Source organism: Chryseobacterium sp. DZ-32 (assembly GCF_059587025.1).
Genome location: NZ_JCAIOM010000007.1, coordinates 173,014 through 230,684 on the forward strand (window position 1 = coordinate 173,014; position 57,671 = coordinate 230,684).

The 57,671-nt window shown below is 37.5% G+C and carries 44 protein-coding genes, 1 pseudogene and 1 riboswitch (2 of these 46 only partly in view); of the genes and pseudogenes, 6 read left to right on the top strand and 39 right to left on the bottom strand.

The window, feature by feature from the left end; all coding sequences use genetic code 11:
* The 7 genes from AC59HC_RS09970 to AC59HC_RS10000 form a co-directional block, all read right to left on the bottom strand.
* Positions 1 to 1,539, bottom strand: the 5' portion of a protein-coding gene (locus AC59HC_RS09970) for a prolyl oligopeptidase family serine peptidase (protein ID WP_202840059.1). It extends 564 nt beyond the left edge of the window; only the first 1,539 of its 2,103 coding nucleotides appear in the window; the start codon lies at positions 1,537 to 1,539; its stop codon lies beyond the left edge, outside the window.
* Between the two features lie 86 nt (positions 1,540 to 1,625).
* Positions 1,626 to 2,303: a hypothetical protein gene (locus tag AC59HC_RS09975; protein WP_202840061.1), complete on the bottom strand. Its 678-nt coding sequence runs from the start codon at positions 2,301 to 2,303 to the stop codon at positions 1,626 to 1,628.
* Between the two features lie 72 nt (positions 2,304 to 2,375).
* Entirely contained in the window at positions 2,376 to 3,461 is a 1,086-nt protein-coding gene (gene prfA / locus AC59HC_RS09980; protein ID WP_062676053.1) for a peptide chain release factor 1, read from the bottom strand.
* 152 nt (positions 3,462 to 3,613) lie between these two features.
* The gene (locus tag AC59HC_RS09985; RefSeq protein WP_496558515.1) at positions 3,614 to 4,918 is read right to left on the bottom strand and encodes an APC family permease; all 1,305 of its coding nucleotides are present in this window, start codon (positions 4,916 to 4,918) and stop codon (positions 3,614 to 3,616) included.
* 7 nt (positions 4,919 to 4,925) lie between these two features.
* Complete coding sequence (locus tag AC59HC_RS09990) at positions 4,926 to 7,379, bottom strand: TonB-dependent receptor plug domain-containing protein (RefSeq protein ID WP_496558516.1); 2,454 nt, start codon at positions 7,377 to 7,379, stop codon at positions 4,926 to 4,928.
* A gap of 93 nt (positions 7,380 to 7,472) precedes the next feature.
* Positions 7,473 to 7,577: riboswitch (SAM riboswitch) on the bottom strand.
* 259 nt (positions 7,578 to 7,836) lie between these two features.
* Positions 7,837 to 10,674 (bottom strand): alpha-amylase family glycosyl hydrolase, encoded by a 2,838-nt coding sequence (locus AC59HC_RS09995; RefSeq protein ID WP_496558517.1) that lies wholly within the window; start codon positions 10,672 to 10,674, stop codon positions 7,837 to 7,839.
* A gap of 193 nt (positions 10,675 to 10,867) precedes the next feature.
* The gene (locus tag AC59HC_RS10000) at positions 10,868 to 12,946 is read right to left on the bottom strand and encodes a T9SS type A sorting domain-containing protein (RefSeq protein ID WP_496558518.1); all 2,079 of its coding nucleotides are present in this window, start codon (positions 12,944 to 12,946) and stop codon (positions 10,868 to 10,870) included.
* Between the two features lie 154 nt (positions 12,947 to 13,100).
* On the opposite strand from AC59HC_RS10000, the gene AC59HC_RS10005 reads away from it, so the two are divergent.
* On the top strand, positions 13,101 to 13,973 hold the full coding sequence (locus AC59HC_RS10005; RefSeq protein ID WP_496558519.1) for a helix-turn-helix transcriptional regulator: 873 nt from the start codon (positions 13,101 to 13,103) through the stop codon (positions 13,971 to 13,973).
* Between the two features lie 92 nt (positions 13,974 to 14,065).
* Here the strand turns inward: AC59HC_RS10005 and AC59HC_RS10010 are convergent, their stop codons facing one another.
* Together AC59HC_RS10010 and AC59HC_RS10015 are read right to left on the bottom strand one after the other, a co-directional pair.
* On the bottom strand, positions 14,066 to 14,350 hold the full coding sequence (locus tag AC59HC_RS10010; RefSeq protein ID WP_171006268.1) for a hypothetical protein: 285 nt from the start codon (positions 14,348 to 14,350) through the stop codon (positions 14,066 to 14,068).
* Positions 14,351 to 14,443: 93 nt separating this feature from the next.
* Positions 14,444 to 16,051, bottom strand: coding sequence for a fumarate hydratase (locus AC59HC_RS10015; protein WP_202840072.1), 1,608 nt, complete (start codon positions 16,049 to 16,051; stop codon positions 14,444 to 14,446).
* A gap of 224 nt (positions 16,052 to 16,275) precedes the next feature.
* Between AC59HC_RS10015 and fumC the strand changes: the two genes are divergently transcribed.
* Positions 16,276 to 17,670, top strand: a complete 1,395-nt coding sequence (gene fumC / locus AC59HC_RS10020) for a class II fumarate hydratase (RefSeq protein WP_137904816.1) — start codon at positions 16,276 to 16,278, stop codon at positions 17,668 to 17,670.
* A 75-nt stretch (positions 17,671 to 17,745) separates the two neighbouring features.
* Here the strand turns inward: fumC and AC59HC_RS10025 are convergent, their stop codons facing one another.
* The 20 genes and pseudogenes from AC59HC_RS10025 to AC59HC_RS10120 all read right to left on the bottom strand — a co-directional run bounded on the left by AC59HC_RS10025 (position 17,746) and on the right by AC59HC_RS10120 (position 42,564).
* The gene (locus tag AC59HC_RS10025) at positions 17,746 to 18,786 is read right to left on the bottom strand and encodes an outer membrane beta-barrel protein (RefSeq protein WP_496558520.1); all 1,041 of its coding nucleotides are present in this window, start codon (positions 18,784 to 18,786) and stop codon (positions 17,746 to 17,748) included.
* A gap of 30 nt (positions 18,787 to 18,816) precedes the next feature.
* On the bottom strand, positions 18,817 to 19,428 hold the full coding sequence (locus AC59HC_RS10030; RefSeq protein ID WP_202840076.1) for a hypothetical protein: 612 nt from the start codon (positions 19,426 to 19,428) through the stop codon (positions 18,817 to 18,819).
* Complete coding sequence (locus AC59HC_RS10035) at positions 19,415 to 19,975, bottom strand: RNA polymerase sigma factor (protein ID WP_137904819.1); 561 nt, start codon at positions 19,973 to 19,975, stop codon at positions 19,415 to 19,417. The genes AC59HC_RS10030 and AC59HC_RS10035 overlap by 14 nt, the downstream gene beginning before the upstream one ends.
* A 122-nt stretch (positions 19,976 to 20,097) precedes the next feature.
* A complete protein-coding gene (locus tag AC59HC_RS10040; RefSeq protein WP_110009954.1) occupies positions 20,098 to 21,036 on the bottom strand; it encodes a Dyp-type peroxidase in 939 nt (312 codons plus the stop codon).
* A gap of 18 nt (positions 21,037 to 21,054) precedes the next feature.
* Positions 21,055 to 21,771 (bottom strand): ABC transporter ATP-binding protein, encoded by a 717-nt coding sequence (locus AC59HC_RS10045; RefSeq protein WP_496558521.1) that lies wholly within the window; start codon positions 21,769 to 21,771, stop codon positions 21,055 to 21,057.
* A 3-nt stretch (positions 21,772 to 21,774) separates the two neighbouring features.
* Positions 21,775 to 23,241 carry a DUF5687 family protein gene (locus tag AC59HC_RS10050; RefSeq protein ID WP_496558522.1) on the bottom strand — a complete coding sequence of 489 codons (1,467 nt, stop codon included), beginning with the start codon at positions 23,239 to 23,241 and terminating at the stop codon, positions 21,775 to 21,777.
* A 307-nt stretch (positions 23,242 to 23,548) separates the two neighbouring features.
* Positions 23,549 to 24,154 carry a hypothetical protein gene (locus AC59HC_RS10055; protein WP_496558523.1) on the bottom strand — a complete coding sequence of 202 codons (606 nt, stop codon included), beginning with the start codon at positions 24,152 to 24,154 and terminating at the stop codon, positions 23,549 to 23,551.
* Between the two features lie 10 nt (positions 24,155 to 24,164).
* Positions 24,165 to 25,142, bottom strand: a pseudogene (locus tag AC59HC_RS10060) (RHS repeat-associated core domain-containing protein); the annotation flags it as partial.
* Positions 25,143 to 25,399: 257 nt separating this feature from the next.
* Positions 25,400 to 25,798: a hypothetical protein gene (locus AC59HC_RS10065; RefSeq protein WP_110011518.1), complete on the bottom strand. Its 399-nt coding sequence runs from the start codon at positions 25,796 to 25,798 to the stop codon at positions 25,400 to 25,402.
* Between the two features lies 1 nt (position 25,799).
* On the bottom strand, positions 25,800 to 26,804 hold the full coding sequence (locus tag AC59HC_RS10070; RefSeq protein WP_496558524.1) for an RHS repeat-associated core domain-containing protein: 1,005 nt from the start codon (positions 26,802 to 26,804) through the stop codon (positions 25,800 to 25,802).
* 52 nt (positions 26,805 to 26,856) lie between these two features.
* Positions 26,857 to 27,411, bottom strand: a complete 555-nt coding sequence (locus AC59HC_RS10075) for a hypothetical protein (RefSeq protein ID WP_227942694.1) — start codon at positions 27,409 to 27,411, stop codon at positions 26,857 to 26,859.
* Positions 27,412 to 27,443: 32 nt separating this feature from the next.
* Complete coding sequence (locus AC59HC_RS10080; protein ID WP_496558525.1) at positions 27,444 to 31,094, bottom strand: DUF6443 domain-containing protein; 3,651 nt, start codon at positions 31,092 to 31,094, stop codon at positions 27,444 to 27,446.
* A gap of 70 nt (positions 31,095 to 31,164) precedes the next feature.
* Positions 31,165 to 33,909 carry a hypothetical protein gene (locus tag AC59HC_RS10085; protein WP_496558526.1) on the bottom strand — a complete coding sequence of 915 codons (2,745 nt, stop codon included), beginning with the start codon at positions 33,907 to 33,909 and terminating at the stop codon, positions 31,165 to 31,167.
* Between the two features lie 11 nt (positions 33,910 to 33,920).
* Positions 33,921 to 35,549, bottom strand: a complete 1,629-nt coding sequence (locus AC59HC_RS10090) for a T9SS type A sorting domain-containing protein (RefSeq protein ID WP_496558527.1) — start codon at positions 35,547 to 35,549, stop codon at positions 33,921 to 33,923.
* 824 nt (positions 35,550 to 36,373) lie between these two features.
* Positions 36,374 to 38,023, bottom strand: coding sequence for a DNA repair protein RecN (locus AC59HC_RS10095; protein WP_496558528.1), 1,650 nt, complete (start codon positions 38,021 to 38,023; stop codon positions 36,374 to 36,376).
* Positions 38,024 to 38,198: 175 nt separating this feature from the next.
* Positions 38,199 to 39,104 carry a type IX secretion system protein PorD gene (gene porD / locus AC59HC_RS10100; protein WP_202840088.1) on the bottom strand — a complete coding sequence of 302 codons (906 nt, stop codon included), beginning with the start codon at positions 39,102 to 39,104 and terminating at the stop codon, positions 38,199 to 38,201.
* A gap of 36 nt (positions 39,105 to 39,140) precedes the next feature.
* Positions 39,141 to 40,346, bottom strand: a complete 1,206-nt coding sequence (gene coaBC / locus AC59HC_RS10105; protein WP_202840089.1) for a bifunctional phosphopantothenoylcysteine decarboxylase/phosphopantothenate--cysteine ligase CoaBC — start codon at positions 40,344 to 40,346, stop codon at positions 39,141 to 39,143.
* A 123-nt stretch (positions 40,347 to 40,469) separates the two neighbouring features.
* Entirely contained in the window at positions 40,470 to 40,793 is a 324-nt protein-coding gene (locus AC59HC_RS10110) for a DNA-directed RNA polymerase subunit omega (protein WP_029298198.1), read from the bottom strand.
* 42 nt (positions 40,794 to 40,835) lie between these two features.
* Positions 40,836 to 41,831 carry an outer membrane protein assembly factor BamD gene (locus AC59HC_RS10115; RefSeq protein ID WP_110011530.1) on the bottom strand — a complete coding sequence of 332 codons (996 nt, stop codon included), beginning with the start codon at positions 41,829 to 41,831 and terminating at the stop codon, positions 40,836 to 40,838.
* Between the two features lie 103 nt (positions 41,832 to 41,934).
* Complete coding sequence (locus AC59HC_RS10120) at positions 41,935 to 42,564, bottom strand: TetR/AcrR family transcriptional regulator (protein WP_034692722.1); 630 nt, start codon at positions 42,562 to 42,564, stop codon at positions 41,935 to 41,937.
* Positions 42,565 to 42,660: 96 nt separating this feature from the next.
* On the opposite strand from AC59HC_RS10120, the gene AC59HC_RS10125 reads away from it, so the two are divergent.
* From AC59HC_RS10125 to AC59HC_RS10140, 4 genes are all read left to right on the top strand, one after another.
* Positions 42,661 to 43,287, top strand: a complete 627-nt coding sequence (locus AC59HC_RS10125; RefSeq protein ID WP_202840090.1) for a TatD family hydrolase — start codon at positions 42,661 to 42,663, stop codon at positions 43,285 to 43,287.
* Entirely contained in the window at positions 43,280 to 44,011 is a 732-nt protein-coding gene (locus tag AC59HC_RS10130; protein WP_110011532.1) for a tRNA threonylcarbamoyladenosine dehydratase, read from the top strand. Before AC59HC_RS10125 ends, AC59HC_RS10130 begins: the two co-directional genes overlap by 8 nt.
* Positions 44,011 to 44,382: a ribonuclease P protein component gene (gene rnpA / locus AC59HC_RS10135; RefSeq protein WP_202840091.1), complete on the top strand. Its 372-nt coding sequence runs from the start codon at positions 44,011 to 44,013 to the stop codon at positions 44,380 to 44,382. Before AC59HC_RS10130 ends, rnpA begins: the two co-directional genes overlap by 1 nt.
* Before the next feature lie 248 nt (positions 44,383 to 44,630).
* Positions 44,631 to 45,239: a DUF4126 domain-containing protein gene (locus tag AC59HC_RS10140; protein WP_496558529.1), complete on the top strand. Its 609-nt coding sequence runs from the start codon at positions 44,631 to 44,633 to the stop codon at positions 45,237 to 45,239.
* 39 nt (positions 45,240 to 45,278) lie between these two features.
* Here the strand turns inward: AC59HC_RS10140 and AC59HC_RS10145 are convergent, their stop codons facing one another.
* The 10 genes from AC59HC_RS10145 to AC59HC_RS10190 all read right to left on the bottom strand — a co-directional run.
* Positions 45,279 to 47,417: a DUF8458 domain-containing protein gene (locus AC59HC_RS10145; protein ID WP_496558530.1), complete on the bottom strand. Its 2,139-nt coding sequence runs from the start codon at positions 47,415 to 47,417 to the stop codon at positions 45,279 to 45,281.
* A gap of 1 nt (position 47,418) precedes the next feature.
* Complete coding sequence (locus AC59HC_RS10150) at positions 47,419 to 47,970, bottom strand: LptE family protein (protein WP_110011536.1); 552 nt, start codon at positions 47,968 to 47,970, stop codon at positions 47,419 to 47,421.
* Positions 47,960 to 48,664 (bottom strand): hypothetical protein, encoded by a 705-nt coding sequence (locus AC59HC_RS10155; RefSeq protein ID WP_202840097.1) that lies wholly within the window; start codon positions 48,662 to 48,664, stop codon positions 47,960 to 47,962. The genes AC59HC_RS10150 and AC59HC_RS10155 overlap by 11 nt, the downstream gene beginning before the upstream one ends.
* Before the next feature lie 13 nt (positions 48,665 to 48,677).
* The gene (locus AC59HC_RS10160) at positions 48,678 to 49,967 is read right to left on the bottom strand and encodes a sigma-54 interaction domain-containing protein (RefSeq protein ID WP_202840099.1); all 1,290 of its coding nucleotides are present in this window, start codon (positions 49,965 to 49,967) and stop codon (positions 48,678 to 48,680) included.
* A gap of 36 nt (positions 49,968 to 50,003) precedes the next feature.
* The gene (locus AC59HC_RS10165) at positions 50,004 to 50,801 is read right to left on the bottom strand and encodes a tetratricopeptide repeat protein (RefSeq protein WP_411414549.1); all 798 of its coding nucleotides are present in this window, start codon (positions 50,799 to 50,801) and stop codon (positions 50,004 to 50,006) included.
* A gap of 227 nt (positions 50,802 to 51,028) precedes the next feature.
* Positions 51,029 to 52,465 (bottom strand): tRNA (N6-isopentenyl adenosine(37)-C2)-methylthiotransferase MiaB, encoded by a 1,437-nt coding sequence (gene miaB / locus AC59HC_RS10170; RefSeq protein ID WP_202840103.1) that lies wholly within the window; start codon positions 52,463 to 52,465, stop codon positions 51,029 to 51,031.
* Positions 52,466 to 52,642: 177 nt separating this feature from the next.
* Positions 52,643 to 53,125 carry an energy transducer TonB gene (locus AC59HC_RS10175; RefSeq protein ID WP_238349615.1) on the bottom strand — a complete coding sequence of 161 codons (483 nt, stop codon included), beginning with the start codon at positions 53,123 to 53,125 and terminating at the stop codon, positions 52,643 to 52,645.
* Positions 53,126 to 53,255: 130 nt separating this feature from the next.
* Positions 53,256 to 54,989, bottom strand: a complete 1,734-nt coding sequence (locus AC59HC_RS10180; RefSeq protein WP_496558531.1) for a thiamine pyrophosphate-dependent enzyme — start codon at positions 54,987 to 54,989, stop codon at positions 53,256 to 53,258.
* Positions 54,990 to 55,233: 244 nt separating this feature from the next.
* Positions 55,234 to 56,436 carry a diaminopimelate decarboxylase gene (gene lysA / locus AC59HC_RS10185; RefSeq protein ID WP_170872057.1) on the bottom strand — a complete coding sequence of 401 codons (1,203 nt, stop codon included), beginning with the start codon at positions 56,434 to 56,436 and terminating at the stop codon, positions 55,234 to 55,236.
* Between the two features lie 261 nt (positions 56,437 to 56,697).
* A protein-coding gene (locus tag AC59HC_RS10190; RefSeq protein ID WP_496558532.1) for a 3'-5' exonuclease crosses the window boundary here: on the bottom strand, positions 56,698 to 57,671 show its 3' portion. It continues 250 nt past the right edge of the window; the window shows 974 of its 1,224 coding nt (coding positions 251-1,224); its start codon lies beyond the right edge, outside the window — the gene reads right to left on this strand; its stop codon occupies positions 56,698 to 56,700.

A 57,671-nucleotide genomic window follows, 5' to 3' on the forward strand; every position in this document is an offset into this window, starting at 1 on the left:
CCACTTTTTACCATACTCACCTCCTCCACGGATATTTGGAACAGCGTAAATACCGCCATTCTCCATCCAGATGGCATTAACTACAGAGAATGATGGCTGCAGGCTGATGTTGAAACCTCCGTAAGAATACAGAATAGTAGGGTTTTTACCGTTAAGTTTAGTTCCTTTCTTGTAATTGATCATCATAGGTACTTTTGTACCGTCTTTTGAAGTATAGAATACCTGTTCTGAAACATAGTCATCCGGATTAAACTTCACTTTAGGTTTTTGATAGATTTCAGATTTTCCTGAGTCTACATTGAATTTATAAGTAGTTCCCGGTGTAATATAATTGCTGAAAGAGAAGTAAACATCTTTCTCTTTTTCTTTTCCTCCGAACCCTGAGATATTTCCTTTGCCGGGAAGTGCAATTTCTCTGATCAGTTTTCCGGTTTTATCAAACTGTTTTACCTGATCAATAGCATCAATCATATAGGTTGCGAAGAAATATCCACCACCTGAAGAAATTCCCAAAACATTTTCTGTTTGTGGAATGACATCTTTCCATGTTGCCGGAGCCGGGTTACTGATGGTTGTTTTTACAAGACGCATATTCGGTGCATCTTTATCTGTGAAAATGAAAAGATCATCACCCTGTGTGTCTACAATGCTGGCATTGATATCAAATCCGTTCATAATCTGCACAAAATCTCCGCCTTTTTGAAGGTCTTTTATGTACAATTCATTACCATTTGTAGCATTAGCTGCAGAAATGATAAGATATCTCTGGTCTTCAGAAACTCCTGCACTTAAATATCTTCTTGGCGTTTTCTCTCCTCCGAAAATCAGTTTATCTTCAGACTGCTTTGTTCCCAGCTTGTGAAAGTATACTTTATGTTTATCAGTCATCCCTGAAAGAACTGTTCCTTCTTTCGGTTTGTCGTAGCTTGAATAATAGAAGCCTTCGTCTCCCTGCCATGAAATTCCACTGAATTTCACATCCAGTAAAGTTTCATCAATTTGTTTTTTGGTTACTGCATCAATGATGATGATCTTGTTCCAATCGCTTCCTCCTTCAGAAATAGAGTAGGCAGCAAGGTTACCTTTTTTATTGAACGACAGGTTGGAAAGAGAAGTTGTTCCCTTTTCTGAAAATTTATTAGGATCTAAAAAGACTTCTGTAGCATTGGTCTTGTTGTTTGTTCTATACAAAACAGACTGAGCCTGCAGACCGTCATTTTTATAATAATAGGTATAATCTCCTTCTTTGAAAGGTGCAGAAATTTTTTCATAGTTCCAGATTTCCTTCAACTGATTTTTAATTTTATCCCTGAACGGAATCTTAGAAAGGTAATTCTGGCTGTAAGCAACTTCTTCATCCACCCATTTTTTTGTAGGTTCAGAATCATTTTCCAGATCTCTGAAGGGATCAGAAACGGCAGTTCCAAAATAGGTATCTGTCTGGTTTCCTTTTAACGCTTTAGGGTAATTCATTTTCTGAGAATAAAAAGATGCTGAAAATAATACTCCAGCTGTTAACAATATAGGCTTAAAATTCATACTGATCGGTTTGTCTCAAAAATACGTAAAGTATGTGAAATAAAAAAAGCCCCGTTGTATTGGGACTTTCTATACTTTATAATCGGTTATTCATTGGCTCCGAAGCTTTCAAAATAAAAATCGGTAAGGTTGGAAACAATCTCATCCGGGCTTCCGTTCCAGTAATATATTTTATCTCCTACTTTCATTTCGTAAAGATTAAAACTCTGATCAGCTGTTACTGTTTTATCAGCATTTTTGAAATCCTGAGCTGCCTGAACCAGATATTTTTTCAGTTCTTCTGCTTTTATTTTACTCAGATCGCCTTTTGGTCCGGAAGTTAATTTCGAGGGAACCAGAAAGCTTACGGAATAACTTATTTCTGCAATTTTTTCGTCCTTAACATATTCATTCGGTACCACTTTTACATTTTTAACAGTCAGTTTTCCTGTTTTAAAATTCCCAAACATCGCAATAAAATACTCTTCCGCCTCTTTTTTGCATGCTGCAGCCGTGGCTTTAGGGAAAGCAGCCAGAAAATTCTCAACGCTGCCATTTATCATTTCTTTTGAAGTTTCCTTAAAATCTACCTGATACGCATTCTGGCCTTCTACAGTAGGTCTTAGATAATCGTTAAGTTTGTTCAAAGCAGTTTCATCATTATTCACAAAAGTTCCGAAAAAGAGTTCAAAGGCTTCTTTGGGTTTCTTCACTTCTGTCTGAGCCATCAGCTGTTGTCCCATCACGGAAAGCAATAGCAGGAAAATAATTTTGTAATTTTTCATAGTTTAAATTGTATTTAGTATGTAAAAAAGCCTCTGAAAAATCAGAGGCTGTATTTTAATTATTTCGATTTTTTAGTAATTTTCTTCTTCCCCTTTCATCTTTTCTGCATTTTCTGCCATGATTACGGCATCAATCATTTCAGAAATATCGCCATTCATGTAAGCATCAAGATTGTACATAGACTTGTTGATTCTGTGATCTGTAACTCTACCCTGTGGATAATTGTACGTTTTAATTTTTGCAGAACGGTCACCGGTAGAAACCATGGATTTACGTTGTGCAGCGATATCTCCCTGTACTTTCTGTAATTCGATATCGTATAGTTTTGTTCTCAGCATTTCCATCGCCAGCTCACGGTTAGCAAGCTGAGAACGAGCCTGCTGACAAACCACAACAAGTCCTGAAGGTTTGTGGGTAAGCTGAACTTTCGTTTCAACCTTGTTTACGTTCTGACCTCCGGCACCACCTGAACGGGAAGTCTGCATTTCAATATCTGCAGGATTCAGTTCAAAATCTACTTCTTCAGCTTCCGGAAGAACTGCAACCGTAATGGCAGAAGTGTGTACTCTTCCCTGAGATTCTGTCTCAGGTACACGCTGTACACGGTGAACTCCGGATTCAAACTTCATGATTCCGTAAACACCTTCTCCTTCCACCTTCATGATCAATTCCTTGTATCCTTTCGCTGCTTCATTAGAATCTGTCACTTCATGTCTCCATCCTTTTGTTTTGAAATACATGGTATACATTCTGTAGATATCTTCCACGAAAATAGCGGCTTCATCACCTCCGGTTCCGGCACGTAGTTCCACGATAACGTTTTTGTCATCTGCAGGATCTTTAGGAATCAGCAATACTTTCAGCTCTTCTTCCAATCCGGGAAGTTTAGCCTGGGCTTCCAGTTTTTCTTCTTTAGCCAGATCTACCAGATCTCTGTCTGAACCATCTGCAATGATTTCTTCAGATTCTGCGATACTATCCAAAGCGCCTTTGTACTGATCATAAACTCTTACAATTTTTCCCAAATCACTATATTCTTTGTTCAAAGAAGAATATCTTTTTTGGTCTGAAATGACATCAGGCTGTATAATAAGGTCTGCAACCTCATTATATCTTTGTTTTATAGCTTCTAATTTTGGAATTAATGATTTAGACATTGTAGAAATTTTGTGGGTGCAAAGATAAGGATTATTAATTCAAAATTAAAATTCCAAATCATCATAAATTTTTGAGCATTAGGGATAAAGGATACAAAACCACAAAAAGGTAGATTTGCCAATCTGTTTATTCCCTTTCTGAATCATCAAAACTAAGTTTGAGATCCTTTAGAAAGTCTTCTGTCTATAAGATATAAAATAATTCCTACAGCGATAATTCCCAATCCTATCAAGCTTTCCTTAGGATTATGAATGAATGTAAAATAGAGGATATAGATACTGAACAAAAGAAAAACTGCCGGAAAAATATGGAAAGTATTCGACTTAAAAATCTTTCTGTCTTTTTTCTTCAGAAAGAAAACCGTCGAAATCGCAAGACTGGCAAAAAGCTGTAGTATAAAAGCTGTATAAACAAAAATTTCTTTAAAGCTTCCCGTTAAAATAATAATAGCAGCAATCACAGCATGGGCAAAAATAGCTCTTACCGGAATTCCTTTTGTATTTCCAGATGATAAAGGTTTCCAGATGTGTGTATGTTTTGCAAAAGCCTGTGTCAGTCTTGAGCCAACCCACAAATATCCGCTTATGGTTGCAATCAGCTGCAGGGCTATAAAAATATTAACAATTTTTCCAAAAGCTGTTCCAAGCATATTGACTGCTGCTTCGCCCATCACATCTTCTTTTCCTGCCAGCTGATTCACTGGAGCGTGTTTCAGCATAATATAATTCACCAGAATATAGCTCACCGTCACAAAAACAGTTCCTATAATCAATGATTTAGGAAGGTTTTTCTTCACATCCTTTATTTCTCCCGCAATATAGGAAGCTGAATTCCAGCCAGTGTATGAATAGGTCACAAATACCAGAGAGGTTGCAAAGGCAGGAAGCATGATCTCATTCTGCCAGCTGTCACTGAAATTAAGGCTGTTGCCGATCTGGGGTGAATTTGAAATTCCTACTCCAAGAATAACCAGTACAATAATAAAAGCGATCTTAATGAATGTAAAAAAGTTGTGAAACCTGCTGGATGTTTTCAGGCTGAATGATAATGCAATTGCCACCAGGAATATCGCGGCTATGGCAAATCCGTTTCCAAAGCTATAATCAAATACAGAAAGGTATTTTGACATAGCCAAAGCAGCCAGCGCTACGGGAGAGGAAAATCCTATGATGAGCGAAATCCAGCTTATGAGATATCCGAAAATCGGATGATAGGTTTCTTTAAGATAAATAAAATCGCCTCCGTTTCCTTTAAAATGGGAACCTAATTCTGCGTAGCAAAATGCCCCAAACAAAGCGAGAACCCCTCCGATGCTCCATAGCAGGAAAATACTGTAGGTGTTGGTAATATCGGAAAGCTGAAATCCCAGGGTGGTAAAAATCCCGGTTCCGATCATATTGGAAACGACGATGGCTGCGGCTGTTTTCCAGCCAATCTTATGTGAGGCAGTACTCATTTAATGATTAAAAATTAAAATTAAGCCTTCCGAAGAAATAATTCCCCAGCGTTCCCATCTGCACAGGCGCATATTTGAATACTCCATAATATGAATTTTTATAAATCTGGCGGTCCGGAAAGACATCAAATATATTGTTGGCCCCTACTGTAAAATTGATACTTTTGGTGATATCATACCCAACGCTGATGTCTGTCACTACTTTTGGTGAGAATTCCTGCACGTCTCCAAACGGATAACCATCTCTTATTACCTTACCAAAATAGGTATTTCTTACGAGAAAACTGAATTTTCCGATTCCATAATTTAATCCTAATGAAGCTTTTGTTTTTGGAGACAGTGTTTCAATGATATTGATCTGATCGGGACCAAAAAACTGATCCTGAGGCGTTCCTAAGTTTTCAGGAAAATGAAAATCTGTGATTTTTGTTTCCGTATAGTTTCCGGCAAGATTCATATTTAATTTTCCATTCCCAAGAATCCAGTCATAGGAAACCACTACATCTACTCCTTTCGTTTCTGTATCAATAGCATTGGCGAAGAATCTTCCGCTTTCTACTTCATTTCCATGCCCAACTACAGCAGGATTTGATAATCTTGGATCTGTAATATTACCTGTAATAACTATTCTGTCTTTTACTTTAATAAAATAGCCATCTATTGTAATGAACAGTCCTTTTAATGGTTTTAACGTCAATCCGGCACTTGCATTGACAGAAGTTTCCTGCTTGAGCTTATCAAATCCAAGAATTCTGGCAGCTTCACTATCGTTGCTGAATATTCCTTTGGTAACAATCTTTGAACCGGAAGTAGAAATATCTGCATAGGAATTATTAAAATACTGCTGCTGAAGTGAAGGAGCCCTGAATCCTGTCCCAACAGCGGCTCTTACCGCATAGTTTTTTACAAACTCATATCGTACCGCGAGTTTTCCATTCAAGGTGTTTCCGAAATCTGAATAATTTTCAAACCTGGCAGCAGCATCAATATTCAGTTTTTTATCCAAATCATAGGAAACATCTGCATATACTGCGGTGGAATGCCTGCCTTTCTTCAAGGCGTTGTTGGGAGAAAATCCGATAAAGGACTGAGAACCACCTGCACCAAGCACTGTTGATCCTTCAGTGGCAACATTTCCATTGATGTCATATTGGGTATAGGAAGCCTCATCCCCGGCTTTGATCTGGTATTGTTCAGACCTGAATTCTCCCCCGAAAGCAATATTGAAACGGTTTATATTTTTTGAAACATCAAGATTTACAGTATTCTGAAGGAAACTATGGGCGCCTGCATAAAAACTTGTTGGTGATTTTGCTCCCAGAGAAGCGTTATTGGTATTGCTTACATTATAATTGAAGGTATTGCTCCCGAATGTATTGCTTAGGTCAAACAGCCAGTCATTGACATTATATTTTGCACCTACGGCATAAGAAACATCATATACCTGAGACCCAAGAACCGCCTGAAAACCATTCGGATAAATGGATGAAACCACATTAGACTTTTCGCTTGGCAGTCTTCTGAAACCAAACCCTTCTCCTTCTTTAATACTGAATCCTCCGAAAGAATAGAGTTTAAAATGATCATTAAAGGGATATTCTGAATTGAAAAACAACTGTCCCTGTCTGATCTGGGCATCTCCGATCTGAAAATTGAAATCATCACGGGTCAACCCTCTTTTTTCAATTTCGGCATCATCCGCAGCTCTGGCTGCTTTTACCGCTTCAGCGTCACCTGCAAATTCATACGCAAAATTATCTCCGAAAATATCCAGATCGTGATTTTGAGTTCTTGTGGTTTTTCCTCTGTGGCTTAATTGCAGGGAAAGATTGATATAACCGTCTTTCTTTCCTAATGAAGCTCCGTAGTTGACTCCTGCCTGATACGTATCTCCATCATTTCTTCCACTTAATCCGTAAGTAAGGCTTGCTGAAGCTCCGGCATTTTTCTTAAGAATTATGTTGATCACTCCGGCAATAGCATCAGAACCATATTGTGCAGCAGCTCCGTCTCTTAACACTTCTATTCTATCAATAGCAATTACGGGAATGGTACTCAAATCTGTTCCTACAGAACCATTTCCTACGGTATTCTGATAATTGACCAATGAAGTAGTATGTCTTCTTTTTCCGTTAAGCAATACGAGAACCTGATCGGGGCCCATTCCTCTTAATGTTACCGGATCAATATGCTCTGTGCCATCAGAAGCAGACTGCCTCACTGCATTAAACGACGGAATCACATAATTCAGGAGATCCTGAGCGGTCATTTGCGGAGTGCTTCTCTGGATTTTATCGATATTGATAACATCTACAGGAACCGGCGTCTCCAGTTTTGTTCTTTTAACATTACGGTTTCCGACGATGATGATATCTTCGATCTGTTTTCCTTTTTCCTCACTTTCCTGAGCAGCTACCAGAATTGCCCCAAGCAATAGTACAGCTGTGCTTAATTTTTTCATTTTTGTTCTTGCCAATTAATACTACCAATCTGACGGATCTTTCCGCAGATACACAAGACTTCAAGAAATGGAATTCATATAGAGTATTGACTTCAATTATCTCTCCCAAAGGGTTGGAATTAGCACCTTTACACGCTGGAATTGTGCAGGTTGCTAAGGTTTCACCGGGCCAAATCCCTCCACCTTTCTTGATAAATCTACGGCAAAAGTAGACTATTTTTCTGAACTTACAAAAAAAGCAAATCTGCTGATCTGCAAATTTGCCTTTTATTTTGTATGGAACCTGTTTAAACTTTTTATTTTTGAACCATTAAGATTTAATAAGAGTTTAAGAGGATTAAGAGAAACTTAAAAATCAGAATGATTAACCTTAACTATACTTTATTTCTTAAACCTTCTTAATGGTTTTTAAGATATTAAATATTTTTTATAAGTCTAGACAACTAAATCTTTTGTTTTATTTAATAATCATCTTTTGAATGGCTATTCCTGTATCTGATTTCAACTGCACAAGATACGTGCCTGCCGGATAATCAACCTTCAAATTATAAGTTCCGCTCTCTTTATCGAGTTTGAAAGTATCCAGTTTTTTACCGGTCATATCAAAAATTGAAATTTCCCCATTTTTTGCTTTATTGAAAACCAGTTTAGCGATTCCATTTCGGACAGGATTATCTGCAATCTGAAGAGATAATTTGTTGGCGGCATTGACATCTGCTGTTGACAAAGCACCCGCGTAATTACCAAAGATTCTAAATTCTCCCGGTTGTAAAGTGATTGGAGCTGTTGTGGAAGCTACATTTGAAATACTGTTGTCCATCAGATTCTGCCATTGACCTGTGTAAGGGAAATAAGGCACTACATTCTGTGCGGAAGTCGTGTAATTGGCCAATACGACAACATTCTTTATTCCTGTTGTAATAGAGGCATCATATACATAAATTCTTGTGATCAGACCATTGGGGTCGTTCGTAAGATTGTTGGATTCTATACTATAGGTTTTCGATTTAAAGACCTGATGACTGTTTCTGATGTTGATGATTTTAGCCCATGTATCGTAGACCGCCTTTCTATTCAGATCAGTATCATATCCGAGCGTAAATGCAACAGGTTTCTCATCGGTTCTGCATCCGCTGTCTATCGTACCGTTTGCACATCTGTTGATGCTGAATTCATATCCTAATTCTCCAAACTGCCAGATCATTTTCGGACCAGGGATAGTAAAGAACGTGGCCCCGAACGTTTTCATTCTTTCAAGAGCGGTATTCAGGTTTTTTACATCATAACTTCCGTTCGCTGCACCGTATGCAAGGTTTTTAAACATCAGTCTTTCTTCATCGTGGCTTTCTCCGTAGCCTACGCCACTCATATTGGTAAATCCGTGAAGACTGTGGTTCATTCGGTCGTAATTGCTGTTTTCCTTATATCCCATCGTATTCTGATTGTAAGGATCTGTCTGTTTATTCCAAAGCATAACGCCTTTTCCTTCTGCTATTCTGTAATTCGCCCATTGCTGCTCTTCTGCATCAGTTCCAAGGTGTTCGAAGATCATGTAGGAATTGGGATCAATCGCCCATTGTCTGTCTGCATAATGTTTCATGATGTCTACTCTGTCCTGCTGGTAGGCATTGGTACAGGCTTCATCATTTTCGGAACAGCTTTGCGTAAATCCTTTGGTTAAATCCCAGCGGAAACCATCTATGTGATATTCAGTCAGCCATTGCTCAAGACATCTTTCAACATAATATTGCGTTGAAAGGCTGGTATGGTTAAAATCGTTAAATACATTGTATGAATGTTTCGGAACCTGATTAAAGTAAGGATTGTTGGCTGCAACATTTCCATAGCCATCACCACCCGGATCAATATTCCAGAGTCTTACCAGAGGTGAACGTCCTGTAGCATGGTTAAATGCTACATCCAGAATGACTGCAATTCCGTTCTGATGACATACATCTACAAATTCTTTGAATTTTTCGGGAGTACCGTAGGCTTTGTCCAATGCATAATGAAAAGAAGTATTATATCCCCAGGAAAGATTTCCGTCAAATTCCATGATGGGAAGCAGTTCTATAGCATTGATTTTCAAATTCTTTAAATAGGAAATTTTATTGATCAGTGACTGCCAGTTCTTTTCCTGTGTGAAATCTCTCAATAATAATTCATACACTATAAGATCCTGTTTCGCAGGTCTCTGAAAATTGGTAACCTGCCAGTTATAAGCGGTCTGGCCTGTTTTAAATGTTGACACTTCAAAACCCTGTCCGGCAGGAAATGCTGGTAAGTTCGGGTAGGTAGAAGCCGAAATCCACGGGTCATCGTAAGAAGATAAAATTTGTGGGGAATAAGGGTCTGCTACTTTTCTCAAATCATTGGTTCTGTATTGGAAGGTATAAAGTTGCTGAGGCGTGATTCCATTGAGCTCAATCCAGTACAGATCGGGATTTGTGGTGTCTTTTTTCATTAAATAGGTATCATTCACCGCCCAGTTATTGAAACTTCCTATGACGTGTACAAAATTTTTTCCCGGAGCATATAAAGCCAATCCCACCTTGGTTGGATCTGTCGGATGATAATTGATTCCCTGTCTGATCCAGTTGGGTATTGCCTGGGAAACAACATTTCTCGGAACCTGTACAATGAATGCAGCCGTTTTGGAATTGGTTCCCTGTGTCGCCACAAGTTCCATATTTGCATCCTGAGTAACCGTATAACCGTAAGAATAAGACTGTGAAGGCGTTGTGGTTGAATTGACAACAGTTCCGTTGGCTTTTAGCTGAAATGTAGCATTGGTACTTGTTGTTGCCGTAATGGTAATGGAATTTCCCACTGGAACTGAAGTAAGGCTGTTCGCCAATGGATTTGTAAGCGTTAAGTTTAAAGTCCCTACGTTTACAAAAATATCGGGTGAAGTCTGGTGCGATCCCGTCTTATCTTTTAATAAAAACCCAAATCTTCCGATTCCTGTTCTTCCATAAAAAGAAGTTGGTGTAAAAGTGAGTGAATAACTATCTGTAGCTGCATTATAATTCAGCTTATTCAGATCATTGGAATTGTTCCAGCTGCCATTGGTAGGGCAATCCTGACTGTTCTGATAATTGGTGTCAAACGACCATGTCCAGATATAAATGGCGTTGTTGGAAACGCCCCACGCAGACTCATCAATCTGATCCCCGGGAACAGTAAGTGTGATCGCATCTGTTTCGTTGAACGGATCAGGAGAAATTGTATAATTGATCTGTCCGAATACAGCCATGGTAATCAACAGAAAAACAACAGAATAAAACTTTTTCATTTATTATTTTTTATCGAATATAGTATAAATTTTTCTTCATGACCACTGTTCCTGTTCAGTATTCATCAAATATTTCTATTTTTTCGGAGAAATAATAATAAAAAAAGGCTCATGAAAATTTCATGAGCCTTCCAATAAAAGTAATTGTAATAAACTAAATTCTTTTGGCGAAATCTTTGGTATTGAGATCCGCTTACTCCTTTATAATCTTTTTAGAAACAGATTGTCCGTTCTTCAACTTTAACTCTACGATGTATAATCCTGAAAGAAGTTCAGTCAAATTGATCTGATGATCCGAGAACTGTACATTCATTCTTTGCCCTACAGCATTGGTAACGTTTACTTTTTCAATTCCTGAATCAGCTTTAACCATAAGAATTCCTTTGGTTGGGTTAGGATACATTTCAATAACAGATTGATTCTGTTTGATTTCTGAAGTACCTAAAGAAGATGCAGGCTTGATACATCTTACTGATGATCCCTGCCCTCTCATAGCTCCGGCAGATGGATTGGCAATCGTAGATCCGATATAGAGATATTTTCCTCCTAAACTTGATGTATCAGAGCTCCAGAAATACCCTCTTTGCCCTACAAAAGTAAAGTTCCCGTCACTGGAGCTTCTGTATCCTCCTGCCGATAATTTGAGATTGCTGCTGTAAGCCGTTGCCGGATTACCAATACTTTCTGCTCCTATTAAAGTAGTCCAGTCTGCCTGAGAAGGCATTTTCCAGTCTGGTCCTATTGCTTTACAAGGATCTATACCTACAGAAGCATTGACATCTGCAAGTGATGCCCCATTCCATGTATCTCCACTTGCAAAATTTGCCCACCATGCCGGAGATCCTGCAACATAAGCTCCAGCAATGGTACTTGTTCCTTCCGGAGTATTAGGAGATGGTGCTGGTACAATCTGGGAATTTCTAAGCTGGTGTCCATCATCCCATCTTCCCCATTGGAAAAGGTCTCCATAAGAATTCGCATCCGCTACTGATGTAGCCACCTGTAAGCTTCCAAGGTTCTGCTGAAGCCAGATTTTTCCGTCTGCTCCTCTTACCGTAGTATAAGCAACTTGCTGTCCGCGATACATAAAACTTACACAACCAATATCACCAACACTGGCTCCAGGATCTGTATTGCTGCATGTTTGCGGATTAAGGTTCAGGGAAATTCTTTTCACCTTTGTTGTATTGTCGGAATAAGCCAAAACAAGATAATTTTGTGCCTTATCTATTGCTAAATCATTGTATTTTGCCTCTCCAGCTGAAATAAAATCTCCTCCAAAAGGAACCCAGTTTTGCGAATCGTCTAATTGATAAACGGTATTTCTCAGGAAATTATCATTTTCAAAACGGCTGGCTACCACATATGGCTTTCCTGAGTCTGTTACGGCTAAAGCAACATGCTGTACTCTTCCCTCTGAGAAGTTGGCATTTCCAACCTGTACCCAGGAGCTTCCGTCAAACTTTCTGACATTCAACTTCCTTCCTCCTCCGGAGTTGGAAACATAAGCAACATAGATTCTGTTCGCTCCATCTAAAGCAATATCAGCATTATACTGCTCTCCTGATGAAGAATCATCTGCTGCTGTTCCCCCTACCAGTGTCCAGTTTTGTGCTGAGCTGGCATCTGTACTGTTCTGATATACTTTTATCCCTCCGGAAACATTGCAGGTGTACACCATATTATTGGTTCCTATTACCATTTCTGCAAATTCAGCACCTCCTGAAAAACCTGCATTTCCGACCTGTTCCCATGCACCTCCGGAATATTTTTTTACTGTTCCGGAACCGTAAGATCCATAAGTGAATATAATATTATCAGAAGATACCGCAGAAGCCTGATAATTTACCGAGCTGTCTGTAGCATTAGGAAGCTGAGACCATAAAGAGCCTGTAAATAAACGTACTTCCATCCCGGAGCCTGGATAACCAAGCTGATTGGTATAATAAATACTGTTTCCGTTTGGACTTATAGACAATGAGTTATAAGTAGCTGTCCCTGTAGTTACGCCTGGAACACCGCCTAAGTAAGACCATGAGCTTCCACTAAATTTCTGAACAGAACCTTTAGCTACAGAAACATCATAATAGGACAGATAATAATTTCCTGAATTGTCAATAACAAGATTATTGAAACCACTTCCTCCTGGAGATACATCCTGAATGCCTCCTACACTTTCCCATTGCTGGGCATACATATAGCTTCCAGCAACGGTTAGCAATGCTAATCCTGTTCTGATTTTCCGTATTGCAAAATGTAAATCTTTAAACATATGAAATATTATTTTTAATTATTCTAAATTTAATTTAATTTTGCGCAAAAGTACCTCACATTATCAACCCCGAGTTATCATTTTCGAACTTTTGGTTATCCTGCGGAGGACTTTTATCTTAAGAAGTTGTACCATGGCTGTAAAAATGTGTTGTATGAGGAGTCAATTAAAAAGTGGACATTTGTTCATATCCGAGGACATCAAAATCATCATGCAGGAAGACCTGTGTCCTGATCAATCCGTCAAGTCTCATATTCTGGAGGGGAAATCAAGTTTTAATTTGATTTTCATGTTGAGTGATGGTATTAATTTAGAAGGTCATGATTATGGAACAAAATTTTTATTCAGGAAAAATCAATATATCCTGCATTATTCACCACAGGAAAGCAGAGCAGAACTCTGGACAGAAAACCAGGAAATTCTGAAATATCTCCAGATACAGATCAATTATCAATATATTTTTAATCTCATCAATCCCGAGCTTAATCGTGAAAATGCTGAAATTCTGGAAAATATGATTCATAATAATTTCATTTTCCTTCATAAAGAAACACCGCCGGACATGACGGTTGAGATGCATATGATTGTTAAAGAAATTCTTGGTTATAGCAAACGGGGAATTATGCAGAAGTTATTTATAGAAGCAAAGATTATCAAACTTCTTATCCTGATCTTTGAGCAATTTAATGAGAAAAACATTTTCGAAGACACTCCAAAAACACCTGAAATGATCAGGAAATTCATTGATGAAAATTACCATAGAAATATAAAAGCAGAAGAAATTGGAAAATATTTTGGACTGAACCAGAATACTATCAGAAAGGAATTCAAAACGCAGTATCATACAACGATTGCTCATTATATATCAGAGCTCAGGATGTTGAAAGCAAAGAAAATGATTACCAATAAAGAAATTATGATCAAAGAAATTGCTATTGAGTGCGGTTATGAATATCTCCAGAACTTTACGCGGGCGTTTAAAAAGAAATTTGGGGTATCTCCGGAAAGTCTGAGAAATAATAAATAGAAAAACCGCTTAATTGCTTAAGCGGTCTATATATGTTGTTTTGCTTTGATATTACTTTTTCAGAATTCAGGTGAAAAAGCAATGACAATCAATTAATGATGATGTCCGTGATCGTGAAGGAAAGGTCCGTTTCCTTTCGGCTCGTTATAGATAACTTCTACACCTTCCTGCTCAGTAATAAGCTTTCTTCTGATATCTTCAGGGTCGAAAGGCTTTACTTTTCCGAAATACTCTTTCAAACCTTCAGTTAGCCACATTGGGATTACTAATCCGAAGAACATAAAAATACACCAGAATCCTACTAGGAACATAGTAATGAAGAATATAGTCCAAAGGAACTGGTAGAACGGCCAAAATGCTGATAATATCGTTATCATTCTCTTAAAGATTTTAGGCAAAAATAGAACTTTTTTCCTTTTTACACAAAAGATCAGCGTTCTATTTTGTTATTTATTTTAATTTTAAACTAATTAGTGAGCAAGATTTGCAAAGAAATCATTGCCCTTATCATCGGAAATGATGAAGGCAGGGAAGTCTTTTACTTCAATTTTTCTTACGGCTTCCATTCCTAATTCCGGGAAGTCTACCACATCTACAGATACAATATTGTCTTTCGCAAGAATAGCAGCCGGCCCTCCGATAGATCCAAGATAGAAACCTCCGTATTTATGACATGCATTGGTAACATCCTTACTTCTGTTTCCTTTTGCCAGCATGATCATACTTCCGCCATGGCTTTGGAATTCGTCTACATAAACGTCCATTCTTCCGGCAGTAGTAGGCCCGAAACTTCCTGAAGCCATTCCTTCCGGAGTTTTTGCAGGTCCTGCATAATAGATCGGGTGATTTTTGAAATAGTCCGGCATTGGTTTACCGCTGTCGATAATTTCTTTGATTTTTGCGTGAGCAATATCTCTTGCAACAATCAGGGTTCCGTTCAGTTTTAATCTTGTTTTGATCGGATATTTAGAAAGTTCAGCAAGAATTTCCGGCATTGGTTTGTTCAGATTAATCTCAACAGCTTCTTCCAGATGTGGAGGCGTATCAGGTAAGAATCTTTTCGGATCCTGTTCCAGCTGCTCCAGGAAGATTCCTTCTTTGGTAATTTTTCCTTTGATATTTCTGTCTGCAGAACAGGAAACGCCCATTCCAACAGGACAAGATGCCGCGTGTCTCGGAAGTCTGATCACTCTTACATCGTGAGTAAGGTATTTTCCTCCAAACTGAGCTCCGATAGCACTTTCCTGGCAGATTTTCTGAACTTTAGCTTCCCATTCAAGATCTCTGAATGCCTGTCCGGCCTCATTTCCTTCTGTCGGAAGATGATCATAATATTTTGCTGATGCTTTTTTAACGGCTGCAAGATTGGCTTCAGCTGAAGTTCCTCCGATTACCAATGCTAAGTGGTAAGGCGGACATGCAGCGGTACCAAGGTCTGAAATTTTTTCTTTGATGAATTCTTCAAGAGATTTTTCGTTCAGTAAAGATTTCGTTTTTTGATATAAGAATGTTTTATTGGCGGAACCTCCTCCTTTCGTTAAGAATAAAAATTCATAATAATCTCCTTTTTTAGCATAGATATCAATCTGTGCAGGAAGGTTGGATCCGGAATTCTTCTCATCAAACATCGTTAAAGGAACGACCTGAGAATATCTTAAGTTTCTTTTCTGATAGGTATTGTAAATTCCTTTGCTCAGGTATTCGCCATCATCTACTCCTGTATATACATTTTCTCCTTTCTTTCCCATTACAATCGCAGTACCTGTATCCTGACATGAAGGGAGAGCTCCTTCTGCAGCTACTGCAGCATTCTGTAAAAGGTTGTAAGCAACGAATCTGTCATTATCTGTAGCTTCAGGATCATCAATAATTCTTCTAAGGCTTTCCAGGTGTGAAGAACGAAGCATGAAAGAAACATCTGCCATGGCTTCTTCTGCCAATAACTCCAGTCCCTTCGGATCTACTGTTAAAATTTCTCTGTCACCCAGCTTTTCAACCTTTACATAATCTGATGTAAGTTTTTTGTACACCGTATCATCTTTCTGAATAGGATACGGATCCTGATATCTAAAATCCATTCAATTTTTGTTTCTACAAAAATACGCCTCCTTAAAAAAAATATGAGTAAAATCAGTCATTTAAATTGATATTTATAATGATTATAAATTGGAGGTTTCTGAGTTTATAAGTACCTTTATAGAAGCTAAATAAACAAAGCCAAAATATTATTTATTTCATTAAACATGATACTACCAACAATTTTTTTGGCGTAAAAATAAAAGATCATACAAATTTCAACACTATGAATTACAGAATAGAAAAAGACACCATGGGAGAAGTGCAGGTACCTGCAGATAAACTTTGGGGTGCACAGACGGAACGTTCCAGAAATAATTTCAAAATAGGACCTGAGGGTTCAATGCCGCATGAAATCATTGAAGCTTTTGCTTATCTGAAGAAGGCTGCCGCTTATGCCAATACTGATCTGGGAGTACTTCCTGTGGAAAAAAGAGATATGATCGCGAAAGTATGTGATGAAATTTTGGAGGGAAAATTGAATGATCAGTTTCCATTAGTGATCTGGCAGACGGGTTCCGGAACCCAGTCGAACATGAATGTCAATGAAGTAATTTCAAACAGAGCACACGTCAATAATGGCGGAACATTGGGAGAAAAATCTGAAATCCACCCGAATGATGATGTGAATAAGTCTCAGTCATCCAACGATACCTATCCCACTGCCATGCACATTGCTGCATATACCAAAGTGGTGGAAGTAACCATTCCGGCTGTTGAGAAACTAAAAAATACGTTGTCTGAGAAATCAAAAGCCTTTAAAGATGTGGTAAAGATCGGGAGAACCCATCTCATGGATGCCACTCCACTTACTCTTGGACAGGAATTTTCAGGTTATGTTGCCCAGCTGGAATTCGGATTGAGAGCTTTAAAAAATACCCTACCTCATCTTTCTGAACTGGCATTGGGAGGAACTGCTGTAGGAACAGGTTTGAATACGCCTAAAGGCTATGATGTAAAAGTAGCAGAATATATTGCTCAATTTACAAAACACCCTTTTGTTACTGCTGAAAATAAATTTGAAGCCCTTGCTGCACATGATGCGATTGTAGAATCTCACGGAGCGTTAAAGCAGCTGGCTGTTTCATTATACAAAATTGCTCAGGATGTTAGACTGATGGCATCAGGGCCACGCTCGGGAATTGGGGAAATTCATATTCCTGAAAATGAGCCGGGATCTTCTATTATGCCGGGGAAAGTAAATCCTACTCAGAATGAGGCAATGACGATGGTTTGTGCTCAGGTTTTAGGAAATGATACCACCATTTCATTTGCCGGAACTCAGGGGAATTATGAACTGAATGTTTTCAAACCGGTAATGGCATACAACTTCTTACAATCTGCCCAATTGATTGCCGATGCATGTATTTCTTTCAATGATCACTGCGCAATAGGTATTGAGCCGAATCATGAGAGAATTAAGGAGCTTGTAGACAAATCTTTAATGCTGGTGACCGCTTTAAACACCCATATCGGGTATGAAAATGCTGCCAAGATTGCCAAGACAGCCCATAAAAACGGAACCACACTAAAAGAAGAAGCCATCAATCTTGGTTTGTTAACTGCTGAACAGTTTGACGAATGGGTAAAACCTGAAGATATGGTTGGAAGCTTAAAATAATGATTTTATAACTGATACTATGTAAAAACTCCGGGAAAGGTTCCCGGAGTTTTTCATTTGCTATCAAAGTACTATTTAATCTAATCCAATGGTTAAGCCGAATATCAGTGCTTTATCATTTTTGAAATAACCGTCTTTAAAGAAGTTGCTGAAATCTTTTTTAACAAAGAGACTGAAACTGTTATAAGAAACAGTAAGCTGTGCTCCGTAGACGAAAGGATTCACCTGATAATTTCCCCTGTCTCTCATTTCGCCATCATTTCCTTTTACAATATTGTTGGTAGACATTTTTACGCCACCATATACATTGGCTCCAATTTTAAATCCTGTGTAATAACTTCTGTACTGAACATCCATTCCACCATTTTTAAGTTTGGAAAAATTATACTGCATACCAAGAGGAACAATAATATATCCTGTTCTCAGTTTACTTTTATCAAGACTGCCGCCATATTGAGACAGAGCTACTCCCTGATCTGCACTTTTGGTAAAGAACATATTATTATCTGTCCTCACCGTTCTCCACGAAAATCCCAGTCCTGAAGTAACAGCCCACGGGCTTGTTCTGCTAAGCTGGTAATTCAGTTTCAGGCCGAATTCCAGATTATTGGCATATCCTATATTTTTATCCAGTTCATTATCCGGAGAACTGTTTGTCAAAGTCATGATTCCGTATGAGAAATATCCGGTAAAGCTTCTGGTAGGACGAAATTTTTTCAGCAATTTTTCTTTAAGCTCTTCTTTGGAAGTCACATCAGTATTCAGGAGAGAATATCTTACCTGCTTCTGAATCACATCATCCAGATCAAATCCCAGTTCTTCAATTCTTTTGTCCATTTTTTCAGAATAGCGGTCTGCGATCTTAGCTTTTTCTCTGTCAAAATCTGCCTTATCCAGGTTTTTTGCCTGCAGAACCAACAGTTCTTCTTCCATCAGCTTTTTCTCTTCCTGAATAATGGTATTGATTTTTGCTGCATATTCTTCTACTTTCTCTTTTACAATCGGGCTCACTTCTGTATCTTTTTTAGAAGAAAGGTTAATATTGAAGGTCTTCTGTGCATAGAATGATGCGGAAAAAGAGCACATCAATCCCATTACGATTAATTTCTTGATCATATTATTAATTTTTAAATTTTTACGGATACGTTATCTGGCATTCAGATCGATAGTAGTCGCCACGTTACTTCCATCTTTTGTTTTTTCGATGACATCTTTATGTTCTACTGAAAAAAGAAGTGTGGATGGGTCTACATATTTCTTCTTTTTAACCGGAGTTTTTAAAGAATCGGCTTTTGCCATGAGCTGAGGATGAGTAAGCTGTGGAATTTCCTGTTTTTTCAAAGGAAGGTTTTCTTTGGGAATCAGTGGAGTCTGTGCAATTGCCACCGCAGAAATCCCTTCTGCTTTATCGGAGGGTGATGTTTGATTCTCTTCTTTCTTTTCATTGTTCTGAGCTGCCAGAGAAATATTATCGTGAATAGAATCAGTTACTATTTTATCAGAAGAAGTTTTTTCTGCAGTCTTCACCATGACAGGTTCAATCTCTGAAGGCTGATTGAGAAAAAACAGAACAGTACCTAAACCGAAGGTCAACATTAAACATGCTGCCACTAAAAACCAGTTCATTTTTGATTTGGAACCGCGATTATTGTTATTATGAAACTCAATTTCAGACCAGAGATCACGGGAAGGAGCAATCTCTCTTTCCTCCATCTGTTTTTTGATCTGGTATTCAATAGTATCTTTAGACGTTTTCATTTTTCACTTTTTTTTGTTGTTGAAAGTAAATATTTCTTAACTTTTCTTTTGCTCTGAACAACTGTGTTTTGCTCACTGCCACTGAAATCTGTAAAGTATCTGCAATTTCCTGATGAGAATATCCTTCCAGTACATACAGGTTAAAAACCATTCGGTAAGCATCAGGCAGCTGATCTAACAGATCCTGCGCATTAAAATCACAATCAATCTCCGGCTCGTGGATGTCTTCATGAAAAGATGGGTTAATCTCGTCCAGATAGAAAACGGTTTTATGACTTTTGATAAAGTTCAGGCATTCATTCACCACAATTCTTCTTGCCCAGCTATCCAGATTCGATTCTCCTCTGAAGCTTTCTATGTGTTTAAAAATTTTACAGAATGCTTTGATAAGACAATCTTCTGCCTGATACAGATCGCTCACATAGCTTTTGCTGACACTCAGGAATTTCCTGACATTCTGCTCATAGAAAATCTTCTGCGCAGCCGGATCCTGTTTCTTCAGGAGGCTCAACAAATCATTCTTTTTATTTCCGAACAAGAGTTTCATGTTTATGCTGTTTCTATACTAAAGACAATCAAAACAAAAAAAGGTTACAATTTTTGAAAAAAATTTTTATTTGTATTTTTTAATTAAAGAAAAAGCCGCCCTGGAATGAGGCAGCTTGCATTTTATCCTGAAAATTCATCAAGCATATTTCTGGTAGGAACAAAGAAAAGCGTTCCTGTAACTGCTGTGCTGAAATCTAAAATTCTGTCATAATTTCCCGGAGGATCACCGATAAACATATTGGTCAACATCTTTTTTGTTGTGGTAAATGTACTTGAATAGGCAATAAAATAAGTTCCGAACTCATTGGTAGAGGGATTGCCGAAAGGCATATTATCTCTGACTATTTTTAGTTCTTCACCGTTTTCGCCCTCAATATTGGCTAAAGCAATGTGTGAATTTGATGGTTTTACCGCATCAGACATTTCAATATCATTCTCTTTTGATCTTCCGATCACTTTTTCCTGCTCTTCCGTGGATAAGCCTTTCCAGGCATCCATGTTATGAAGATATTTTTGAACAAAAAGATAGCTTCCTCCTTTATACTGAAGGTCTTCATCTCCTATCTTTCCAAAATAATCACGGTCATCGCCATGCGGATTTTCCGTTCCGTCTACAAAACCAAGAATGGAGCGTGCATCCCAGTATTTGAATCCATGAACCTCCAGAATACTTTCGGCCACTGAGCTTAATAACCGGGAGATCTCGACAGCCATATCAAAAATCAGGCTTTTATTATCTGCTCTCAGATGAAAATGAAGGTCTCCGGGAGTAGAAACAGCCGTATGTTTCGTTCCTTTTATTTCTTCAAAATTGACTAATTCTTTTGGCGGCGGCGTTGGAAGTTCCAGTTTTTTCCATGCTTCTGCACCAATTCCCATGACACAGCTTGCCCTGCTGTCCGGGAAACGGTTAAACACTGAATTATTAAGATTTAAAACCAAAGCACATAGTTCCTGAAAAACTTCTTTCAGCTCAGGGCTGTCATTAAGTTTCCAGACCATGAAAATAGTATTGCTATTGGGATAATCTGTTACATTCTGTGATTCTATCGTATTCATACCTGTTTTTTTGTGGTATTAAATATCCGAAACTGAAACCTGATCTGCAAAATATTGTTCCAGATCTTTCAAGGTTTCCGGATTGGTCTGAATATCTTTTACCAACACCCCTTTGTTCACAACCACGATTCTGTTGCAAACTTCTGTAGTATGGGAAAGATCATGGCTGGAAATAAGGAAAGTAACACCATCCTGTTTTGATAATTCCTTGATCAGGTTTTTAAGCTTGATCTGGGTAGACGGATCGAGGTTGGCAAAAGGTTCATCAAGAATAATAATCTCAGGATTTCCAATAATGGCTCCTACAATTCCTACTTTTTTCTGATTTCCCTTTGAAAGATCACGGACATATTTCCCGGATCTCAGGATTTCTCCATTGAAAAAATCGTGGAAAGGCTTAAGGAATTCGTCTACAGAAGCTTTGTTCTGGCCTCTCAGCTCTCCGATAAAGTAAAAATATTCTTCAGGCGTAAGATAGCCGATAAGAAAGGTGTCATCTACAAAGGCTGAAACCTTATTTTTCCAGGCTTCAGATTCGTTAACCTTAATTCCGTCAATGCTTACAAATCCTGTCGTAGCCTGAATCAGATCCAGCATAAGGCTGAAAAGGGTTGTTTTTCCTGCTCCGTTGTTTCCCACGAGGCCAAATGTTTCTCCGTTGGGAATTTCAAGATGTTCAATGTTGAGAACGGTTGCTGTTCCGTATGTTTTGGATAAATTTTGTATGTTGATCATGGTTTAACTTATATTTTTAAATGCATCCAGTGTGCTGTATTTTTCTTTTTTGTAAAGTTTTACAATAATATCAAAGATCTTCTCCCTCAGGAAAAATCCTATAATTCCTATAATTGCAATACTGATTACTCCTCCGGTAAGTCCCCACAAATATTTTGTTAAAGCAAATACACCCATCGGAAGTAACATTTTAGGAATCAGCAGAAGCATGGCGATCATATTGAAGCTCCCTTTCTGTCCCAATCGTTTTTCTTTTGAATTCAGGTCAATCTGAGTTTTATTGAAAGCTCCGGACCACAAGGTAAATTGAGAATTCACCCCGATATTATATAAACCTGCTGCAAAAAATGTAACGTAAACTTCCCAGCCAAAATAGGCATAACAAACCGCTATAATCACAGAAACTCCAGTTACAATATTCATCAGCCACCATTTTGCTTTCAGATATTCTTTGTAAGGAACGTTCAGGGTCATCATCAATGGATAGTATGAACTGTCAAAAGCGGGAACTCTCTGTCCAAAAAGAAACTGGAAGCCTCCTGTTACAAAAAGTCCCATAAACATCATCATTGCCGGTGTTTTATACATTGAAGAAGTAAACATCAGCAATCCGTAGAACAGAAACATAAAACTGCCCAGCAAAATTCCTTTGGGTACTTTATTGCGTCTCAACATTTTAATATCATTATTGATAAATGTCCCGATAACGCCGTATTTATTCAGGAAGGCAATATTTTCTGTTTTCCCGACAGTCTTCTTCGCTTCAAGCCCCTGATCCAGATAAAACTCCTGACGCAGGTAACGGAAACATATCCACCACAGCATTACGAACAAAGCAACAGGGATCAGTATAACGTGTGGCTTTTCATAGAAACTAAAGAAAACCGATTCGGAATATGATAAAACCGGAACAATATTGTAATATCCCAACGCTCCTATGCCTAGAAAGCATACTCCGATAATTACCGCCAGGGTCTCTTTACCGTTGAAAAAAATGTTGATAAAATTATTCAGGTACAATAGTGAAATCACACCAATCAGCCACACCATGATTCCCAAAATACTATATCCATTGAATATGGCAATCAGTGAAAAGGTAATAAAGAACAGAGAACTCAGCCAGCTGAATGCGGAAAGAAAAGTTTTGGCCAGCATAAAATTGACCAGCGTATTCTTCCGGATATTCATGGTCAGAAATGGCTTCATGTTCTGTGTGGGGATTTCCTGCCAGAGATATTTGAGAACAAGATCAATAATCCAGGCAACAATCATGAATTTTGAAACCACCTGTAAAGGATTCTGATGCATTTCCTCCTGAATGTAGAAAAAGGCAATAAATGCTCCGCCCACAAGACATCCGATAAAGTAGAGAATTCCTATGAAACGGAGAATTTTCATGGTTAGATTGATCCCTAAAGATGTACCACGAAAAAAGCTTTTTATTTCAAGCCTAAGGAACTTTAGAAACATATATTAGTTTTTTACATTAGTCAATATAATGTAAAAAATGTTACAGATTTATTTGTTTTGTTTTTGTTTATGGCGTACACAAGCCCAACAGGATTAGTTTTCCTTCTGACAAAAATCTTCACACATCTGAAACACCTGATATGATCTTCAATATTTTAAATAGCCTATTTTCTCTTTTATTCTGTTCTGGCTATCCGCAATATCATTTAAATTGAGATTTTTATTCTTATTTTTAAAATTAGAGTATTGAAAACCAATACTCTAATTTATTACCAACACGTTTGGAACATTACTGTTCTTAATTATTTTAAAGAAATTTCTTAACTAAAAACCCTAAAATAAATAAAACAATACCTATTATAGAAAATGCTTTAAATACTCCCAAAATAATATTAATGGCTTCATTATTATTTGAACTTTTGTCATTTTTAACAATAATTTTCTCAAAAAATAGCAGCTTAAAATACTGTGAAACAGTAGGAGAAAAATTGATTTTTTTCAAATGTATAGCATTATCTATTTCTTCAAAATTATTATAATGCAGTCCCATTAACTTAAAAGATGTTTTATTTTGTTTATTAACTAAATACACCACTTTATAACTGCCTGTTGTTCCAGATTCAGTTATACTTATTTTTCCGATAAAATCCTCAATATTTAAAGTTTTGCCAAAAGGCTTTGTAATGGAATAGTATTTCAATTTATTTTCTTGGATCATTAAAAGTTTTATATGTTTTAAATAATTAATTGAAAATAGAAACAAACCCACAAATAATGATAAAATCAATATATGTTTAATGTCTAAAGAAAAATTTTTTAATATTTTAAAAATAAAAACTAAGCCAAAAACCGTCCAAACAGACATAAATAATCCCCAGAATATGGAATTTCCCGTAAATTTACTTTTAATCATATTTTTTTTCTTAATATAAACCATCATACATTTCAAAACTTATACTTTGTCCAATACTACTCTCATCTATCACATCCGAAAGTGTTTTAAACCCGTTGCCATTAAGATAATTAACACCACCTGTTCCCATATCTATAATAAACCAAGCTCCTGCTACAATAGAGCCAACTCCTGTTGTTGAAGCTCCAAGCATAATTCCATTTATGTACGTAGATGCTTTAACCTGTCCTGACATTGCAACATCAGCTACCAGTAAAACACCGCCAGCAGCTGTCAGTTTTGTCCCTAAACTTCTTGCCCCTTGAAATCCTTTCACCTGTTGCCCCCTCCAGAATTTAGCTCCAGGATTTTTCCATCTATTTTGCCATCTGAATGAGGTTCCTCTTGTTTTGGTTTGATGCCATAAGTCATTATATTTAAAAACACCTGTTCTTGGTACATTTGCAGTAGCTGCAGCACCTACTGTAGTATTTACCCACCAGGTAGTATTGGATATTGTTTTACCAAAGTCAATATTATCACTATAACCTTTGAGTTTCAACATACCAAAAGCTCCTATTCCTGTTACAGTAGGATCAGGATCCTCATAATCTGTCCACCATCTTAAGACTCCATCCTTATTGCTAACACCTGCTGTTCCTCCATTATAAAATGCATTCATCAAATCCGTATAGGCTTGTGTTCTTCCAAACGGGGTGTAACCACCGCCACCACCCTGCATACCATCAGACGTGTTGAATGACATTGTGGGTTTGTATGAACCCGGCATATAATCGAATGTTGTAGACGGGCGGATGCTTCCGTCTTCATTAAACCATCTACCGTCTACATCAAAGTTTGAGATAGGGTTATTGGCTACATACGCATAGGGACTGGTAGAAAGATAGCTTTCTGCCAGCTGGTCTATCCCGTTCCATCTTCCCAGATCAGGCATATACTGTCGCCAGCCATAATCAAACAATCGTGTTTCCTGAAGTTCCTTCCCGTTGTATTTATAGCTGTAGAAACTTTCGGATTAAACAACAACACATCTGAAACACCTGATCTGATCTTCAATATTTTAGACAGCCTATTTTCTCTTTTATTCTGTTCTGGCTATCCGCAATATTATCTCAACTTTACATTTTTACTAGTATTTTTAAAATTAGAGTATTGAAAACCAATACTCTAATTTATTACCAACATATTTGGAACATTACCCCAATACTCTAATTTATCATTAATACATTTGGAACATTACCACAATTAATAGTAATCATATTTTACTGCAAATACCCAAAACATAATACATAGGAATACAAAAATTAATGAAATCTTTCTTGATTCTTTTACTGTATCTTTATTTGCATAAAAGGCATTAATCTTTTCTGTCAAATCGTCTTCGCCTATTAACCAAGAATCAAAATATAAGTGAGCATAAGCAATTCCTATCAATATAAGATACATCCATTTCCCAATTTCAAATTTATTCCCAAAAAAAATAACAGAGGGAAAAACCAATAAGAAAAAAAGTACAAAACCTAAAGTCATAGAAGAATAAAAATTTTTATTCTTATGTGTTTTATAATAAATATGTGTTTGCAGATAACACTCATAGTAAGCATACAAATAAGCATTTTTAATTTTAGTCGTAAAATTTTTCATATTAGTTTTCAATATTTAAATAATCATAATGATTGCTCCCCCTATTCATAGCACCCCATGTCCATATATTCCAGTAATTTACATCAGTATTATCGATACCCAAGGATATAGCAGGGCCTACATAAGGAACAAAACCCGATAAAAAACTTGAGATTCCCCTCGATATATAACCTGGATGGTGGGATTCTCTGAATTGTTCAAATGAAATTAACAATCCCAATCTTGCAACTCCTTTTACCAATTTAGAATTATTTACAGCATTAATAGCTTTTACATTTTTCATAAATTTTACACCGGAAATGTATTTGTTTCCATTCAAATAACCATTACTCCTATATAAATTGTAAGTTTTGAAAATATTAGGTGTTTTTATCATCTTACCAGCGTTTACAAGGTCATTTGATACCTGAGCAGTAGTTCTTAAGGTGAGCCCAATTCCATTTGTTGCATAAGATTGAGCAGTACTTGCATTATTTAATAATCCCCAATAGTCATTATTATCTCCTTTAAACTTCAACATACCCAACGCACCAACTCCTTTCACAAGATTTCCTTCTTCATCGTAGCTATCAGGTATACTAGTCCACCATCTTAAAGCTCCCCCATGATTACTAATACCTACTTCTCCTTTATTAAAAAAAGCAGTCATCAAATCCGTATAGGCTTGTGTTCGCCCAAACGGGGTGTAACCACCGCCACCACCCTGCATACCATCAGACGTGCTGAATGACATTGTGGGTTTGTATGAACCCGGCATATAATCAAATGTCGTAGACGGACGGATACTTCCGTCTTCATTAATCCATCTTCCGTCAGGATCTGTATTAGAAACAGGATTATTGGCTACATATGCATAAGGACTGGTAGAAAGGTAGCTTTCTGCCAGCTGATCTATCCCGTTCCAACGTCCGATATCCGGCATGTAGTCTCGCCAGCCGTAGCTGTACAATCCTATTTCCTGAAGCTCTTCCTCATTATATTTTAAAATTAGAGTATTGGAAACCAATACCCTAATTTATTACCAACTTGTTTGGAACATTACAGACATATTTGAAATATTAATTTCCAAGTACTTTTGCAACTATTACAAAACTTAATATGAAAAATCCTAAAATTCCTATTATAATTCCCAAGCTTATCCATGCCCATTTATGTCTTACTGCTCTCGCTTCTTTATCAAATTCATCAAAGTATTTTAGATATTTATTATTCTTAAACAGTAATCTCTCGTTAATAATCCAAGGCATAACTAACAACCCTATTACAAATATCCATTTATAGGAGCTTCCTGGCTCCCAAAAGATTTGTATTAACGATTTCCCTAATATTGCCTGAAAAATATTAAATAATCCATATTCTATAAGAATTATTAAACCTCCCATTTGAATACCTGAAATAGTTATATTTTGTCCATATACACGGTTGTTTATTGCATTTTCACTAGCTAGTCTTATTTCTTCTGGTGAACTATTTTTCCTTTTGAGCGTATTTGCTATAAAAGGAATTTTATAAATCAAATCAAAAATTAGTGTAATAGGATAAGTTATTATTTGGGAAGCTTTAACTTCGAATAAATAAATAAAGTAGTGAATATAGTTCCAAGTTTTTTCCATAAATTATTATTCTTCATTAAAAATTTTGTTTGTTATTTTATAGGATCAGGTTTGTTTAAAATACCGCTAGCCCATTGTTCTGCATAATCTCCTCCATATACTCCTCCTAATATTCCACCCACAATTCCACCAATAGCCCCTCCAATTGCTGCTCCAGGTATTGCTCCAACTCCTTCAAACCAAACTCCTATCAGAGCTCCCAATTCTCCGCCAGCTAATGTTCCTGCTTTCCCCCCTAGCCAAGCACCTGCCATTCCTCCTACTACGTTAGCTGTTGCTACCTGAGCTCTAATACCAAACTTTCCACCATCTTGATATGTACCATATCCTATTTGTGCAGCACTGATTCCATATCCTACATAACCAGCTCTTTTGGCATATTTTCCAAGCATTTCAGTATGTCTTACATAATCGCCTCTTAGTCCTATTAAAGATCCTCTGGCTCTTCCAGCATATGCTGTACTTCTCATTTGTCCAAGATTATCTATCCAATATCCACTATTATACAGAGCTGTTCTCCGATCAGCAAGATATTTAAATCCTCCTCCAGCAGTACTTGCGCCCCAATCTGCCCAGTTTTTATAGGCATCTAATGGAATGTCCTTAAATTTAGCGTTATACCCTATGCCGAGATCTATATCTCCATGTATATCTGTTCCACTATAAGAGGTTAAAGTAGGTGTTCCCTTCCACCAAGTTAAATTACCATCTCCAATGCTAAGTTCGGAGAAGTTTCCTCTATTTACAAAATAATTGAATATGGAACCTGCATCTGTTCCAGTAAAAGTGTAACCACCACCGCCTGCACCTTCTCCTGGATTTTGTCCCATAAACTGAGTCATCCTTATCTGAGACTGAGCCATATCTCTGAAAGGATTAGAGTTTCCGGAAGTGTCGATATGTCCATTATCATCCATCCATCTTCCGTCTACATCAAACTGTGAAACCGGGTTATTGGCTACATACGCATATGTGCTTGTAGAAGCATAGGCTTCTGCCAGCTTATCTATGCCGTACCATTTGCCTGTTTCCGGCATATACTGCCGCCAGCCGTAATCCAGCCAGCCCGTTTCTTTTTGTAATTCTTTCCCGTTATACTTATAATTGTAGGCAGGATTTCCCGCCAAAACATTATACCCTTCATGCTTCATCCCAAACGGATAGTAGTTGTTTTCTTCAAGAACTTCTGCTCCACTCCCATTGCTGAAGTAGCTTAAGCGTACATTTCCTAAATGGTCTTTGTAATTGTAAATATACTTATTATCCTGAAAACTGTAATATCCTTCTGCGGTAGGCACAAATTTCAGTGTATACGGCGTTACATTCTGCACTTCTTCATACTGGAACCCATCCAGATAATCCGTCGTTTTTTTTCTGTATACAGAATTTTCACTGTATCTATGCTCCTTTCTATGCTTTGTGCCGTCTGCTTTATAAAAATAATAGGTGTTTTCATTCTGCCAAAGCCCCCGGGTATAGTACATCTTATCAAACATCATATAATCCGGAAGGTTCAGGAAATTGTAATTAATCTGCAAAATACCTTTGTCCTGATGGGCGGTCATATTCCCGTTATTATCATAGGTAATGGTTTTTCCCGAAGTATCAGGATAGCCTTTATAGTTATAAGAGGCATCCGCAACGGAAATAAGCCGGTTGCCGGTATAGGAATAGCTAAGATTGTCTATCATTTCCGCCATTCCTGCCGTACTTTTCCCATTCCTCTGCAATGCTGTGATATTCCCGTTCTGGTCATAGTTCAAAGCTTCATTAAAGAAATTGTTTTGTGGTACGGATGAGCCGGGCTCCGAATAAATTCCTTTTTTCATCCGGTTGAGTGCGTCATATTGGTAATCATACCTTCTGAGTATCTGATCATTGGATGTTTTCCAATCTATTTCCGAAATCCCCCCATTATATTTTGCCGGAGCCTGGGCCGGATTTGCCGGGGTATTATACTTAATCTCATACCCAAAAAGTTTTCCGTTCAGATTGGCAGGATCATTGATTTTGGTAAGCCATCCCCTGATATTGTACGTATAATCTATACTTTGAAGAGGTGTGCTTCCATTTGTACCTCCTATTTTTTTGGTGGTAATCTGAGAAAGCTCGTTATAGGTATTCTGAGACAGGATTTCTTCAGGGTTATTGTCTACTTTATGTTTATGCACCAATAATCTGTTCTGATGATCATAGGAATAGGTTTGAGTAATTACTTTTTCCGCATCTGTATTCAGTCTTTTATGATATACTTTGGTTCGCTGGGCAATTCCTGCAAAATCAAGCTCAGATTCTGTTTTGGTATATCCCCCAAGGTGATTAATACTGTAAGAACCTACGGTTCTTCCTTTCTGGTCATAGTAAATATAGTTTTTTGTCCAGTTATCATCTTCAATATTTTTCACAAAACCCATCACGGGAAGTCCTTTGCTGCTTTTACCATTAACAGGAGTATCTTTTAAAACGGCAGCCCCCTGGATCGTCTGGGGAAAAGCAAGATTAAAGCTGTAAGCAGGATAGGTGTCATAATAATTCACGGATAATAATGCGACCCATTTGGAAGCATGAGGATAGGTAGTGGCAGGATCATAAAAAACATCCATCCCCTGTCTGTTAAAGACAACCGAACTGCTTATTTTCACATTATTGTTTATGATTCCATCAGCCAGCCCCTGCTCCGTATTTCTTTCTCCCCCGGAAGCTATTCCGGTAAAAGCCACTCTTCCCAACTGATCATATTTTACATACATCCACTGCCCTTTTTCCTTAAGGTTGGCATCCTGCGAAGCTACCAGCCTGTTCTGGTTATCATAGACCATGTACTCCCAGCCTTTTCCGGGAAGCTTTTTCTCTACCAGCCGGTTTCTGCTGTCATACTTATACTGATAACATATATTATCTGCTGCTGCGGAATTCAAAGCTGCGGCTGATGCCAATGGCGGGATAATATAGGCAAGCTGCTTGTAATCATTGTATACATAATAGGTATCTGCATTTTGGGCAGCATCCACTATTTTCCTTGAAAGCACGGTCTGTCCGGAGCCATCTTTAAATTCAACCACTTTATGACCATCTTCATCGGTAACAGTATTTTTTACGAGCTGTCCGGCTGCATATTCTGCGACGGTATACTGTAATTCATTTCTGTAGAGTTTTCCCGCAGTATCCCAACCTGCTGTTACCTGGTATTTTTTTACATGGTCAGCAGCTGTATTGAGATCATAACCCAAAAGCACAGCCTTTCCGTTCCAGTCGTTCCCCGTCATTTTCTGCTGTAAAACCCTCTGTAACGGAGAGTTTTCAAGAACAGTCTCAGTATAGATCTTTTCTCCGGAATAGATATTGGTTACATCTGCAACAGGAAATGAAACCATTCCCGGAGTCTGTGAGTACATCCCTCCGTTAGATGTAGAGCTCTGGGGAACCGGGAGGTAACTTCTGGTCTTTCTTCCCTGGTCATCATAGACAATGGGAGTTACGATATCTCTTCCTAAAGGGGTTGCTTTCACATTCACGATCTGTCTGGGTCTTCCCAGAAGGTCAAAATACTGTACCGTTTCTGTTTTTTTGCTACAGTCTTCATTCATACAGTCTGTAGCCGATATAAAGTTTTCTGTTGTCGTTGTCTGGGCGTTTGAGAAGCCTAAGGACAAGAAACCGAATATAAGTGTTAGTTTTTTCATCTTAATTAAGATATTAGATGTTAAAAATTGGATGTACAAATTCTTATAGTAAAGTTTTCATACTTCATGATCAATGTCCGGTATTGTACTGGTATTTCTTCAGCAGCTTCCCGGTTTCATCTTCTATTTTTTCAAGCCTTCCTGCCGTATCATATTGATAAACCACACGGATTCCCGTAGGCGGAGTCGTCATTTTCATCCTTGCCTGGGAATCATATACATAAGTGGTGATCTGATAATCTTTAAGATTGGCATTGTTTCTGAACACATCCAAAGCATTTTGAAGATCCTGTTCTGAGACAACAACCGCATCAGATTTTGCTATAATATCTCCCAAATACGGAAAGACCTGATCATAAGCAGCTCCCTCTACTTTAGCAATAGGCTGTGTTTTATTATAGCCCCAGATCATCGAAACAGGAATCCCTCCCTTAATGGTATACTGCTCCAGATTCCCTTTGAGATCATACCTGTTGAAAGTAACTTCGGAAGATAAAAGATTCTGAGAATCATACGATCTGACTGAAGAGGGGTATTTATTTCCCGGATTTTCATACATGGTTTCTGTTCTTGCCATTACTTTTCCGGGATCAGCAGCGTTTTTCTTCAGTACGGAAGTTGTTTCTAAAGGCAGGCCAACCATATTGGAGCTTAGCAGCTTCTGATTATTTTTCTCCAGCGCATATTGATAGGTGGTCTCCTGAATACTGCCATCAAAAGAAGTAGTGCGCTCAAGATTAGGTTTATTGTTATGGGTATTTCTGAAGATCTCATTCTTCATCTCTATTGTTCCTGAGTCAAAATAACTTTTAGAGGTCACTTTATTGTTCCTGATCCATGATGTTTTTACCTGTAATGAAAGTAAATTATAGAGCGGCCCGTCAAATTCTTCTATTGTATAATCATATGTATCCTCAGATATTTTTTGATCCGATGCATTATAAACTTCTTTTTTATCAAGGAGACCTTCACGGGTAAGATTGTAATGAGGCCAGAAATCTCCCTGCTGAGGATAAGCATCCGGTGCCTTAAAATAATATTTGGTATACCCCATATTATTGCCACTGGAAACTTTTACATTTTTATAAATCCTGGTATCTCCCACCGAAAATCCACTGGAAACCCCGGCATCATCGAACTTATTATATTCGTATTCTTCTATTTTCGCCGGTGCAGGAGGATTGGCAGCATCAATTGCAGAAGCGTTATAATATTTGATATTTTTAATCCTTGCAGGACCTGTCATCTGACGTTCTTTAATAGTGACCTGAGCAGCCGGACCGTCCCCTTCACGCCATATCTGAACAACAGCAGGATCACTTAATGTAGTAGTGGGACATGACATATCATTACAATACAAATCAAGATAATACTCTCCAGGCTCAAATGTCCTGCTTTGCACATATTCAAAACCAGAGACAGGATCTATCGGTTCTCCTAAACTATGCGAAATCACATAGGTGCTTCCTTCTTTTTTCCAGAATTGGAGCGCCCATGGAAAAGCCGCTACCTGCCCGATCCCTGTAGCATCTATATCAAGAGTTTTAGTATCTGTTAAGGTAAAAGCATATTTTCTTTGCCCATTGGCCCTTGTAAATGAAATATCAGTAAGAAGTACTTTAGGAATAGGAAGGGTTTCTATTCTTTCAGTATCCCTCGTCGGAAAGCCAAAATTATATTCAATCATTCCGCGTGTTGGTAACTGAATTCTTTTCAGTTCAGAAATACCACTATTGATCATTTGATTATTTTGATCAGGATAGAATACATTCTCATAAGTAAATGCATATTTTTCAATGGCAGCTCCGCTCTGATCTACCTGGCTGAAAGAATTCAAATACCTTCGGAGTGCCGGAGACCCGCTTGCAGGCTTATAAGAATAATCGAACGTATATTTCTTAACAAAAGTATTATTTGCAGTCTTTAATACAATACTGGTAATGGCAAATATATCATTGTGCTCAGCATATTCTTCATTTCTATCATAGTTCATTTCTATAATTCCCCGCCCTTTAACTTCTATGCGGCTAAGTTTATTGGATTCTGCATCGATAATCTGATTTCCTGAACCGGGAGCATATTTCAGATCCCGTAAATAAATATACTTTACCAGTTCCTGACCATTTTCGTCAAGAACAGAGGAAAGGTAAAAAGCACTTCTGTATTTCTGATCGGCATATTGAGCTCCGGAAGGACGATCGAATTTCCATACCGTCATCTGGTTAATATCATAATCACTGAAAACATATTGAATTCCCGTTTCACTTGTTATCGTAAAGGAATTTAAAATAAGAGTGGCCTGATTGGCAGTGCGCTGATATTCTACTTTAGAGGTATAGGGGGTAAGCTTTACAACACTAAATGTATTATTGGCAATATCCCTGACTATCTTAAATTTTCCCGATTCCTCAGGAGTACTGAAATTATAAATATCATTAAATTCATTTTTGATATAATGACTATAGCTGCTATCATCAAATGATTCGTCAAAATCTCCTACGATCTCCCGGGAGACAACACCTCCTCCAAAAAACGACCATCCTCGTCCTACTTCACTTACCCATTCATCATTGAGGGTATTACCTGCATGATAGCTAATTCCTAAATTGATGCTAACCGGCTTATTACCCGTTCCAAGATTGATTAACGGATAAGAAATATCCGGTATTCCGGTTTGTATCGAAACAGGCATTGTAGTGTAAGTAGACAACCCTGCGGCAGAGGGTGTTGGCCTTGTAATTTCAATATTTGCACTTTGTCCGGTATATAATGTAAAATATAAAGTACATACCAGTAATAGCAATGTTTTTTTCATGATCTGTGTTTTTATTTCTTAATCAGTTTAGCATTTGCCGTTTTATTGTTATCCGTTTTTATCGTCACCAGATAAGCTCCCTGCACCAAAGCCTGGGTATTGATCTTAGTTACTTTGTTCTTAGTTTTTATACTCTGAAGCTGTCTTCCACTCATATCATATAAGAGAATTTCTGCATCCTTAAAACCCTGTCCTGAGCCTGTCGAAGGATCAAAACCAATTTCCACATAAGCATAGTCTGAAACAGGATTCGGATAGATTTTGATATCATATTTCTCGATTAACTGATCAACCTGTTTATCTCCCAGTTTCACAATCTTCCAGTTTTCTTTACCCAGTTCTTCAGCACTGGTTCCGGCCAAAACAATAGAACCGTCTCTGTTCAGCTTTAAATCAGAAAGCCTTTCTTCCTTTTTTCTGGATTCTCCTTTTACATGTTTTCTCCACTGTTCATTTCCGTTTGGATCAAGATAGAGCATCCAGAAGGTCTCATCATCAGTTTCTACTCTTCCTTCTGCCTGCGTATAACCTCCTAACAGAATGCCTTTAGATTTCCCGCTTCCATCTTCCTGCTTCCCGCTTATTACACTCATTCCCATCAGGATATCACGGTTCTTGAAATTGTAAGATTTCTGCCACTGTTCATCTCCTCTTTCATTTAAAGCAATCAGCCAAAGGTCTGTTCCTTCCTCTAATCCGACGGTTTTGTTTCCTGATCTTTCCGATCTGGATTCCCCACCAACTATAAATCCATTGGAAGTTAATGCCAGCGTTCTGATATGATCATCACCTTTCCCTCCGAAATTCTTTTCCCATTCAACGTTCCCGTTTTTGTCCAACTTAACAATCCAGTAGTCGCCTTCACCGAAGTTGCTGCTGACTTTGGAATAAGAGTCGATCTTCACACCACTTCCAGCCTCCAGCTTCCTGCTTCCCGCCTTTACTTCAGAACTCCTCGAATAAATTCCTAATAGCGCTCCTCCGTCTTTCGTTGGAATCATCTTCTCTACTTCGTCTAACCCTTTTCCTCCTAAAATCAATTGTGATAATTCTTTTCCGTCTTTGTCTAATCGGGTAATTAAAACATCTTTGGAACCATAGCCCTTTGATGAGTTTTGGACATTCCCTGTAACAAAGAATCCTAAGTCTGTAGTTTGGATAACAGCTCTGGCTTCTTCATCAGAAGAACTTCCAAGAGTTTTTTGCCATAGTTCATCACCAAATTCATTGATTCTGATCAGCCAGATATCTGATCCTCCTTTAGAATCTTCTTTTTTATCCAATCCTTTTCCAGAATAAGATGTTCCGGCCAAAAGAAATCCGCCATCCTGTGTCGTCACTGTAGCAGACAGATAATCATGGTTTTGTCCTGAGAAATATTTCTCCCAGACTTCTTGTCCCTGCTGGTTCAGTTTTACTAAATGAAAATCGTAACCGTTATTTTGCTTACTGCCTAAAGCTTGTTGCTTATTGCTTTGAATAGAACTTCCTGTGATCAAATACTGCTGATCAATGGTTGTTGTAACCTGACTTAGAAAATCCTGAGTAGAAGATTGGATGTCTTTCTGCCATACCAATTCCTGCGCAGATGCGCCCAATGCTGTGCATAGAATGAATGCACTGAGAGAGATTTTTTTCATTCCTGTGTTTATTTAGTTAACATTGTTATTATGATAGATCATGGTTAGATCCGGTTCTTTTTAATCCTTATCCGTTCCTGAGAATCAGATCCCTTTACAGGATAAAGAATATTTCAAATATAGTATTCTTTGATGCAAAAATTAGTGTATTTCACATGCATAAAAATCTATCTGAATTTGTACATACGAATTTGATTTTTAAATATTTAGAAATAATTGAAGAATATACACCGAATGGATGTAATCGAATAAAAATTTCATAGTTATTGTTTTTTAGCTATAATGGACCCGTTTATAAAAACCTGGCAAATTTAACATTTTTTAACATGATTATGTGAATATTGCTTTAACTTAATACAAAAATATTCTCTCAAAGCGACAGAACATGTCGTAATAAAAATACATTTTCACCACTGCAAAAAAATATAGTATTGAAACATGACTGAGTGATAAATGTATCAATACATTGAAAATTTCAATATTTCCGGTATGAATTAACAGGTCGCTCCTACGGAGCTTTATGGGCTACGGGGATTTCATTTTTCTAACAGCAGATCCCGATGGGACCAGATTAATCTCCAATGGAAGCTAACGGTTAACAGGACATATTTGTTTTAAAATTATAGTTCGGAAGTAGCGACCTGCCATTTATACTTTACATTGAGATGCTGAAAAAGGAAATCCTGCAAAAAGATGCAGCAATAGAAGCTCTGAAAAAAGAATTGAAGAGTTAGGAAAATAGTAAATCCTTCGACAGGCTCAGGATGACATCGCTAATACTAACTGTTTACAGAGGTGAGAAATCGGGTTTATAATTGGCTGAATTAGCCTATTAATTCTTTAGCCTGTGCCAGCGCTGCTTCCGTAATTTTACTTCCGGAAAGTAACTGGGCAATCTCGTTCAGTTTTTCTTCACTGCTCAAAGGAATAATAGTAGATTGTGTTCTGCCGGAAATATCCTGTTTCACCACTTTGTAATTATCATTTCCTTTGGCTGCGACCTGTGCAAGGTGGGAAATAACAATCAATTGCATGTCTTCAGACATTTCGCGCATCAGATTTCCGATCTCTTCAGCTACTTTTCCTGAAACACCAGTATCAATTTCGTCCAGAATAAGGGTTGGCAGTTCATCACTTTCTGCAATAATCTTCTTTACGGCAAGCATTACTCTTGATCTTTCTCCTCCGGAAATGGCCGTTTGGATCGGTTTTAAAGGGAAACCGGAGTTGGCCTGAAACAACAGCTGGATATTTTCTTTCCCAAACGGGTTGAATTCATCTGCATCGTGTAATTCTATATCCACTTTTGCCTTTTCGAGACCTAGCTTTTTAAGAAGTCCTTCTGCTTTTTTGATGAAAACAGGAACATTCTTGTGTCTGTTCTTTGAAAGTTTTGCAGCAAGGCTTTGAAGTGTTTTTTCTTTTTGAGAGATATTTTCTTCTGTTTCTTCAATCTGTAATTCCAGATCCGAAGCTCCTCTCTGGTCTCCGGCCAGCTGATTTCTGATCTCAATCAGTTCATTAAGATCTGAAACATTATGTTTAAGGAATAAGGCATTGATTTTATTATTAAGATCGGTAAGGTAGATCAGGTTTTCAGGATTAATTTCCACTCTTTCCGCTTCATGTTCCAGTTCGGAAATGATGTCTTTAAGCTCTACAAAGGTGGTTTCCAGCCTTTCATCTAGTTCTGCGAAACTCGTAGAAACTTCGGAAATTTTTGACAGTTTGTTGGTCGCTTCGTTAAAGAATGACAGAATTCCTATTTCCTCCTGATGAAATCTGGATAAGATCTGGCCTACATTTTCAGAGATCATTCCCGCATTTTCCTGAATGGAAAGCTGGTTCTGAACATCTTCAAAATCAACATCATCAAGCTTAAGCTCTTCCAGTTCGTTGAGCAAAAATTCTTTATAATCGCTTTCTTTATTAGATTCTGAAAGTTGGGTCTTTAATTTTTTCAACAACAATTTCAGCGTTTGAAACTCAGAAAATTCCTGTTGATACTCTTCAATGATTTTTTTATTTTCAGAAAGTCCGTCGATAATTTTAAACTGGTATTCTGAAGTAAAAAGATTGGATGTTTCAAATTGGGAATGGATATCGATCAGTTGTGAGGAAAGCTCTCTAAGAATATCCAGCGTTACCGGCACATCATTGATAAATGCCCGCGATTTCCCTGAAGGAAGTATTTCTCTTCGGATAATAGTCTGCAGCTCATAGTCCAGGTCGTTCTCTATAAAGAATTTTTTAAACTGGTTATTGAGGGAAAACTCGGTTTCCACCACACTTTTTTCTTCAGCTTTGGCGATTGATTTTACATCTGCTCTTTCACCTAAAATAAGCCTGAGAGCACCTAAGATGATCGATTTACCCGCCCCGGTTTCTCCGGTAATGACCTGTAAACCATTCTTCAATGATACTTCAAGGGTATCAATCAGGGCAAAGTTTTTAATGTAAATTCTCGAAAGCATTGATAATCCGGGTTATAATCCAATTTGAGTTTGAACTGTAAAAATAAGTTTTTTTTCCATTCTTCTCCGATTAAATTAAAGCATAATTAGCAGGCAGTGGTTGTTAGTGAAGGAACAAAATGTTTTTTTGACTCTTGAATAATCAACCGCCCATCTTCAATGTATCCACCAATTTTTAGACCTTCCATTTATTCCACTTATTATCTATATTCTTCGGTGAGAGGATGATCATTGTTTGCTTAAGATCATTTAGAATCAGCCCTCCATTATTCCCGGAATTGAAAATATTGAAAATTTCATCGCTTTTGGTATCCATGAAAAGATTAAAGAAGAATGCCTGCTGGAAATTATTCTCATACATTTTTAATTGCATCAGTGCATCGAAAATGACTTTTTTCCCGGCAGTCTGATCCTGGTTGAAAAGGTTATCCAGACCTGCTCTGTGATAGGTATAAATGGTGGAACGTAACTGATTCCAATTAGGGTTCATAATTTCGTTGATCAAAATAGAACGGCTTCTCGGCTCATTGATAGTGTTCCAGCCTTCATAGTTCCTGTTTTGGGAATTCTGTGCAATCTGCTGCGCTTTCGCATACCATTGTGATCCTCCCATAGACTGGAAGCTATCTGCATCCAGACCCAAAACAACATAAATATAGAAACTGACCACATCCGTAAGATTCTTGCCGGAGAACTGTCTTTCATTAAAAATAAGACTTTCATTCTCAATATATTCAAAGCCAAATCTCTGATCCTGAAGATTAATTAAAGGAGATTCGTAGGTTGTATTGTACACAGGTCTTACTGCCTGAATCACAATCGTTCCTTTGAATTTGTTAACATCTCTTTCCGAAATAACAATAGAAAAAGCACATTTTATTTTTTCAAAATTCTGAAGTCTTTTACCGGTCCAGCTGGTGTTATTGATAAAATCCCTGAGACTTTTCTCCAACGCTTTATAGGCCTGCTGGTTACTTCCTCCCAGCTGATTGGCGTTTACCTGCACCGTTGCCAGCAGCTCCTGAGAAAAACTTTGGGTGTATAGAAATAACAGAAAAAATAAACTTATAATTTTTTTCATTGTCTATTAAAAATTGAGAACGGAAATTTATTAAAATTATTTTAAAAGTTGAGTCTCAACAAAATTGAGAATATCTTTCGCTACATCATCCTTGGATTTCAGATTGAATTCCTTCTTCTCTGTTCTGGTAAATATTTTGATTTTATTGGTATCATTTTTAAAACCGGCTCCTTCATCACGCAGAGAGTTCAGAACAATCATATCCAGGTTTTTCTTTTCCAGTTTTCCTTTGGCATTTTCTTCTTCATTTTGCGTTTCCAAGGCAAATCCTACCAAAAACTGATGGGTTTTCTTTTCACCCATTGTTTTAAGAATATCGGGATTCTTAACCAGCTCTATCGTCAGGTTTTCATCGTTTTTCTTGATTTTCTCCTTAGCCACCTCTTTGGGAGCATAATCCGCTACTGCCGCACTGGCAATTCCGATGTCTATGGTGTCGTAAAATTCAAATACTTTGGCCAGCATCTCTTTTGCTGAAGTCACTTTATGAACTTCAACATTCGGATTGTTTATAGTCTGAGAACTTGGACCGGAAATCAGAATAACTTTTGCTCCTCTTTTTGAAGCTTCTTCTGCCAGAGAAAATCCCATTTTACCGGATGAATGGTTTCCGATGAATCTTACAGGATCTATCGCTTCATAGGTAGGTCCTGCAGTAATTAAAACCGTTTTTCCTTCAAGGCTTCGGAATTGGATATCCGAATTAAAATAATGCTCAACAGCATTAACAATTGTTGCCGGCTCTGCCATTCTTCCCTGCCCGATCAGTCCACTGGCCAGCTCTCCGTTTTCCGCCGGAATAATAATATGTCCGAAGCTTTCCGCCTGCTCCAGATTTTTTTGGGTAGAAGGGTGTGCATACATATCAAGGTCCATTGCAGGCGCAATGAATACCGGACATTTTGCAGACATATAGGTTGCAATAACGAGATTATCACACATCCCGTGAACCATTTTAGACAGCGTATTGGCCGTACATGGGGCAACAATCATAACATCTGCCCACAGAGCCATATCCACATGGCTGTTCCATGTTCCGTTATCACTGTAAAAATCCGAATACACCGGTTTTTTGGATAATGTAGACAGGCTTAGTTTCGTCACAAAGTTTTCTGTATCAGGAGTCATAATAACCTGTACTTCGGCACCTTTTTTCACAAAATCCCTGATCAGAAAGTGGATTTTATATGCCGCAATTCCTCCGGAGACAGCGATAAGTATTTTTTTACCGGAAACACTCATTAAGTTCTAATTTTTGGAAACACTAAAGTACTTATTTTTTCCCACACAATGAGGTTTTAAAACAACAAAGGTCATAAAAGAAGTGAATTCCTTTATGACCTTGATTTATTAAAACACAGAAGATTACTTTCTTTCTTCTGTTTTTCTGAAATAAACATCTCCGTTTAACCATTCTTCAATAGCAATTGAAGTTGGCTTTGGAAGCTTTTCGTAATGTTTAGAGATCTCAATTTGTTCTCTGTTTTCGAAAACCTCTTCTAATGTAGAATTGTGAACGGCAAATTCATCCAGTTTGTTGTGAAGCTCCGTACGGATCTCCGCATTGATCTGCTCTGCTCTCTTTCCCATGATAACAATAGCTTCATAGATTGAACCTACTTTATCTTCAATCTTATCTTTATCGTAAGTAATTGTATTTACTTCTGCTTTTGTATCTTTTACACTCATTTTGAGAAAATTATTTTTATTTTAAGATGGCAAATTTACGAATTATCTTTGAATTTTGAAAGTCGCTGCCGGCGGAGGTGTTTTAAGTGCTGCACTGTCCCTCTGTAACTGCATTGCTTTCTTTTCATTGCTGATCTGATCTTTGATCTGCTGGTCAGCTTTATCCTTATCAGCCAGTTTTTCAGCTTCTTTTTTCTGTCTTGCCGTTAAAGCCGCCATTCTGGCTTCAGTTTGTTTTTTAACAACTGCGAAGTTTTGTTTTTCTTTTTCCAGTTTTTCTCTAAGATCTGTTGCAGTTTTAGAATATTCTGTATTAGGAAGCTCTTTCTCTACAAGCTTTGTATACGTAAGCGCGCTCTCAATACGTTCATCTTTAAGATTATAAACAGATTTCATCGCCAGTTCATAACGTGCTTTCATGATATAATCATAAATTTTTGAACGAAGCTTTGTACTTGGAAAATCTTCCAGCACATTATCAAATGCTACGTTTGCTGCTTTATACTCACCCATTTTGTAGTATTGTCTTGCATTTTCATAAGCTTTAAATTCCAGCTTATAAGACAATTCATCAATTAATTGGCTGATATTCTTAGATCTTTCAGAGTTGGGATAATTGTTCAGGAATTCCTGAAGCTCATTAATGGCCAATTCTGTACTCGACTGATCCAGGTTGTAATCCATAGAACCTTCATAGTAGCATAAAGCAGACATATATGCTGCTTCTTCTGCTCTCGGGTCTTTTGGAAAACTTACTGCAAAATTCTTAAACTGGTGTCCTGCCAGCTTATAACTTTTGTCATAATAGTTGGCATAAGCTGTATTGAAACCTACGTTAGGAAAATCATCTGTTCCCGCCACAAGATTGGCAAGTCTGTCGTAAAGAGCCAATGCATTTTTCCATTTTTTCTTGGCAAAATTTTCATTAGCTGCCTTTAAGATAAATTCTTTATCAGCACTTCTCATTGCTCTCTCCTGCTGACTTACACAAGATGTAATCACCGCTACAGCAAAAAGACCTAAAATATATTTTTTCATATATAAAATTCAACAGTTTTCGGATTATACAGCCGATTTACTAATTTGCAAAAATATAACTTTTTTGCCAATAGATTTTTTTTTATGAATATTTAACGTAATTTTAGTCTGCAGCGTATCCCAAAATAGCAAAAACACTTAATAAAAGATTCATTCTCACCTTTTTCTCAGCTTCTTTGGCATAGGTTTCCTCATTTTTGCTCGGAACATAGAGTTCATAGAAATTTTTATTCCTGATGACAAATAAAGTGGATCCGATGATCATGGTAAGAATATCTTCAGGTTTGGGTGTAAAAGTAAAAACACCTGATGCAACACCTTTCTTAATGACTTCATCCAGTTTTTTCACGAATAGCTGATAGAAATCCAGCAATTCATCTTTAAGATTCTCCGTATGACGAAGCTCCTGGGTTACAAAACCATGGAAATAATTATACTTGAAAAGCTGAGAAACGATGTACTTGATCATTTCCCGCAGCTGCATTTCAGGTTTACCTTCTTTGATGGTATCCGCAAATTCTGAAAAATTCTCTCTTGTTTTCAATACTCTGTACTGATAGAGATAAGACATCATTTTCTCTTTAGAACCGAAGTAATAAGAAATCATGGCGACGTTGATATTCGCTTTAGAACAAATATCTCTTACAGAAGTTCCCTCATATCCTTTCTTCGCGATAAGCTCTTCTGCAATATCCAGTATGTGAATCTGTTTTTCTGTAAATTTTTTTTTCATGAAGTGTACTTTGAGTAAAGTTAAGAAATTTTTAACACATTTATAAACGATCGTTTAATAATTTTAGATTAAATCTGAAATTGCTTACTTTTGGATATGGAATTTTTTGATTTTCATCATCATAAGAAATATATCAGAAATGGAATTTATAATCTGAACATAGAGCAAATTCCTCCTGACTCTCCTTATTCTATCGGAATTCATCCCCAGGATATTGATGTTGCCCATCTCGAACAACAGTTTTCATGGATGGAAGACACAATGTTTCAAAACTGTTTTGCTATCGGTGAATGTGGTTTGGATTCTTTGGTTTCTATTGATCAGAAAATCCAGGAAGAAGTTTTTTTAAGACAGATAAAGATAGCCAATGAAGTCGAAAAACCTATGATCATTCATTGTGTCAGAAAATTTTATGAGGTCATTTCTTTGGGGAAGAAGGCCGAACAGCCCATGATCATTCATGGTTTTAATAAAAAACGTCAAATTGCAGAAGATCTTCTTGCCAATAATTTTTACCTGAGTTTTGGAAAAGCTGTTTTGTATAATTTATCTTTGCAGGATATTGTGAAAAACACTCCATTAAACAAATTCTTTTTAGAAACTGACAATGAAGACTTTAATATCGGAGAATTGTACCTTAAAGTTTCGGAAATAAAAGAAATTTCTCTGGGGCAACTTAATGAACAAATTTTAGAAAATTTACATACAATAAAAAATGGATAAATACTGGCTGGAAAGGACTGAACTTTTGATAAAGGAAGATGGATTGGATAAGCTTATCAAGGCCAATGTGCTTGTAGTAGGCTTAGGAGGAGTAGGTTCTTTTGCTGCAGAATTTCTTGCCAGGGCCGGCGTAGGAAATATGACCATAGTGGATGGAGACACCGTAGATATTACAAATATCAACAGACAGCTTCCTGCCTTACATTCTACTGTTGGCAAACATAAAGTAGAGGTTGTAGCTGAAAGGCTTCTTGATATCAATCCACAACTTAATTTAATCAGGATCAATGAGTTTCTGAATCCTGAGAGAATGGATGAAATCCTTGATTCCGGAAAGTTTGATTATGTACTTGACTGTATTGACAGTGTAACGCCAAAAATCTGTTTAATAAAAGCTGCCAGAAGAAGAAAGATCAAGATTGTAAGTTCTATGGGAGCCGGAGGAAAAACAGATCCGAGTATGGTGATGGTAAGGGATATCAGTAAAACCCACAACTGTTTCCTTGCAAAACAGGTAAGAAAAAGGCTTAAGAAAGAAAAAATCAATAAAGGAATCAGATGTGTGTTCTCCAATGAAATTCAAAAGGAGGAAAGCTTAAAAATGACTGACGGAAGCAATTTCAAAAAATCATTCTATGGTACCATTAGCTTTATTCCTGCAATTTTCGGATTGTATGCAGCCGCTGAAGTGATTAATCATTTAGTGAAAAAGATGAAAGATTAATGCAGAACTTCAAATATCCAAGAGCGGAAAAGCTCAAAAAAAACACGGAAATCAGTTTGCTTTTTGAGAAAGGCAAATGGAGAACGAGTGGAAATCTAAGGATCATTGTTCTGAAAGATAAACCTAACCTTCCGGTAGAAGCTGCAAGATTCGGAGTTTCTGTTTCTAAAAGATATTTTAAAAGAGCTGTGCACAGGAATCGCATCAAGAGGCTGCTGAGAGAATGTTACCGCCTGAATAAAGATCTTTTCAGGCAGGCCTTTGGAGAAAAATCTATGGCAATGCTGTTTTGGGTTTCTTCTGAGATGCCACCGAAATTCCAGGACGTGGAGGCACAGTTCATCAAGCTTTGTGAAGCTCAAAAAAAGTAATCATCTATTCTGATGAAATAATATAGAACTGTGAGGCATTTTCTTACAGTTCTTTTTATTTCCCACAGATCGCACAGATTGTCACAGATAAGTATGAATAAAATATTTTTAACTCTACGCTAAATCACGAATTGCAAAGCTCGAGACTCGGATCACGTATCACTCACCCCAAACTCAGACATTAACATTACTTCAAATATCATATAGTTTTTGTATTTTTAGGGAAAACAATAAATCTGAAAATTAATATGTTAGACAATGTTCCCTATTTTTCTTATATAATCAGTGCTTTTATCGGTATTGGACTGGCGGCAGCTACAGGCTTCCGGGTATTCCTTCCCATGTTTGTTGTAAGTCTTGCTTCTTATTTTAACTGGATTCCGATGAATGAGCATTTTGAATGGCTTGCGGGTCTCCCGACGCTTATTACAACAGGAATAGCTACTGTTATAGAGATCCTGGCTTATTACATCCCTTTTGTAGATCATTTACTGGATACTGTTTCCATACCTATGGCAACTGTTGCTGGTTCCATATTATTTGCCAGTCAGTTTGCTGAACTTGGGACTTTTCCACAATGGGCACTGGCATTGATTGCCGGAGGAGGTACGGCTGCTACGATCAGCTCCGGATTTGCAGGAATAAGGGCTGCTTCCACTGCTACTACAGGAGGTTTGGGAAATTCTATGGTAGGAACAACGGAGACGGCAGGTGCCGGTATAATGTCTGTTCTTGCGATGGCAACACCGGTTATCGCCGCAATATTTGCCATCATTACATTAATTGTTGTTATCGTATTTGGACGAAAGGCCTGGAAAAAAATAAGAAGTAGTAAAAGTAGTTCTCAGAAATTATAAAATAAAAAGGTACTGTTTTTATCAGTACCTTTTTATTTTTTAGTTTTTACTTCTGAAGTCCTTGATATCCTGAATTTTGGATTCAAAATATTCTTTTTTCTCAGGACTCTTTTTGATTAATATTTCAAACGCCTTTATTGCCTTTGTATAGAGTTTCTGTTCAAAATAAAGATTAGCTAATGTCTCCGTCATCAAATGCGAGATATCATCATTCTTTTCTTTTACAACATAGGTACTTTCTTCCTTTAGCTGACTGATTCTGGGATTGTTCTCAATAAAGGTTTCAATAGCCTTTTCTTTGATTTCGGCTTTGTCCTTTACTGTTTCTTCTGTTCTGTCAATCTTAAGCCAGCTCTGCCATGTATTGATAAAACCCGGAACATTACTGTCTATTGATGATTGAGTGGTATTTTTCATAGTAACCTCCTGTACTTTTTCTACAGCTTCCTGTTTCTTTTCTTCAACCTTAAGGGTAGAAATATCGGTTCCAAAGAAAGAAACATTCATTACAGGAACATCTTCATTTACTGTTTCTGTTTCCGTTTTTTCTTCCTGAGCTGATTCAACCGGAGCAGAATGATCCTTTTCAACTTCAGAATTTTCTGCTATTGGTAAAACTTCTTCCTGAGCAGTTTCTTCAATAATTTCATTTGTCTCACCTGATTTGGACTCCACGGTAGTCACTTCCGGCTCTGCAACAGTTACAGCTTCTGTTTCCTGAGTTTTAATTTCAGGGGTTGATGCTTTTTCTGCTTTACTGATCAATGAATCTGGTAAATGGGATTCCAAACTCATTGGCTTCCATGCAGTCTGCACTTCAGCTGTTTCCTGTATTTTTTCTTCTGCAATTTCTGATGTAACATCCTCGATTACAAATGATTGACTTTCAACAACTTCTTCCTTTACAGGCTCTTCTTTTATTTCTTCAGGTTTTTCTTCACTGGTTGACCAGAAATGGAAACTTTGGGTATCAGCGAAGCTAATTTCATGATCTTCAGAAGCTTCCGGCTCGACTTTTTCTTCCTGAACAACAGGCTTAGCCTCCTTCATTTTCTTTTCAACTTCTTCAATAAGGCGTCTCATCTCTTCCTCATGTTTATTTACATTGGATTGAGATACTTCAGCTGTTTCAGAAATCTCCTCGTTGTTGGCCTGGATTTTAACTTCCGGCATAAACGATTCTGTTCCATGGAAGCTTACTTCCGCATCAGATAATTTCGCTGAAGGCGCTTCTTCATTACCATTTTCTTCTTCTTTTTCAAGAGAAATCTGATCTTCGTCAATGATGGTTTCCGGTGTAAAGTTTTCTCCGGCGTTCTCTTCTGCTGCAACTTGTATTTCTTCTTGCTGAACAGATTCTTCCTCAGAAACAGTTTCCGTTTTATGTGCTGTTGATTCAGCTTTTACAGGTTCTTCTGCTACCGCCTCTTCAATATGTAGTTCCGGTGCTAAAGGGACTACTTCATGGAAGCTGACATTCTCTTCTTCCTCAATCTTTTCTTCCTCTTTTTCTGAAGAAATCTGCTCTTCGTGAATGATGGTTTCCCGTGTAAAGTTCTCTCCTCCATTTTCATCACCCTGAGTCTGTATGGATGCTGCTTCCTCCTGAACCTGTTCTTCAACTACAGTATCTGTCTTTTGTGTTACCAGAGTTCCTGATTCAAGGGTAGATTCAATATCGATGGTCTCAGAATTTACTTCATCCAGGAAGTTTTCTTCTCCTTCAAATAAAATTCTGTTTCGTTCACCTTTTACATAAATAGGCTTAGCTTCCTGTGAGATTGGTAATACACAAGTATTTTCTTTTTCTTCCGATGGCTTTTCCAAAGAAATATCTTCTTCTCTTTTAATAGGGAAAGATTTTGCCTTTGGAGCTAATTGAGCAGGCTTTTCGATTGTTGCAGAAGGTTTCTTCTCTTCAACAATTTCCGGTTTGGGCTCTTGTTTGATCTTCCCGTTAATCAACTGATACAGAATTTTCTTATCAGTAGTATACGCAGCTGTTGTAGAAAGCTCTTTCTGATAGTTTTCTTTTTCGTACAGATGCACGCCATACAGGTGAAGTGCCCTGATATTCTGAATATAAGGAAAAGTGTGAATCTCTTCTTTCAAAAGACCAAGGTCTTCAGACTGAATATTTTTCGGATTTTTTATTAATTCTAAAACTCTCGGATTCATCTTACCAGTTCGCTACAATGTCGTTAAATATCTTGTTAATAATTCTATCTGTTACCAGTTTTACCTGCTGGTCTTCGATCTGACTTAAGGATACATCACTGTTGAAAGCGGCTTCATCAGAATACGTTCTGTCAAAACTTGCATCCGGATGGATTTTATTTTCATAATGTACCTTTACCGTAATCGTAAGTTTATTCTGTGCCTGTTGAATCACTCCACCAGAAGGGTTGGTCTGGGTATTGGAGCTGATGGTGGTAGGCGTAATGGAATAGTCTGTAATTTCTCCTTCAATCAGGATATCCGGATTTTCTTTCGTTCCCTTCAAAGTTGTTCTTTGAAGGAATCTGTTTTGTATTGCTGTAGAAAACTGTTGTGATAATGCAGGATTTACCAGCGGTGCATTATTGGGAAATTCATTGATCTGAACTGTTTTCTCATCTGTAAGAGACGATCCCGTAAAACTGTAGCATGAATTTAAAACTCCCAGCAACGCAAAGAGCATTCCCGTAAATAATGATTGTTTCAGGCTTATATTTTTAATTTTAAAATCCATCTTTAAATCCGATTTCCGTAATTTCATCATACTCAATTTGTTGAATAGCATCTTCATAAGCAAAATAATTTGCTGTATATAAGAATGGTAAGGTAAGAAAAATTCCTATCCCGCAGGCAATAATCCCAATCTGAGCCAAAATACTTACTACTACAGAGAAAAGGAAGATTGACAATAGATTTCCTTTGGTCATTATTTTTGAAATAACCCATGCTTCTTTTACTTCCCTGATGCCTTTAAGACTGATTAATGGTATGATATAAAAACCTTTTAATACAAAGTAATATATCGCTCCAATCAATAAAAACATATAGGGAAACACAAAAAATGCTACCATTGGATTGGGTTCATTACCCTCAGATAAAGCACCTGATATACCCAGCACAGCAAATAAAGGAATGTAAAGCAGTAAAACACCTCCGAAAACAATTAACTGCAGCATAAAATAAGGCATAAAATCTTTAAAATCAAAGATATCTCCGGGACTTGCCGGCTGGTTTCTGTTCAGCCTTTGAAGGTATTTGTATAAATTACCCATCGCTAATATTCCGCAGAACGGAATGATCGACATGATAAAGCACATTAAAAATGCTACAAAAATATTTCCGAAATCTTTCTTTAAAAGTTCGAAACCTTTATTAATATATTCTCCGAGTTTAAAATTGATCGGCTTAGGTGTTAAATTGACTTTCATTATTTATGTTGTGCTAATCTTCCAGGTTATATTGTTTTATTTTTCTGTATAAAGTTCTTTGTGAGATTCCCAGTTCATCTGCAGCTCTGTTTCTACGTCCTTTGTGCTTTTCCAAAGCCTTGATAATCAAATCTTTTTCATTATTCTGAAGAGAAAGTGATTCCGGTCTGTTTTCTTCAATTTCGATATCTTCAATATCTTCATAGCTGTCATCAGGATTTGAAATAATCGTAGGAGTCTGAACGGCCGGTGTATCATTATTATTTTCAAAATATAACATCGACCCGGAATTCACTTGTGACTGACTATCAGAAGTGTAAATTCTGTTGATCAGGTTTTTCTCATGATTGCTCAGATCTGCTGTACCTCTGTTCTTGATCAGTTCCGAAGTTAAGGATTTTAAATCATTAATATCATTCCTCATATCGAACAGGATTTTATACATGATTTCCCTTTCGCTTCCGAAATCGCTCTGCTTGGGAGTACTTTGAGTATTTACGACCATTGGGAGATGGGTTTCCATCGGAATATACTCGGCAAGTTTTTCAGCAGTAATATTTCTGTTTCTTTCCACAACGGTCATCTGCTCTACTAAATTTCTTAGCTGGCGGACGTTCCCCGGGAAAGAATAACTTTCTATATAGTGAACAGCACTCTGCTCTAGCTCCAGTTCCGGCATTCTGTATTTTTCAGCAAAATCTATTGCAAATTTTCTGAATAACAAATGGATATCTCCTTTTCTTTCTCTCAAAGGAGGCATATCAATCTGAACAGTATTCAAACGGTAATACAAATCCTCACGGAACCTTCCGTCATGGATGGCTTTCATCATATTAACGTTGGTAGCTGCCACAATCCTCACATTGGTTTTCTGCACCTGTGAAGAACCTACTTTCATAAATTCACCACTTTCCAGCACTCTTAAAAGACGTACCTGAGTCTGCAGGGGAAGTTCTCCTACCTCATCCAAAAAGATGGTTCCGCCGTCTGCCACTTCAAAATATCCTTTTCTTGTAGCTGTAGCTCCTGTAAAAGCTCCCTTTTCGTGCCCGAATAGCTCAGAGTCTATGGTTCCTTCCGGAATGGCTCCACAGTTTACCACGATATAAGGCTGATGTTTTCTTCTGGATTCTGAATGAATGATTTTCGGAATAAATTCTTTTCCCACCCCACTTTCTCCAATCACAAGTACAGAGATATCTGTGGGTGCAACCTGGATAGATTTTTCCAGGGCACGATTGAGTGCAGGAAAGTTTCCGATAATTCCGAAACGGTTTTTTATGTTTTGTAGCTCGTTGCTCATAAGTAAATTTTTGATTATTGATTGAATGTTAATCTTCTACAGCACTTCAACCCGTTGTGTGTAGACCTTGTTAAATTGATGAGTGCAGACAGCTTTCAAGGTCTTTCCTTCATCATACGTTTGCAGGGCTAACATGTTTAAATCCAAATAATCTTTGTTTCTGATCTTAGAAACTTTACTTTTAAAGTATGTATTCTCAGCAAAGCCGTACCCTTTGCTTTGTTTTTCAAAATTTTCCAGGGCTTTGTCATATCTTCCCAGCTCAAGATAGGTAATTCCCAGCTGATAATGATCAAACATTCCCTTCGCATAACCTCTGGCAGCCAGAAGCCTTTCTATAATCCCAGCTGCTTTTTCTTTCTGTCCTGAAGCACTGTAGGACATCGCTCTTACTAAGTCCGTACTATAGTCTCCGTTTTGAGACCTTCCTAAGTCTCCAGGCTCATATATATTTAAACCTTCTAAATCCTGAATTGCACTTCTATAGCCTCTCAGAAACTGAAACTTTGTCCAGCCTCTGTAACCAGGGTGCATCCCGGGATCTAAGGTAACTGCTTTATCTATTAGAATCTTCCAGGTTACAAAATCTCCGTTTTTAAGATATGGAACGGCTTTTTCCATATATACATGAGAGAAATCAGAAGACAATTCAGTGGTTTTGTCAAAGCCTTCCTGAGATTCTGCGAAACTTTGTAAATCTGAAGCCCAGTTGTATAACTCACAAGCTTTTTTGCAGTTCTCACCCTCTACTGCATTACAGTTGACCTGTGCAATAGTATTGGTGTAAACGATAAGTAACAAAAAGCTAAGGTAATACCTCTGAAACTTTTCCATTTTCAATTTTATAGGTTAAATCCTGATAATAATCTACTTTTAAACCTTTTATCTCTTCCGGCATCCAGCCTTCGAGTGATTTTGTAAACTGCGTAACAATTTACTAAAAATCTTACGGTAATATACCCGTTGATTTTTTTTAGAATATATATTTTCTTTTTAAATTTTTCAGTGATAGCATCTTTTCGCTTGTCTGTCCAAATTCCTTTGGACCCTGAAACTTAATTTTATTCAACTGTTCTCCCTAAAAGTGTGCCTTGCGTATTGTCATACACAAAAACGTTCACAATGTCACCTATTTTCTGTCCTTCCAGTTTATCGAAGACACATACGGCATTCTGAGAGTTTCTTCCTTTCCACTGGTTTTTATTTTTCTTGGAAATTCCTTCAATCAGAATCTGATGCTCTCTTCCAACATAGGATTTCATTCTTTGTTTTGAAAGCTCTCCCTGAAGGGCAATAACCTCAGCAAGACGTCTCTGCTTCACATCAGCCGGAATATTGTCTTCCATTTTCTTGTGAGCAGGAGTTCCCGGCCTTTCTGAGTACGCAAACATATAACCGTAGTCATATTCCACTTCTCTCATCAGACTCAAGGTATCCTGGTGGTCTTCTTCTGTTTCATTACAGAATCCTACGATCATATCCTGTGAAAATGCTACTTCCGGAACAATTTCTTTTGCTTTTCTGATCAGATCAAGATATTCTTCACGGGTATGTTGTCTGTTCATCGCTTCCAGCATATTATTGCTTCCGCTTTGTACAGGAAGATGTACATATTTACAGATGTTGTCATGTTTTGCCATCATTCTGAATACGTCCAGACTCATATCCTGAGGGTTGGAAGTAGAGAATCTGATTCTCAGCTCAGGAACAGCTTTAGCTACCAGATCAAGCAATTGCGCAAAATTTACGGCTGTTGCTTTCTGCATTTCAGATGCTTTGGCAAAATCTTTTTTAGGACCTCCTCCATACCAAAGATAAGAGTCTACGTTTTGTCCTAAAAGGGTAATTTCTTTATATCCGTTATTGGCAAGATCTTTACATTCTTCAATAATGGAGTGTGGGTCACGGCTTCTTTCTCTTCCTCTGGTAAATGGAACCACACAGAATGTACACATATTATCACAACCTCTTGTAATGGTAACAAAAGCGGTAACACCGTTTCCTCCTAAACGGACAGGATTGATATCGGCATACGTCTCTTCTTTGGAAAGAATAACGTTGATGGCATCTCTTCCATCGTCAGTTTCTTTCAAAAGGTTCGGTAAGTCTCTGTAGGCATCAGGACCTACAACAAGATCTACCAATTGTTCTTCTTCTAAAAACTTGGTTTTCAATCTTTCTGCCATACATCCCAGAACACCAACCGTCATATTCGGTCTTTCTTTTTTAAGATTTTTGAACTGAGAAAGACGCATTCTTACGGTCTGTTCCGCTTTTTCGCGGATGGAGCATGTATTTAAAAGAATCAGGTCAGCTTCTTCAACTTTCATCGTTGTATTATACCCCTGTTCATTAAGAATGGATGCAACAATTTCAGAGTCAGAGAAGTTCATCTGACAACCATAGCTTTCTAAAAACAGTTTTTTAGAGTTCTCCGGTCTTTCTGCAATAGCAAAAGCTTCGCCCTGTTTTGTTTCGTCTATATATTTTTCCTGCACGATAATCGATTTAAGATTCGTAATTTAAAATTACGAACGAATAAGTTTGCAAAGATACAAAATATTGTGACAGAATGTCAGCGCTATTATTTTAACAAAATCATAAATTGAAAAAGTGTTGGAATTCTCTCATTGAGCCTCCCATTACTTTAATTTTGAAAAAGAAAACTAATAATCCTAATCGATATCTGCAGACATTGAAGAAAAGTTCATTTTAACTTTAATCTGTGAGGCTACTGGCTTCCCGTTACAAGACGCCGGAATCCAGTTTCTCTTTATCCTTCTTACGACGTACTGCATATCGTCAAAGAAAACTTCGCTGTTGGTCACCTTAGGCATTCCTTTCACATCTGTTACTTTTCCCTTTTCATCAAGCACTAAGGTAAAGGTAAAATCTCCCGTCAAAGCATAGAAATCAGAATTCAGGTACGCATACATATATCGGTTCAGGATATCTTTGTAGGCTGCAACACCTCCTTCAAAAGCAGCGGGTTTAAAATCATTACATTTTACAGCAACCTGCATAAAGGGTTCTTTAATATCTATTTTTAAAAGATTTTTATTACTCTCTCTGATAAAAGAATCATCCCTTTCTTCCTGATCCTGCGCCAGTGAAAAATTCATTGCACATAAAGCCAAAAATAAAAATATAGTTCTCATGCTTGTTTCCTAATAATAAACAAAGGTAAATATTTAGCTTATGTATAAAAAAGAAAAACTTCACGCCAAGCATGAAGTTTTATATATAGTTTCTGAATATCAGACAACTGTCTGATTATTTCTTTTCTTATTATAGCAGGCCTTTGATATGTTTATAATTGGTCTTCACCGTTTCAAAAACCTCATCCATTTTACCGCCAAGCATAAGCTGAGCCATAGACTTTGTCATTCCCATAATCTGATCAAATTCAACCTTCGGAGGAAGAGCCAACGCATTGGGATTCGTAAAAATATTCAGAAGATAAGGTCCTTTGTAATCCAGGCATTCTTTGATAGCGCTTTCCACATCTTCGGGAAGATGGACATTTTTTCCCGGATATCCCATGGCATGCGCGATCATGGCAAAATCAGGATTAATCATGTCTGTCTCATTGTCGGGCATTCCACCAACTTCCATTTCCAGCTTTACCATTCCCAACGTTCTGTTGTTGAAAACAATTAGTTTCACAGGAAGTTTATACTGAAAAATAGTAGCCATATCTCCTAATAACATAGATAATCCTCCATCTCCACACAGGGCAATCACTTGTTTTTCGGGGTGTGCCAATGCAGCGCCTATTGCCATCGGCATCGCATTCGCCATTGAGCCATGATTAAATGATCCCAGCATCTTCCTTTCCCCCGTTCCTGTAATAAAACGGGCTCCCCAAACGCAGCACATTCCGGTGTCTACGGTAAAAATAGCATCATTTTCAGCAAGCTTATCTAAAGTGTGAGCTACATATTCCGGCTGAATAGCATTCTCTTTTCCAAAATCTTTTACATATTCCAACTGGTTTTCTTTTACTTTATCGTAAAACGCCAGCTGTTCATTCAGAAAATGAACATCAGTTTTTTCGTCAAGTAACGGCAATAATGCTTTGATGGTTTCTTTGACATCTCCGGCAAGTCCTAGCTCGAGTTTTGCTCTTCTTCCCAATCTTTCAGGACTTTCATCAATCTGGACGATTTTATTTTTTAAAGGCATGAATTTCTGATAAGGAAAATCCGTCCCCAGAAGAATGACGAGATCAGCTTCATGCATGGCGTGATAGGCTGAAGGAAATCCTAACAGACCTGTAAGTCCCACTTCATTTGGATTATTGGGCTGAATAGCCATTTTCCCGCGGAATGAATATCCTACAGGTGCCTTTAACAGCTTTGACAAAGTGATCACCTCATCACATGCTTCAGCAGCACCTATCCCACAGTATAGGGTTACTTTTTTACTTTTATTCACCAGTTCCGACAAACTTTTCAGCTCATCATCCGATGGTCTTATCACAGGATTGGTTTTAAAGATTTGGGTGGAAGTAGAGCCTTCTTCGGCATCCAGCTCAGAAACATCTCCCGGAAGACCTATGACCGCAACTCCTTTTTTGGATATAGCATGCTGAATGGCGGTCTGCACGGTTCTCTGTACCTGTTCAGGTCTTGTAATCATTTGATTATAATAACTGCAGTCATCAAACAGCTTTATCGTATTGGTTTCCTGAAAGTAATCCATGCCCATTTCATCACTGGGAATGGTGGAAGCAATCACCAGCATAGGAACATGAGAGCGATGAGCTTCATACACTCCATTGATCAAATGAACGTGTCCGGGGCCACAGCTTCCGGCACAAACTGCCAAACCATCAAGCTCAGCCTCTGCCGCTGCGGCATAAGCCCCTACTTCTTCGTGTCTTACATGAATCCACTGGATACTGCTTTTTTTAACGGCAATATTCAGATGATTGAGACTGTCGCCGGTTACTGCATAAATTCTTTTCACATTGGCATTTTCGAGCATTTCAACAATCTGCTCTGCTATGTTTTTTGCCATAATTAGTCTGTTTTGGTGGTTATTTTTTGGTGAAAATAGTATTTGAGAAGAAGAAAATCTTCCTATCTCTATCAAATTTAACTAATAAAGTTGAGACTCCATCCCTAACTCGATGTTAAAAAATTGTAATTTAATTTTGATTCTATTGAAACCTCACGGGTTTTGAAAACCCGTGAGGTTTCATTTCCATGTAAAACAAAACAGCCACCAAAAAGGCAGCTGCTTATATCATATGTTTCGGATTTTACATTACTATTTCAATCTGATTTCTCAACAAATCTTCAAACTCGTCTCTTTTACGGATCAAATGAGCTTTTCCGTCTAAGAATAATACTTCTGCTGGCTTTAATCTAGAATTGAAGTTTGAACTCATTTCAAAACCGTAAGCTCCTGCATTATGGAAAGCAAGAATATCTCCTTCTCTTACCTCATTCAGTTTTCTGTCCCATGCGAACGTATCTGTTTCGCAGATATTTCCTACTACCGTATAAATTCTTTCTGCACCTTTTGGATTGGACAGGTTTTCAATCATATGGTAAGAATCATAGAACATTGGGCGGATCAGATGATTAAATCCGGAATTCACTCCAACAAAAACAGTAGCTGTTGTCTGCTTGATCACATTAGCTTTCACTAATAAATATCCACTTTTCCCCACCAGGAATTTTCCAGGCTCAAACCATAATTCGAATTTTTTTCCTGTAGATTTTGAAAATTCAGAAATTACTTTCTCTACTTTTTTACCTAATGTTTTCACATCAGTTTCTTCTTCACTATCCTGGTAAGGGATTTTGAATCCGCTTCCCATATCCAGATATTTCAGGTTCGGGAAATGCTCAGAAAGCTCCAGCATAATCTCCAAAGCCTGAAGGAATACATCCGGATCTTTTATTTCACTTCCCGTGTGCATGTGAAGACCTTCAACATTAAGGTTGGTACTCTTCATCACTCTTTCGATGTGACGAACCTGGTGAATAGAAATCCCGAATTTACTGTCGATGTGCCCAGTTGAAATCTTATAGTTACCTCCTGCAAAAATATGCGGATTGATTCTTACTAAAATCGGATAGGTATTTCCGTATTTATTCCCGAATTGCTCAAGAATAGAAATGTTATCAATGTTAATATGAACTCCAAAAGTCATTGCTTCCTCTATTTCAGCAAGGTCAACACAGTTGGGTGTAAATAATATCTTTTCTTTCGAAAATCCTGCCTTTAATCCCAGCTTAACTTCGTTGATAGATACACAATCCAAAGATGCACCCAAATTCTTGACATACTTAAGAATATTGATATTGGTCAAGGCCTTCGCTGCGTAGAAGAACTTAGTATGTTTTAAAAATGAAGAAGTAAGTTTTTCGTATTGAATTTTGATGGATTCAGCATCATAAACATACACCGGTGTGCCAAACTCATTGGCAATCTTTAATAATTCTTTTGAATTCATAATTTCATTTTAACATAAAAAAAGGCAGATTCTTCGAAAAAGAGCCTGCCACATTGATTATTTTTTTATGCAAGACAACTCTTTTAAATATTCCAAACCTTAGAGAACTTTACAGTTCCCTTTTTTCCAGTTTTATTTTGTTTAAAATTTTGCATTGCTACTATTTATTTTTTGCAAAAATACTATTTATTTTTTATTTCAGTACAATTGATTTGAATGGCATGGTCTGCAGAATAAAACTTATAACATGAAGACACTCTATCACTTCGGCAGTGGTAAGGTCTCAAAATCCGCTCGAAGAAGTGCCAGCTGCAGTTCGTTATTCAAATCTGTAGAAGACAGCGGAAGATCAATTTTCAGTTTAGCCAGCTTACTCAGCGTCTGAATCTGTGTAAACAATTCATAGAAGCCAAATGAAACCACTTTTCCGTTTTCTATAATTAAAAACAGTTTTTCTCCTAATTTTCTTCCCGGCCCGAGCCATAGCTCATTTCTTTTTCTGAATTCAATTTTTTGTTTCAAGACAGAAAAATCTTTAAATTCTTCCTGAGAACCAATAAACTGAACAGCTTTTGTTCCCTGGGTAAATGACCTGAATTTCAAGACCGGCTTCTCAGTTTTATTAAGCTTATTTTTCTCAACTACATATTTATTATTCCTGAAATATAATCCGAAAGGTAAGACCTCTTTCTTTTTAATATTCTTGGAATTAAGAATCAGTTTGGCAATAATATCTGTTCCTGTAAGCTCAAAATTAATCTGTTCAACATCTTTCTGGATCTGCTCCCATTTTTTTGATTTCGAATTGAAAACCTTTTTGGAAAATTTGTTGATATCCTGAACGTAATCAGAAAACATAATACGTCCTGCTTCATCCTGAAAATACACAAAACCTTTGTCATTAGGAAGATCCTGTGTAAGTTCTTTGATCTTGTTGATATACGTTTTGGCATTAGACTCATCATGCTGCTTCTGAATAATCTCATTTTCAATATCTTTTGAGATCAGAAGTTTGAAAAGTTCTAATGTAGCTCTTGCATCGCCTTCCGCCCTGTGATGGTTGGTCAATGGAATACCCAATGATTTCACCAGTTTTCCCAAGGAATAACTTACTTCATCAGGAATCAGTTTTTTTGCTAACGGAATTGTATCTAAAGTATTGATTTTAAAATCATAACCAAGCCTTTTGAATGACTGGCGAAGCATCCTGTAATCAAAATCAATATTATGACCTA

Coding starts and splice junctions, on each gene's coding strand:
- AC59HC_RS09995 (WP_496558517.1), bottom strand. CDS start 10,674: ATGAAAAAGTTTTATTCTGTTGTTTTTCTGTTGATTACCATGGCTGTA.
- AC59HC_RS10045 (WP_496558521.1), bottom strand. CDS start 21,771: ATGATCAACATACAAAATTTATCCAAAACATACGGAACAGCAACCGTT.
- AC59HC_RS10160 (WP_202840099.1), bottom strand. CDS start 49,967: ATGAGCAACGAGCTACAAAACATAAAAAACCGTTTCGGAATTATCGGA.
- lysA (WP_170872057.1), bottom strand. CDS start 56,436: ATGAATTCAAAAGAATTATTAAAGATTGCCAATGAGTTTGGCACACCG.
- AC59HC_RS10000 (WP_496558518.1), bottom strand. CDS start 12,946: ATGTTTAAAGATTTACATTTTGCAATACGGAAAATCAGAACAGGATTA.
- AC59HC_RS10155 (WP_202840097.1), bottom strand. CDS start 48,664: ATGAAAGTCAATTTAACACCTAAGCCGATCAATTTTAAACTCGGAGAA.
- AC59HC_RS10085 (WP_496558526.1), bottom strand. CDS start 33,909: ATGAAAAAAACATTGCTATTACTGGTATGTACTTTATATTTTACATTA.
- coaBC (WP_202840089.1), bottom strand. CDS start 40,346: ATGAGTGTTTCCGGTAAAAAAATACTTATCGCTGTCTCCGGAGGAATT.
- AC59HC_RS10145 (WP_496558530.1), bottom strand. CDS start 47,417: ATGAATCCGAGAGTTTTAGAATTAATAAAAAATCCGAAAAATATTCAG.
- AC59HC_RS10165 (WP_411414549.1), bottom strand. CDS start 50,801: ATGGAAAAGTTTCAGAGGTATTACCTTAGCTTTTTGTTACTTATCGTT.
- AC59HC_RS10120 (WP_034692722.1), bottom strand. CDS start 42,564: ATGAAAAAAAAATTTACAGAAAAACAGATTCACATACTGGATATTGCA.
- porD (WP_202840088.1), bottom strand. CDS start 39,104: ATGAAAAAAATTATAAGTTTATTTTTTCTGTTATTTCTATACACCCAA.
- AC59HC_RS10075 (WP_227942694.1), bottom strand. CDS start 27,411: ATGGAAAAAACTTGGAACTATATTCACTACTTTATTTATTTATTCGAA.
- AC59HC_RS10140 (WP_496558529.1), top strand. CDS start 44,631: ATGTTAGACAATGTTCCCTATTTTTCTTATATAATCAGTGCTTTTATC.
- AC59HC_RS10175 (WP_238349615.1), bottom strand. CDS start 53,125: ATGAGAACTATATTTTTATTTTTGGCTTTATGTGCAATGAATTTTTCA.
- AC59HC_RS10010 (WP_171006268.1), bottom strand. CDS start 14,350: ATGATAACGATATTATCAGCATTTTGGCCGTTCTACCAGTTCCTTTGG.
- AC59HC_RS10035 (WP_137904819.1), bottom strand. CDS start 19,975: ATGAAACTCTTGTTCGGAAATAAAAAGAATGATTTGTTGAGCCTCCTG.
- AC59HC_RS10095 (WP_496558528.1), bottom strand. CDS start 38,023: ATGCTTTCGAGAATTTACATTAAAAACTTTGCCCTGATTGATACCCTT.
- AC59HC_RS09990 (WP_496558516.1), bottom strand. CDS start 7,379: ATGAAAAAATTAAGCACAGCTGTACTATTGCTTGGGGCAATTCTGGTA.
- AC59HC_RS10090 (WP_496558527.1), bottom strand. CDS start 35,549: ATGAAAAAAATCTCTCTCAGTGCATTCATTCTATGCACAGCATTGGGC.
- AC59HC_RS10040 (WP_110009954.1), bottom strand. CDS start 21,036: ATGAATACGATAGAATCACAGAATGTAACAGATTATCCCAATAGCAAT.
- AC59HC_RS09975 (WP_202840061.1), bottom strand. CDS start 2,303: ATGAAAAATTACAAAATTATTTTCCTGCTATTGCTTTCCGTGATGGGA.
- AC59HC_RS10050 (WP_496558522.1), bottom strand. CDS start 23,241: ATGTTTCTAAAGTTCCTTAGGCTTGAAATAAAAAGCTTTTTTCGTGGT.
- AC59HC_RS10180 (WP_496558531.1), bottom strand. CDS start 54,989: ATGGCAAAAAACATAGCAGAGCAGATTGTTGAAATGCTCGAAAATGCC.
- AC59HC_RS10110 (WP_029298198.1), bottom strand. CDS start 40,793: ATGAGTGTAAAAGATACAAAAGCAGAAGTAAATACAATTACTTACGAT.
- AC59HC_RS10005 (WP_496558519.1), top strand. CDS start 13,101: ATGAGGAGTCAATTAAAAAGTGGACATTTGTTCATATCCGAGGACATC.
- AC59HC_RS10055 (WP_496558523.1), bottom strand. CDS start 24,154: ATGATTAAAAGTAAATTTACGGGAAATTCCATATTCTGGGGATTATTT.
- rnpA (WP_202840091.1), top strand. CDS start 44,011: ATGCAGAACTTCAAATATCCAAGAGCGGAAAAGCTCAAAAAAAACACG.
- AC59HC_RS09985 (WP_496558515.1), bottom strand. CDS start 4,918: ATGAGTACTGCCTCACATAAGATTGGCTGGAAAACAGCCGCAGCCATC.
- AC59HC_RS10015 (WP_202840072.1), bottom strand. CDS start 16,051: ATGGATTTTAGATATCAGGATCCGTATCCTATTCAGAAAGATGATACG.
- AC59HC_RS10080 (WP_496558525.1), bottom strand. CDS start 31,094: ATGAAAAAACTAACACTTATATTCGGTTTCTTGTCCTTAGGCTTCTCA.
- AC59HC_RS10030 (WP_202840076.1), bottom strand. CDS start 19,428: ATGAAAACGTCTAAAGATACTATTGAATACCAGATCAAAAAACAGATG.
- AC59HC_RS10150 (WP_110011536.1), bottom strand. CDS start 47,970: ATGGATTTTAAAATTAAAAATATAAGCCTGAAACAATCATTATTTACG.
- AC59HC_RS10065 (WP_110011518.1), bottom strand. CDS start 25,798: ATGAAAAATTTTACGACTAAAATTAAAAATGCTTATTTGTATGCTTAC.
- AC59HC_RS10125 (WP_202840090.1), top strand. CDS start 42,661: ATGGAATTTTTTGATTTTCATCATCATAAGAAATATATCAGAAATGGA.
- fumC (WP_137904816.1), top strand. CDS start 16,276: ATGAATTACAGAATAGAAAAAGACACCATGGGAGAAGTGCAGGTACCT.
- AC59HC_RS10115 (WP_110011530.1), bottom strand. CDS start 41,831: ATGAAAAAATATATTTTAGGTCTTTTTGCTGTAGCGGTGATTACATCT.
- AC59HC_RS10025 (WP_496558520.1), bottom strand. CDS start 18,786: ATGATCAAGAAATTAATCGTAATGGGATTGATGTGCTCTTTTTCCGCA.
- AC59HC_RS10130 (WP_110011532.1), top strand. CDS start 43,280: ATGGATAAATACTGGCTGGAAAGGACTGAACTTTTGATAAAGGAAGAT.
- prfA (WP_062676053.1), bottom strand. CDS start 3,461: ATGTCTAAATCATTAATTCCAAAATTAGAAGCTATAAAACAAAGATAT.